This is a genomic window from Sulfurospirillum multivorans DSM 12446 (assembly GCF_000568815.1).
Lineage (GTDB): Bacteria > Campylobacterota > Campylobacteria > Campylobacterales > Sulfurospirillaceae > Sulfurospirillum > Sulfurospirillum multivorans.
Window position 1 is genome coordinate 1,317,379 of record NZ_CP007201.1, and the last position, 56,505, is coordinate 1,373,883.

The 56,505-nt window shown below is 42.3% G+C and carries 61 protein-coding genes (2 of these 61 cut by a window edge); 32 read left to right on the forward strand and 29 right to left on the reverse strand.

Annotation, left to right across the window (positions count from 1 at the left end; genetic code table 11):
* The 4 genes from SMUL_RS06745 to SMUL_RS06760 all read left to right on the forward strand — a co-directional run.
* Window positions 1–146, forward strand: the final stretch of a protein-coding gene (locus SMUL_RS06745) for a TetR/AcrR family transcriptional regulator (RefSeq protein ID WP_025344496.1). 508 nt of this gene lie to the left of the window's left edge; 146 of the gene's 654 nt are visible here — the last part of the coding sequence; its start codon lies off the left edge, out of view; it ends in the stop codon at window positions 144–146.
* A 98-nt stretch (window positions 147–244) separates the two neighbouring features.
* A complete protein-coding gene (locus tag SMUL_RS06750) occupies window positions 245–1,405 on the forward strand; it encodes an efflux RND transporter periplasmic adaptor subunit (protein ID WP_025344497.1) in 1,161 nt (386 codons plus the stop codon).
* 3 nt (window positions 1,406–1,408) lie between these two features.
* A complete protein-coding gene (locus SMUL_RS06755; protein WP_025344498.1) occupies window positions 1,409–4,537 on the forward strand; it encodes an efflux RND transporter permease subunit in 3,129 nt (1,042 codons plus the stop codon).
* The gene (locus tag SMUL_RS06760; RefSeq protein WP_025344499.1) at window positions 4,527–5,951 is read left to right on the forward strand and encodes an efflux transporter outer membrane subunit; all 1,425 of its coding nucleotides are present in this window, start codon (window positions 4,527–4,529) and stop codon (window positions 5,949–5,951) included. The genes SMUL_RS06755 and SMUL_RS06760 overlap by 11 nt, the downstream gene beginning before the upstream one ends.
* A gap of 68 nt (window positions 5,952–6,019) precedes the next feature.
* On the opposite strand, the gene SMUL_RS06765 is transcribed toward SMUL_RS06760, so the two are convergent.
* The 3 genes from SMUL_RS06765 to SMUL_RS06775 form a co-directional block, all read right to left on the reverse strand.
* Complete coding sequence (locus tag SMUL_RS06765) at window positions 6,020–6,751, reverse strand: TIGR03915 family putative DNA repair protein (RefSeq protein WP_025344500.1); 732 nt, start codon at window positions 6,749–6,751, stop codon at window positions 6,020–6,022.
* Window positions 6,751–7,983 carry a putative DNA modification/repair radical SAM protein gene (locus SMUL_RS06770; protein WP_025344501.1) on the reverse strand — a complete coding sequence of 411 codons (1,233 nt, stop codon included), beginning with the start codon at window positions 7,981–7,983 and terminating at the stop codon, window positions 6,751–6,753. Before SMUL_RS06770 ends, SMUL_RS06765 begins: the two co-directional genes overlap by 1 nt.
* A 95-nt stretch (window positions 7,984–8,078) precedes the next feature.
* A complete protein-coding gene (locus tag SMUL_RS06775; protein ID WP_025344502.1) occupies window positions 8,079–8,708 on the reverse strand; it encodes an NAD(P)H-dependent oxidoreductase in 630 nt (209 codons plus the stop codon).
* Between the two features lie 199 nt (window positions 8,709–8,907).
* On the opposite strand from SMUL_RS06775, the gene SMUL_RS06780 reads away from it, so the two are divergent.
* Window positions 8,908–9,531 (forward strand): NAD(P)H-dependent oxidoreductase, encoded by a 624-nt coding sequence (locus tag SMUL_RS06780; protein ID WP_025344503.1) that lies wholly within the window; start codon window positions 8,908–8,910, stop codon window positions 9,529–9,531.
* Here SMUL_RS06780 and SMUL_RS06785 read toward each other — a convergent pair.
* The 4 genes from SMUL_RS06785 to SMUL_RS06800 form a co-directional block, all read right to left on the reverse strand.
* On the reverse strand, window positions 9,521–10,804 hold the full coding sequence (locus tag SMUL_RS06785; protein ID WP_235674117.1) for an ABC1 kinase family protein: 1,284 nt from the start codon (window positions 10,802–10,804) through the stop codon (window positions 9,521–9,523). The genes SMUL_RS06780 and SMUL_RS06785 overlap by 11 nt on opposite strands.
* 251 nt (window positions 10,805–11,055) lie before the next feature.
* Window positions 11,056–11,319 (reverse strand): hypothetical protein, encoded by a 264-nt coding sequence (locus SMUL_RS06790; RefSeq protein ID WP_025344505.1) that lies wholly within the window; start codon window positions 11,317–11,319, stop codon window positions 11,056–11,058.
* 62 nt (window positions 11,320–11,381) lie between these two features.
* On the reverse strand, window positions 11,382–12,740 hold the full coding sequence (locus SMUL_RS06795; RefSeq protein WP_025344506.1) for a cryptochrome/photolyase family protein: 1,359 nt from the start codon (window positions 12,738–12,740) through the stop codon (window positions 11,382–11,384).
* Between the two features lie 2 nt (window positions 12,741–12,742).
* Window positions 12,743–13,690, reverse strand: coding sequence for a YbgA family protein (locus SMUL_RS06800; RefSeq protein ID WP_025344507.1), 948 nt, complete (start codon window positions 13,688–13,690; stop codon window positions 12,743–12,745).
* Window positions 13,691–13,820: 130 nt separating this feature from the next.
* Here SMUL_RS06800 and SMUL_RS06805 point away from each other — a divergent pair, with 130 nt between their 5' ends.
* From SMUL_RS06805 to SMUL_RS06815, 3 genes are read left to right on the forward strand one after another with little or no spacing between them, the layout of a single operon-like run.
* Window positions 13,821–14,399 (forward strand): biosynthetic peptidoglycan transglycosylase, encoded by a 579-nt coding sequence (locus SMUL_RS06805; RefSeq protein ID WP_025344508.1) that lies wholly within the window; start codon window positions 13,821–13,823, stop codon window positions 14,397–14,399.
* Complete coding sequence (locus SMUL_RS06810; protein WP_025344509.1) at window positions 14,386–15,045, forward strand: hypothetical protein; 660 nt, start codon at window positions 14,386–14,388, stop codon at window positions 15,043–15,045. The genes SMUL_RS06805 and SMUL_RS06810 overlap by 14 nt, the downstream gene beginning before the upstream one ends.
* Window positions 15,046–15,076: 31 nt before the next feature.
* The gene (locus SMUL_RS06815) at window positions 15,077–16,105 is read left to right on the forward strand and encodes a virulence RhuM family protein (RefSeq protein ID WP_025344510.1); all 1,029 of its coding nucleotides are present in this window, start codon (window positions 15,077–15,079) and stop codon (window positions 16,103–16,105) included.
* A 51-nt stretch (window positions 16,106–16,156) separates the two neighbouring features.
* On the opposite strand, the gene SMUL_RS06820 is transcribed toward SMUL_RS06815, so the two are convergent.
* The 5 genes from SMUL_RS06820 to SMUL_RS06840 form a co-directional block, all read right to left on the reverse strand.
* Window positions 16,157–17,455, reverse strand: a complete 1,299-nt coding sequence (locus tag SMUL_RS06820; protein ID WP_025344511.1) for a phenylacetate--CoA ligase family protein — start codon at window positions 17,453–17,455, stop codon at window positions 16,157–16,159.
* Window positions 17,456–17,470: 15 nt separating this feature from the next.
* Window positions 17,471–17,905: a hypothetical protein gene (locus tag SMUL_RS06825; protein WP_025344512.1), complete on the reverse strand. Its 435-nt coding sequence runs from the start codon at window positions 17,903–17,905 to the stop codon at window positions 17,471–17,473.
* Complete coding sequence (locus SMUL_RS06830; RefSeq protein WP_025344513.1) at window positions 17,905–19,203, reverse strand: phenylacetate--CoA ligase family protein; 1,299 nt, start codon at window positions 19,201–19,203, stop codon at window positions 17,905–17,907. Before SMUL_RS06830 ends, SMUL_RS06825 begins: the two co-directional genes overlap by 1 nt.
* The gene (locus SMUL_RS06835; RefSeq protein WP_025344514.1) at window positions 19,200–19,736 is read right to left on the reverse strand and encodes a 2-oxoacid:acceptor oxidoreductase family protein; all 537 of its coding nucleotides are present in this window, start codon (window positions 19,734–19,736) and stop codon (window positions 19,200–19,202) included. Before SMUL_RS06835 ends, SMUL_RS06830 begins: the two co-directional genes overlap by 4 nt.
* Window positions 19,737–19,831: 95 nt before the next feature.
* Window positions 19,832–21,634: a thiamine pyrophosphate-dependent enzyme gene (locus tag SMUL_RS06840; RefSeq protein WP_025344515.1), complete on the reverse strand. Its 1,803-nt coding sequence runs from the start codon at window positions 21,632–21,634 to the stop codon at window positions 19,832–19,834.
* A gap of 213 nt (window positions 21,635–21,847) precedes the next feature.
* On the opposite strand from SMUL_RS06840, the gene SMUL_RS17235 reads away from it, so the two are divergent.
* On the forward strand, window positions 21,848–22,015 hold the full coding sequence (locus SMUL_RS17235) for a symporter small accessory protein (protein ID WP_168156747.1): 168 nt from the start codon (window positions 21,848–21,850) through the stop codon (window positions 22,013–22,015).
* On the forward strand, window positions 22,015–23,655 hold the full coding sequence (locus tag SMUL_RS06845; protein WP_038533145.1) for a sodium:solute symporter family protein: 1,641 nt from the start codon (window positions 22,015–22,017) through the stop codon (window positions 23,653–23,655). The genes SMUL_RS17235 and SMUL_RS06845 overlap by 1 nt, the downstream gene beginning before the upstream one ends.
* A gap of 16 nt (window positions 23,656–23,671) precedes the next feature.
* On the opposite strand, the gene SMUL_RS06850 is transcribed toward SMUL_RS06845, so the two are convergent.
* From SMUL_RS06850 to SMUL_RS06865, 4 genes are read right to left on the reverse strand one after another with little or no spacing between them, the layout of a single operon-like run.
* The gene (locus SMUL_RS06850) at window positions 23,672–23,929 is read right to left on the reverse strand and encodes a hypothetical protein (protein ID WP_025344517.1); all 258 of its coding nucleotides are present in this window, start codon (window positions 23,927–23,929) and stop codon (window positions 23,672–23,674) included.
* Window positions 23,916–24,293 (reverse strand): flagellar export chaperone FliS, encoded by a 378-nt coding sequence (fliS, locus tag SMUL_RS06855; protein ID WP_025344518.1) that lies wholly within the window; start codon window positions 24,291–24,293, stop codon window positions 23,916–23,918. The genes SMUL_RS06850 and fliS overlap by 14 nt, the downstream gene beginning before the upstream one ends.
* A gap of 17 nt (window positions 24,294–24,310) precedes the next feature.
* A complete protein-coding gene (gene fliD / locus SMUL_RS06860; RefSeq protein WP_025344519.1) occupies window positions 24,311–26,011 on the reverse strand; it encodes a flagellar filament capping protein FliD in 1,701 nt (566 codons plus the stop codon).
* A gap of 3 nt (window positions 26,012–26,014) precedes the next feature.
* Complete coding sequence (locus SMUL_RS06865; RefSeq protein WP_025344520.1) at window positions 26,015–26,371, reverse strand: flagellar protein FlaG; 357 nt, start codon at window positions 26,369–26,371, stop codon at window positions 26,015–26,017.
* Between the two features lie 118 nt (window positions 26,372–26,489).
* Between SMUL_RS06865 and SMUL_RS06870 the strand changes: the two genes are divergently transcribed.
* The 18 genes from SMUL_RS06870 to SMUL_RS06955 all read left to right on the forward strand — a co-directional run bounded on the left by SMUL_RS06870 (window position 26,490) and on the right by SMUL_RS06955 (window position 41,090).
* Window positions 26,490–26,855, forward strand: a complete 366-nt coding sequence (locus SMUL_RS06870) for a hypothetical protein (RefSeq protein ID WP_025344521.1) — start codon at window positions 26,490–26,492, stop codon at window positions 26,853–26,855.
* Complete coding sequence (gene rsmD / locus SMUL_RS06875) at window positions 26,845–27,420, forward strand: 16S rRNA (guanine(966)-N(2))-methyltransferase RsmD (protein ID WP_025344522.1); 576 nt, start codon at window positions 26,845–26,847, stop codon at window positions 27,418–27,420. The genes SMUL_RS06870 and rsmD overlap by 11 nt, the downstream gene beginning before the upstream one ends.
* A 57-nt stretch (window positions 27,421–27,477) precedes the next feature.
* Window positions 27,478–28,530, forward strand: a complete 1,053-nt coding sequence (locus SMUL_RS06880) for a flagellar basal body P-ring protein FlgI (protein ID WP_025344523.1) — start codon at window positions 27,478–27,480, stop codon at window positions 28,528–28,530.
* Window positions 28,530–28,829 (forward strand): rod-binding protein, encoded by a 300-nt coding sequence (locus SMUL_RS06885; protein ID WP_025344524.1) that lies wholly within the window; start codon window positions 28,530–28,532, stop codon window positions 28,827–28,829. The genes SMUL_RS06880 and SMUL_RS06885 overlap by 1 nt, the downstream gene beginning before the upstream one ends.
* Window positions 28,830–28,891: 62 nt before the next feature.
* Complete coding sequence (locus tag SMUL_RS06890) at window positions 28,892–29,092, forward strand: flagellar biosynthesis anti-sigma factor FlgM (RefSeq protein WP_025344525.1); 201 nt, start codon at window positions 28,892–28,894, stop codon at window positions 29,090–29,092.
* 26 nt (window positions 29,093–29,118) lie between these two features.
* Entirely contained in the window at window positions 29,119–29,547 is a 429-nt protein-coding gene (locus SMUL_RS06895; RefSeq protein WP_025344526.1) for a hypothetical protein, read from the forward strand.
* A 2-nt stretch (window positions 29,548–29,549) separates the two neighbouring features.
* Window positions 29,550–31,397: a flagellar hook-associated protein FlgK gene (gene flgK / locus SMUL_RS06900; RefSeq protein WP_025344527.1), complete on the forward strand. Its 1,848-nt coding sequence runs from the start codon at window positions 29,550–29,552 to the stop codon at window positions 31,395–31,397.
* On the forward strand, window positions 31,397–32,209 hold the full coding sequence (locus SMUL_RS06905; protein WP_025344528.1) for an ABC transporter permease: 813 nt from the start codon (window positions 31,397–31,399) through the stop codon (window positions 32,207–32,209). Before flgK ends, SMUL_RS06905 begins: the two co-directional genes overlap by 1 nt.
* Window positions 32,199–32,954, forward strand: a complete 756-nt coding sequence (locus SMUL_RS06910; protein ID WP_025344529.1) for a TIGR02757 family protein — start codon at window positions 32,199–32,201, stop codon at window positions 32,952–32,954. Before SMUL_RS06905 ends, SMUL_RS06910 begins: the two co-directional genes overlap by 11 nt.
* A gap of 41 nt (window positions 32,955–32,995) precedes the next feature.
* Window positions 32,996–34,657 (forward strand): SulP family inorganic anion transporter, encoded by a 1,662-nt coding sequence (locus SMUL_RS06915; protein WP_025344530.1) that lies wholly within the window; start codon window positions 32,996–32,998, stop codon window positions 34,655–34,657.
* Window positions 34,658–34,659: 2 nt separating this feature from the next.
* A complete protein-coding gene (locus SMUL_RS06920; RefSeq protein WP_025344531.1) occupies window positions 34,660–34,866 on the forward strand; it encodes a tautomerase family protein in 207 nt (68 codons plus the stop codon).
* 59 nt (window positions 34,867–34,925) lie between these two features.
* Window positions 34,926–35,603: a F0F1 ATP synthase subunit A gene (locus SMUL_RS06925; RefSeq protein ID WP_025344532.1), complete on the forward strand. Its 678-nt coding sequence runs from the start codon at window positions 34,926–34,928 to the stop codon at window positions 35,601–35,603.
* Window positions 35,604–35,614: 11 nt separating this feature from the next.
* Window positions 35,615–35,899 carry a hypothetical protein gene (locus SMUL_RS06930; protein ID WP_025344533.1) on the forward strand — a complete coding sequence of 95 codons (285 nt, stop codon included), beginning with the start codon at window positions 35,615–35,617 and terminating at the stop codon, window positions 35,897–35,899.
* Window positions 35,874–36,431, forward strand: a complete 558-nt coding sequence (locus tag SMUL_RS06935) for a thiamine phosphate synthase (protein ID WP_051492680.1) — start codon at window positions 35,874–35,876, stop codon at window positions 36,429–36,431. The genes SMUL_RS06930 and SMUL_RS06935 overlap by 26 nt, the downstream gene beginning before the upstream one ends.
* A 15-nt stretch (window positions 36,432–36,446) precedes the next feature.
* Window positions 36,447–37,877 (forward strand): Asp-tRNA(Asn)/Glu-tRNA(Gln) amidotransferase subunit GatB, encoded by a 1,431-nt coding sequence (gatB, locus tag SMUL_RS06940; protein ID WP_025344535.1) that lies wholly within the window; start codon window positions 36,447–36,449, stop codon window positions 37,875–37,877.
* Window positions 37,878–37,889: 12 nt separating this feature from the next.
* Window positions 37,890–38,777: an NAD(P)H-dependent glycerol-3-phosphate dehydrogenase gene (locus SMUL_RS06945; protein ID WP_025344536.1), complete on the forward strand. Its 888-nt coding sequence runs from the start codon at window positions 37,890–37,892 to the stop codon at window positions 38,775–38,777.
* Entirely contained in the window at window positions 38,777–39,871 is a 1,095-nt protein-coding gene (locus SMUL_RS06950; protein WP_223809790.1) for a glycoside hydrolase family 3 N-terminal domain-containing protein, read from the forward strand. Before SMUL_RS06945 ends, SMUL_RS06950 begins: the two co-directional genes overlap by 1 nt.
* Window positions 39,861–41,090 (forward strand): amidohydrolase family protein, encoded by a 1,230-nt coding sequence (locus tag SMUL_RS06955; RefSeq protein ID WP_025344538.1) that lies wholly within the window; start codon window positions 39,861–39,863, stop codon window positions 41,088–41,090. The genes SMUL_RS06950 and SMUL_RS06955 overlap by 11 nt, the downstream gene beginning before the upstream one ends.
* 166 nt (window positions 41,091–41,256) lie before the next feature.
* On the opposite strand, the gene truA is transcribed toward SMUL_RS06955, so the two are convergent.
* From truA to glmU, 6 genes are read right to left on the reverse strand one after another with little or no spacing between them, the layout of a single operon-like run.
* Complete coding sequence (truA, locus tag SMUL_RS06960) at window positions 41,257–41,991, reverse strand: tRNA pseudouridine(38-40) synthase TruA (RefSeq protein ID WP_025344539.1); 735 nt, start codon at window positions 41,989–41,991, stop codon at window positions 41,257–41,259.
* Window positions 41,992–41,997: 6 nt separating this feature from the next.
* Entirely contained in the window at window positions 41,998–43,023 is a 1,026-nt protein-coding gene (locus tag SMUL_RS06965; protein WP_025344540.1) for an LptF/LptG family permease, read from the reverse strand.
* Entirely contained in the window at window positions 43,016–43,750 is a 735-nt protein-coding gene (locus SMUL_RS06970) for a prepilin peptidase (RefSeq protein ID WP_025344541.1), read from the reverse strand. Before SMUL_RS06970 ends, SMUL_RS06965 begins: the two co-directional genes overlap by 8 nt.
* A gap of 3 nt (window positions 43,751–43,753) precedes the next feature.
* Window positions 43,754–44,485 (reverse strand): hypothetical protein, encoded by a 732-nt coding sequence (locus SMUL_RS06975; protein ID WP_223809791.1) that lies wholly within the window; start codon window positions 44,483–44,485, stop codon window positions 43,754–43,756.
* Window positions 44,470–45,681, reverse strand: coding sequence for a bifunctional phosphopantothenoylcysteine decarboxylase/phosphopantothenate--cysteine ligase CoaBC (gene coaBC, locus SMUL_RS06980; protein ID WP_025344543.1), 1,212 nt, complete (start codon window positions 45,679–45,681; stop codon window positions 44,470–44,472). The genes SMUL_RS06975 and coaBC overlap by 16 nt, the downstream gene beginning before the upstream one ends.
* Window positions 45,671–46,975: a bifunctional UDP-N-acetylglucosamine diphosphorylase/glucosamine-1-phosphate N-acetyltransferase GlmU gene (gene glmU / locus SMUL_RS06985; RefSeq protein WP_025344544.1), complete on the reverse strand. Its 1,305-nt coding sequence runs from the start codon at window positions 46,973–46,975 to the stop codon at window positions 45,671–45,673. Before glmU ends, coaBC begins: the two co-directional genes overlap by 11 nt.
* 148 nt (window positions 46,976–47,123) lie before the next feature.
* Here glmU and fliP point away from each other — a divergent pair, with 148 nt between their 5' ends.
* Both fliP and SMUL_RS06995 read left to right on the forward strand, forming a co-directional pair.
* Entirely contained in the window at window positions 47,124–47,834 is a 711-nt protein-coding gene (gene fliP, locus SMUL_RS06990; RefSeq protein ID WP_407701812.1) for a flagellar type III secretion system pore protein FliP, read from the forward strand.
* Window positions 47,815–48,633, forward strand: coding sequence for a D-hexose-6-phosphate mutarotase (locus SMUL_RS06995; protein ID WP_051492681.1), 819 nt, complete (start codon window positions 47,815–47,817; stop codon window positions 48,631–48,633). Before fliP ends, SMUL_RS06995 begins: the two co-directional genes overlap by 20 nt.
* A gap of 23 nt (window positions 48,634–48,656) precedes the next feature.
* Here the strand turns inward: SMUL_RS06995 and SMUL_RS07000 are convergent, their stop codons facing one another.
* The gene (locus SMUL_RS07000) at window positions 48,657–49,034 is read right to left on the reverse strand and encodes a winged helix-turn-helix transcriptional regulator (RefSeq protein WP_025344546.1); all 378 of its coding nucleotides are present in this window, start codon (window positions 49,032–49,034) and stop codon (window positions 48,657–48,659) included.
* Window positions 49,035–49,167: 133 nt separating this feature from the next.
* On the opposite strand from SMUL_RS07000, the gene SMUL_RS07005 reads away from it, so the two are divergent.
* A complete protein-coding gene (locus SMUL_RS07005; protein ID WP_025344547.1) occupies window positions 49,168–49,758 on the forward strand; it encodes an NAD(P)H-dependent oxidoreductase in 591 nt (196 codons plus the stop codon).
* Between the two features lie 49 nt (window positions 49,759–49,807).
* Here SMUL_RS07005 and SMUL_RS07010 read toward each other — a convergent pair whose 3' ends face one another.
* The 6 genes from SMUL_RS07010 to SMUL_RS07035 all read right to left on the reverse strand — a co-directional run bounded on the left by SMUL_RS07010 (window position 49,808) and on the right by SMUL_RS07035 (window position 55,942).
* On the reverse strand, window positions 49,808–50,818 hold the full coding sequence (locus SMUL_RS07010; protein ID WP_025344548.1) for a M48 family metallopeptidase: 1,011 nt from the start codon (window positions 50,816–50,818) through the stop codon (window positions 49,808–49,810).
* Entirely contained in the window at window positions 50,815–51,855 is a 1,041-nt protein-coding gene (locus tag SMUL_RS07015; protein ID WP_025344549.1) for a YjgN family protein, read from the reverse strand. Before SMUL_RS07015 ends, SMUL_RS07010 begins: the two co-directional genes overlap by 4 nt.
* Before the next feature lie 173 nt (window positions 51,856–52,028).
* Complete coding sequence (locus SMUL_RS07020) at window positions 52,029–52,550, reverse strand: hypothetical protein (RefSeq protein ID WP_025344550.1); 522 nt, start codon at window positions 52,548–52,550, stop codon at window positions 52,029–52,031.
* A gap of 54 nt (window positions 52,551–52,604) precedes the next feature.
* Window positions 52,605–52,916 carry a thiamine-binding protein gene (locus tag SMUL_RS07025; RefSeq protein ID WP_025344551.1) on the reverse strand — a complete coding sequence of 104 codons (312 nt, stop codon included), beginning with the start codon at window positions 52,914–52,916 and terminating at the stop codon, window positions 52,605–52,607.
* 21 nt (window positions 52,917–52,937) lie between these two features.
* On the reverse strand, window positions 52,938–54,185 hold the full coding sequence (locus SMUL_RS07030; RefSeq protein WP_025344552.1) for an MgtC/SapB family protein: 1,248 nt from the start codon (window positions 54,183–54,185) through the stop codon (window positions 52,938–52,940).
* 41 nt (window positions 54,186–54,226) lie between these two features.
* Complete coding sequence (locus tag SMUL_RS07035) at window positions 54,227–55,942, reverse strand: YgiQ family radical SAM protein (RefSeq protein WP_025344553.1); 1,716 nt, start codon at window positions 55,940–55,942, stop codon at window positions 54,227–54,229.
* A gap of 112 nt (window positions 55,943–56,054) precedes the next feature.
* Here SMUL_RS07035 and SMUL_RS07040 point away from each other — a divergent pair, with 112 nt between their 5' ends.
* A protein-coding gene (locus tag SMUL_RS07040; RefSeq protein ID WP_025344554.1) for a glucose-6-phosphate isomerase crosses the window boundary here: on the forward strand, window positions 56,055–56,505 show its 5' portion. Its footprint extends 815 nt past the window's final position; the window shows 451 of its 1,266 coding nt (coding positions 1–451); the start codon lies at window positions 56,055–56,057; the stop codon falls past the right edge of the window.

Sequence of the window (56,505 nt, forward strand, 5' to 3'; positions counted from 1 at the left end):
GTGCGCAACAATTTTTAAATGCCCTCAAAGATTCGTTTATCTTTCCACGCATCTTAGGCGTTGAGATTGATATTTCAGAAGAGGCGTATTTAAAAGCGTCAAAACAAGTAGTTACAATTTTTTGCAAAGGGTTACTACTTAAGTAATAAGTGTTTCAAAAGCTTGACTTATTTACCTTTTGCGACTATAATTCGCCTACAAAATGTAATGTAATATACATTACACTAATTTATGGAGCTGGAAAATGACTAAAAACAGAGGATACATGACGTATGCCACATACGCATTAGTAGCGACATTGGGGGCTTTTTTGGTCTCAGGATGCTCAAATGAATCAGGTAATAAAGCAGCAGGAAGGCCTGCTATGCCACCTTTATCAGTTGCAACGTATAAAGTTGTCTCAAACGATGTGCCTGTCTCTTTGGAATACCCAGCAAAAGTGAAAAGTATGCAGCAAGTAGGCATCGTTGCACGTGTTAGCGGTGTTTTAGAGAAAAAACTCTTCACTGAAGGCAGTTTTGTCAAAGCGGGCGATATGCTGTATCAAATCGACTCGGATCGTTATGAAGCATTGATGCAAGAAGCCGTGGCAGATGTAGGTATTAAAGAAGCTACCCTCAAACAAGCCACACGCGATTGGGATCGAACGAAAGTGTTGTTTGAACAAGATGCCGTTTCTCAAAAAGAGAGAGATTCAGCCCTTTCAGCGTATGAATCAGCAGGCGCTTCACTTAAAGCTTCACAGGCGGCTCTTAAAAAAGCGACGATTGATTTCAACTATACAAAAGTAAAAGCGACCATCTCCGGGATGACCAGCCTTAATGCCCAAGATATTGGAAGTTATGTAGGATCAAGCAGTGACACGATGACACTTACGACCATTACTCAAACTGACCCCGTCTATGTTGAATTTTCTTTGTCCGACATTGAGCTTTTGAAAAAACGTTATCTGCTAGGCTCTGGAAATTGGAGCAATATTGCTCAAGCTAAACTACCTGTAGAGCTCAGCACTCCTGATGGTGTCAAATATGACAAAAAAGGAACGTTGGACTTTTTAGACAGTTATGTGGATAGTGAAACCTCTACGATTAAAGCACGTGCGACCTTTTCAAATCCAAGTAACATTCTCATTCCAGGACTTTTTGTACGTGTAAATGTCGGAGGTCTTGTGTATAAAGATGCTATTACGATTCCTCAAAAAGCGCTTTTACAAGAAGCTATTGGCTCGTTTGTTTATGTAGCCAAAGAGGGTAAGGCTGAAAAAGTGCCTATCAAAGCAGGAACCGTGCATGATGATACCTATATCATTGAGAGTGGTTTACATGTAAACGATCTTGTCATCACAAACAATCTAACCAAACTACGTCCAGGGTCTGCCGTTGTTGTTGCAGAAGCAAAGGAATAAAGTATGTTTTCTAAATTTTTTATCAACAGACCTATTTTTGCAACCGTTCTTTCGATTGTTGTGATTATTGCGGGTTTGATGGGAATACGCGGCTTGCCGATTGAAGAGTACCCCGAAGTCACGCCTCCTCAAGTCAGTGTGGAAGCGAGCTATGCGGGTGCAAGTGCTGAAACCATCTCTAAAACAGTCGCTGCACCCCTAGAGCAACAGATCAACGGTGTTGAAGATATGATCTATATGTCTTCAACTGCATCTTCAACAGGAACTTTGACGATTAATGTCTATTTTAAAATTGGAACAGATCCTGATCAAGCGACGATAAACGTCAACAACCGTGTTCAAGCCGTTCTCAATAAACTTCCAAGTGAAGTACAAACGCAAGGTGTCACGGTTACTAAACAGTCTTCAACGATTTTACAAGTGGTTTCACTTATCTCTCCGAATAACAGCTATGATGAAATTTATATGGCGAACTATGCGCTGATTAATATTATCGATGAACTTAAACGTGTTGAAGGTGTGGGTAATGCCTCGTTGTTTGGCAATCAAGACTACTCGATGCGTGTTTGGATGAAGCCCGATCAGCTCGCAAAGTATAACTTGACTTCTTCCGATGTCATCAATGCCATTTCAGAAGAGAATTCACAGTTTGCAACGGGTCGTTTCAATCAATCGCCTACCAAAAACTCTCAAGCCTACACCTATACGGTCACAGCGCAAGGGCGGTTTGATAAAATCGAAGAGTTTGAAAACATCATCCTAAAATCGAACAAAGATGGCTCAACGTTACGTCTTAAAGATGTAGCGCGTTTGGAACTAGGCGCTGAGTCGTATGATGTCACATCAACACTCAATGGGCAAACGATGGTTCCGATTGGTATTTATTTGCAATCAGGGGCTAATGCGCTTGATACCGCGAAGAAAGTTAAAGCAACCATGGATCGTGTGCAAAAGTCATTTCCTGAAAATATGGTCTATGGCATTCCTTACGATACCACAACGTTTATCCAAATCTCTGTCAATGAAGTGATCAAAACCTTTATTGAAGCATTGCTTTTGGTTATTGCGATTGTCTATCTTTTCTTGCAAAATATTCGTGCGACGATTATTCCTGTGCTTGCGATTCCTGTTTCCATCGTCGGAACGTTTGCAGGGATGTATGCCCTTGGGTATTCCATTAACCTTTTAACGCTTTTTGGACTTGTACTTGCCATTGGTATCGTTGTGGATGACGCCATTATCGTTATTGAAAACGTTGAACGTATCTTGCACTCTGATGAAGATATTTCGGTTAAAGATGCGACCATTAAAGCGATGCAAGAAGTAACAGGTCCTGTTGTTGCTATCGTGCTTGTACTCTGCGCGGTTTTTATTCCCGTTTCATTTATGGGTGGCTTTACCGGGCAGATGTACCAACAGTTCGCGATTACCATCGTTATCTCCGTGATTATCTCGGGTATGGTGGCGTTAACGCTGACGCCTGCGCTGTGTGCGATTTTTCTCAGTAAAAAAGAGCCAAAACCGTTTTGGTTTGTGCGAAAATTTAATGAGTTTTTTGATGCCTCAACCAACTGGTTTACCAATGGTGTAAGCTTGGTAGTGCGTCATAGTATCATTAGTCTTATTGTTTTTGCAGCACTCATGGGCGTCACGTATGAGCTTTTCCAAAAAGTACCTACGGCACTTGTGCCTATGGAAGATAAAGGGTACTTGATCTCTGTAACAGCGTTACCACCTGCTGCTTCACTGAACCGTACGCAAGCCGTGAGTGCTGAGATCAGTAACATTACAAAAAACATGCCATCGATTGACTATACACTGGCGATTACGGGTTATGATCTTTTAAGCGGCGCTGCAAAAACCAATTCGGCAACAAACTTCTTAATCTTGAAAGATTGGAGTGATCGTAAAGCGCCAGATCAGCACTCCGAAGCACTCAGCGGTGCCTTAAACGGTGCTTTTTTTGGTATATCCGATGCAACGGCATTTGCACTCAGCCCTCCACCGATTATGGGGTTAAGTATCTCAGGTGGATTTGAGATGTATTTGCAAGATAGAACCGGTGGATCGCTTCAAGATCTAAGCAATATTGCCAATAAAATCGTGGAAAAAGCGAGTCAACGACCCGAATTAATGATGGTGCGAAACTCACTCAATATGAATATACCACAGTACAAAGTCACGTTGGATCGTGAAAAAGCGAAAGCGATGGGCGTTTCCGTTAGCGATGCGTTTAAAACATTGCAATCAACGTTTGGGTCTTATTATGTGAATGACTTCAACCTTTTCGGTCGTACCTATCAGGTCAATGTTCAATCTGAAACCGACTTTAGAGAAAAACCTGAAGATATGAAAAATGTCTTTGTCAAATCAAGTAGTGGAAAACTCATTCCTCTGAGTTCATTAATCAGTTATGAACGAAGTGTGGGGCCTGACGTTCTTGAGCGTTTTAACGTCTTTACCGCGGCGAAAATTGAGGGTGAACCAAAACCTGGTTATACTTCAGGAGATGCGCTTAGAGCCATCGAAGAAGTCGTCAAAGAGGTTGCTCCTGAGGGTTATGCCACAGGATGGGCAGGAACATCGTTCCAAGAAAAAGAGATGTCAGGTAGTGGCGCACAAGCCTTTATCTTTGGTATCGTCTTTATTTTCTTGATCTTGGCGGCTCAGTATGAGAGGTGGCTTATGCCACTTGCGGTTGTCACCGCGGTTCCTTTTGGAGTCTTTGGTGCGATTGTAGCGGTCTATTTACGAGGGCTTAGCAATGACATCTACTTCCAAATCGGTCTTTTGGTACTCATTGCCTTGTCGGCTAAAAACGCGATTTTGATCGTCGAATTTGCGATGCAAGCCCAAGAGAGAGGCAAATCGATCTTTGATGCAACGCTTGAAGCGGCACGTTTACGTTTCCGCCCGATCGTTATGACCTCACTCGCCTTTACCATTGGTGTTATACCATTGGCTATAAGTTCAGGTGCGGGTGCAGGAAGTCGCCATGCCATTGGTACAGGTGTTATCGGTGGAATGATCGCCGCAACGACGATTGCGATCTTTTTCATTCCACTCTTTTACAACTTACTGGCACAGCTCAATGCAAAATTTAGAAAAAAAGGAGAGCATCATGATGCGTAATCTCTATGCCCTCTCATTGGCAACGTTAATCTTTAGTGGATGTTCGCTCTCACCCGAGCTGAACGTCCCCACCACCCAGTTTCCAGAAGCCTACCGTGCCGATGTAAAAAATGAAACAACCTATGTGGACGCGGCTTGGTGGAGCAATTATCATGATGAAAAGCTGACCGCTTTGATTGAAGAGGCATTGGCAAATAATTATGATCTTCAAACAGCGATGGCAAATATTTCTTTGGCGCGTGCAACGCTTTCGAGTAGCACATCGGATCGTTACCCAAGCCTTGATCTTCAAGGTTCAGGTCAGCGCATCAGAAGCAGTGCCGATACCTTTACCTCAAAAGCGCACAACACGTACAATGATTTTTCATTGAGCGCGGTACTCAGTTACGAGCTTGATCTCTGGGGAAAATACAAAGAGGCTGAAACCTCTTCACGCGCTTCGTTAGTTGCGACATACGCGGCAAAAGATACCGTGAAGATATCCCTTGCATCCAGTGTGGCGGACAGTTACTTTACGCTGATTAGCCTCTACGAGCAACTCGACATCACCAATGATACGATCAAAGCACGTGAAGAGGGGCTCAAACGCAATGAGTTTAAGTACTCCGTTGGTGCCATTTCTAAAGGAACGCTTTTGTCTGAGCGTGCCGAGCTTAACAGTGTTCAAATCACCAAAGATGCGTTGGAGCAATCTATTTTAACGCAACAAAGTGCGTTAGCCGTTTTGGTGGGAAAATCACCCGAAGCGATTGCAAACTTTAGCAACGATGGATTGCCACGTGTGTTACCCGCTGACGTGAAAGTACCAGCGAATTTGCCATCTGAGCTTTTAACCAAACGTCCTGACATTAAACAAGCCGAAGAGAATCTTAAAGCGGCCAATACGAACATTGGCGTAGCCAGAGCGGCGTATTTTCCCAGCATTAGTCTCTCGGGTGCCCTTGGGTTTGAGAGCACACAGCTTTCCAATCTGATGAAGTCCAAATCAGCGATGAACAGTTTTGGTGGAAGCCTTGCCTCACCACTGTTCAACATGGGCAAAACAAGCTCAAATGTTGCAAGTGCAAGAGCGAACAAAGAGCTTGCAGAGATCGCTTACGCGCAAACCGTGCAACAAGCGTTTCAAGATGCCTATGACGCACTTAATAAACGTCATACGCTCACTCAAAAGCTTGAACATCAACTCGCTTACGAGAAAAACATTGAGCAAGTGTACCTTTTGGCTCAAAAACAGTACGAAAATGGCTATGGCGATTATCTAACGCTTTTAGATGCGAAGCGTAATTTGCTCTCCGCCAAACTCGCAACGTCTCAAACGAAACAAGCCTTGATTAGTTCAGGCGTTTCGCTGTACAAATCCCTCGGCGGTGGCTGGGACAAAGAGGTCTTTGAACGCCACGCGGATACGCTCTAAGTCTTTACATGTAAACGTCCAAAACTTTATCTTTGGGCGTTTACACCTGCTTTACATGTAAGCTTTTTCTACACTTGAAATTCACTCATATACGTACGATACAGCAGTGGAACCCAGCTTTGCTGAAGCTTTGGATTGTACCTACTCTCCACAGCTGCTGCTTTAAAAAAGCTCTTCCATAATACTTTAAAATTTTCCTCTTCATTTGAAAAGGTTGGGGCAACAAAGGAAGCGATTGAGCGAATTTCTCGAAGTGTATCGTTTTTCACAAACGCAAGTGAGCGCTTAACATCGTGGATGATAAAAGGGATGTTCCCTAAACGTTTGCAAAAATGCTCGCCCAAAAAAGGGACAATGTTAAACTTCGTTTCAATCTTGACATAGAGCGTGCCATCTTCCAACTCCTCAAAGCGGGTAAAACCGTACATTTTATGTACCAAAGACAACAGTTCTTTTTCAAGATTTTGAATGTAAAAAAGATTGGTGTTGTTAATGTTGCGAAGCTCTTTTTTATTTTTAAATCCGATGCGAATGTACTCCAAAAGTGCCATTTCATACTCTCTTGTGTCGCATAAAACCGTATGAAAAATGGTGCGTTGTTGCTCTTTGGTAAAGTGTTTGGTAATGGCTTCTAGCACTTTGCGTGCTTTGGCTTCATCGGTGAAAATTTCATGAAACCTCTCAAACAAAAGCGTTTCTGGCATTTTTTTGACAATAGAGCTTACATGTAACTTTTCATAATAAACCTCATAGACCAAGCTCAAAAACCCTTCAAAACTGCCATCGTAGAGCAAAATCATCACAACTCCCCTGTGTAGATGGAGGTGTCGAACAAGGTAGGCTGAATGATGTTGGAACCTTGATGAATGAGGGCGAGTTTTATTTTTTCGGTATACAAACTAGAACTTCTGTGAAAATCTTTGCCTGCGATGATAAAATAACGCGCTTTCTTGAGCGATATTTTAAGCTGAGCAAGGTCTTCAAAGCAGAGCTTCTTAAACCGTCTCGCTTGCAAGATTTTCAGCGCTCCACGGATGCCAATACCCGGAATGCGTACCAGAATCTCTTGGGGCGCATGGTTAACATCAATGGGAAAAAGATGAAGATTGGAGAGAGCCCAAAAGGTTTTGGGGTCAAACTGAATGTCTAGATTTTGGTTTTCACTCAAAATCTCATCGTACGAAAAGCCGTAAAAACGCAATAACCAATCGGCTTGATAGAGCCTGTGTTCACGAAGCAAAGGTGGTTTGGAGAGCTCAGGAACAGGCAGATATTTATGGTTATTGACCGCAATGTACGCGGAGTAATAGACTCGTTTTAGCAGCGCTTTATCATAGAGTGCTGAAGAGAGTTTGAGGATCTCAAAATCGCTTTCACTCGTTGCGCCGATAATCATCTGTGTGCTCATCGAAATAGGCTTAGCACTTCGTTGCAGGCTGATGCCACGTGCATGTTTGAGTGGTGAGAGAAGCTTCTCTTTGGTTTTATCGGGTGCGAGTAGGGCGAGGCTTTTAGAACTTGGAAGTTCGATGTTGGAGCTGACGCGATGCGCTAAAAGCGTGGCTTCTTCGATGAGCTCTTTGGATGCCCCTGGGATGAGTTTGACATGAATATAGCCGTTAAAGCGGTACTCATGGCGCAAGATACGCAACGTTTGAAGCAGTAAACTCATCGTATGGTCTTCGTTTTTGATGATGCCAGAGCTTAAAAAAAGCCCTTCGATGTAGTTTCGTTTGTAAAAATTGATCGTAAGATCGGCGAGTTCTCTGGGTGTAAACGCAGTACGAGGAGTGTCATTGCTTACGCGGTTGATGCAGTACGCACAGTCGTAAATGCAGACATTGGTAAGCAGAACTTTTAAAAGCGAAACACATCGTCCATCGCTCGTAAAACTGTGGCAAATACCACTGTTATGCGCACAACCAAGCTCGCCTGTTTTGTAGTTGTTCTCACTGCCACTGGATGAGCATGAGACGTCGTACTTGGCACTGCCTGCTAAGAGAGAGAGTTTATCTTCGGTGGTTAGTTTCATGCGAGCATGGTACGATTTTTTTACATGTAAAGGCTAAAATATTTCAAAATGAAATGTGAAAGGGAAGAGCCTAATTTCTAGGCTCTGAAAGTGTCTTATTTGATAAACTCAACCGCTTCATTAAACGGTACACGAAGTTGTGTGGATTGTGGGTTGATACGGTAGCCAAAAGGAAGTACCATCGCCACTTGGTATTTGCTCGTATCCAATTCTAAAACCGCTTCAACTTTCTCTTTTTCAAATCCTTCAATTGGGCATGAATCAATACCAATATATGCCGCAGCGGTCATCATGTTGCCAGCCGCGATGTAGCATTGACGCGCTGTCCACGCATAAACATTGGCATCTGAACTAAGCGTCTCTTTGAGGTGATTGGCATACAAATTGATATAAAAGTCTTTTTTCTCTTGGGGCATTTCACGTCGTGCAAAACGCTTCATAGGTATGCCACTCTCGACTTTAACCGCGTCAATCGCCGCTAAAATGACCACAAGATGCGAACTAGTCGTTACTTGGGGCTGATCCCAACAGACGGGGCGAAGTTTGGCTTTAAGCGCTTCATTGGTAATGACCAAAAACTTCCACGGCTCCATGCCAAATGAAGAGGGCGATTTGTGACCGGCTTCTAGGATGAAGTGCATTTGATCTTCGCTGATCTTTTTGGTTTCATCAAAAATCTTGCACGCGTGGCGAAAGTCCATCGCTTTGGTAAAGTCGTTTTGCATTCGTAATCCTTTTGTTTTAAATCGTAAGACAATTATAGAAATAATTTACTTTAATTTCTCTTACAATACTTTTTGTACGTAATAGTGTTTTATTTCATTTTATTAAGAGATTTCTTAACAAAATGAGTTTCATATTTAGCTTAACGCAAAGCGAGTTCGAGTTGTATTATAATCCTCCAAAATTACAAGGAGATTTCCGATGGATAAAAAACAGCTTTTTTTAGAAGCAATGAACTTTCGTCACGCATGCAAGCTTTTCACTGAGAAAAAAATACCCGCAGAAGATTTGGAATTTATTTTAGAAGCAGGGCGTTTGAGTCCTAGTTCGTTTGGGGTTGAGCAGTGGAAATTTGTCGTCGTTCAAAATGAAGCGCTCAAAAAAGAGATCGAAAACGTCTCATGGAATCAAAAACAGATCTCAACGTGCAGCGATCTTCTCATCATCCTAGCGCGCAAAGATGTGCGAAGTAGCGATGCTTATACTATCAAACAGCTCAAACGTTGGGGTTTAGCTGAGAATGACTTTAAAGGATTTCTTGGTATTTACCACGGTTGGGTTGATGGCAGAGATGACCATACGATTGAGATGTGGAGCGAAAAACAGTGCTACATCGCGGCAGGAAACATGATGACGGCTGCTGCGAGCATCGGTATTGATTCATGTCCGATTGAAGGGTTTGAGTACCAAAAAGTCGATGCACTTTTGGGCATTGATACTTCTGTGTACCAAAGTGCTTTAGTGATTCCTTTTGGGTACCGTGCGGCAGAGCAAAGAGGCAAACATCGCTTGAGTTTTGACGAAGTTGTAGAGTTTAAAAAATAATTCGCGCTAATCCTAGTGTGAATAAAACCAGTGCGACCTCTTTGAGTGCGGGGTCGTACATCAGCGTAAACAGCGCGCTGAGTAGCAGTATGATTCCCAACATAAAGGGTTTTAGGTACTGTTTTAACTCTTTTTTGAGCCACTCTAACTGTGAAAGAGAGAGTTCAACCTTAAACTCGCCATCGCTGATCTGTTTAATAGACGATTTGAGATGGTGAAGTGTCAGTGGAAGTGACTTAAACTCTTTAATCAAGCTCTCCAAAATCCCCCCATCCATGCCGAGCGCTTTGGGAATATTCTCTTGCAAAATGGGCAAAATATCTTTAATGCCGTTAAAATTTTCAATGTACGTTGTCCCCAATCCTTCAATAATCGCACTTACACGTAAAATATAAATGGCTTCTTGTGGCAATTTAAACGGCAGGTCACGGGTGGAACCTAGTACATCTAAGGCAAGTTTTTGCATACTCTCAGAGCTTAGATTTTCATTGCCAAAGATCTCAAACATGCGCTCACTTAAAAGTGCCAATTCACTCACAGGCGCTTCATACGCAACGGTTCCAAGGCGCTTACTCGCACTAATGTACAGTTCATAATCTTTCTCATTAGCGGCTTTTAGAAGCTCAATAATGGCGATACGGGTCTGATTCGGGATGGATTTCACCATACCAAAATCAAGTAAAACAAGCTCTCCCTTGGGCGTAATGAGCAGATTGCCAGGGTGTGGATCAGCATGGAAATAGCCACGAAGGAGCATTTGCTCGGTGTAAAAAGAGATAAGTTTGCCAATAATCGCTCTAAAATCAATATTTTCTTTTTTCAAACGCTCTTTATCGTCAAAGCGAAAACCCTCTTCGTAACTCATGACCAGCGCATCTTCACTGCAATACTCCACAAAAGGTGTTGGAAATAAAATGCCTGAAGATGCGTACACGGAAGAGAATTTTTGAAGGTTGTGAAGCTCGGTGGTCATATTGACCTCTTGCAGAATCATCTTTGAAAACTCACCAATCACCGCTTCAATAGAATTTTTCGTGTAGTGTGAAAATAGAGGTCTAAAGAGTCGGTTGAAAAACGAGATAATCACAATATCGGCACGGACGCGTTTTTCAATGTCCAAACGCCGAATCTTCACAGCAACTTTTACGCCGTCTATCCACGCTTCATGCACTTGACCAATGGACGCAGAAGCAAGAGGAATAGAGTCAAAATGCTCAAAAGGCATGGGCGTAAACGCACGAGAGAGTACTACATTTAACTGCGCCTCAGACATGGGTGGAAGTTGGTCATGCAGTGATTTGAGTTCATCCAAATACTCCGTGCTAAAAAAATCCGCCCGAGTGGCTAGCACTTGCGCTAGCTTAATAAAACTAGCACCCAAATTGACAATAGTACGGTGTAAGTTGACAGGAGAGAGCGGTTTTAAAAAGAGAAATCGCTCCTTTTTTTTGAGCAATAAATAAACGCTCAGTAAAAAATAAAAAACATCATAAACCCTTTTGGGGTTGAAAAGACGCCAATAAACTAAGAGAGTTTTGATTTAAGCTCCTCGATGTCGCTTTTGGTAGCAAGCCCTAACTCACCCACCACCTCTTTGATCATCTCTTTGATTTTCGCTTTAACGCGCTCATCTTCATCTTTGCCTCTTTGGCTAATAGACTCGATGAAACTCTTCGCATCGCTCGTGCTGATTTTGCCTTTTTCTTCAAGCACCTTGAGCTCTTCTTCGATCTTTTCTTTCAGTACAACCATTCCGCCTAAGCTTACATGTAAAAATTCTTTTAACATAAGATACTCCTTTTGTTTTGAGTATAGTCTAACACGATTTGAGTAATGCTTAGTAAACACATTTAATGGGTGCGCGAAAACTCACTTAAAAACCGTTTTCGCGCACTTTCATGCCCAATGAGAGGCTTTGGATAGCCTGTGATGTCATGGCTCATCAAGTACGTCTCTTTGTGCAGACACGAAGCTGGAATATCGTGAAGTTGTGGCAAAAAGCGCTTGATGTAGTCAGCTTCTCGATCAAACTTTAACGACTGAGCATAAGGATTAAAGATACGAAAATAGGGCTGTGGATCGATGCCAGTGCCTGCGCACCATTGCCAAGAAAGGATGTTTGCCGACGCGTCATAATCCAAAAGATATTTCGCAAAAAATGCCTCTCCTTTTTGCCATGGCAACATTAAATGCTTCGTAAAAAATGACCCCACCACCATGCGAGCACGGTTGTGCATCAACCCTGTTGTCAGCAGTTCAGTAACCGCCGCATCGATGAGTGGATAGCCCGTTTGCGCCGATATAAATCGTGTATAGGCATCTTCATCATTGGAAATGGGAGGAGCGTATTTGTAATTTTCCCATGCGAGTTTGGGGAAATGAAAGAGCAAATAAGCATAAAATTCACGAAAAATTAGCTGTCTAAAAAAGGGCTCTGTTGCGTGTCCTTGTTGTTTGAGATACACTAAAAAGCGTACGACTTCACGAATCGAAATCGTTCCAAACCGCAGATGAACGCTCAAATGTGACGTAGCATCTTCGTCTAAAAAATCACGTTTTTCTGCATACGCATCCACTTTACATGTAAAGATTTCGAGCGCCTTTTCGGGACTTAAAATGTTTACATGTAAAGACGCAAACCCTATGCTTTCTAGCTTTACATGTAAAGCTGTTTTTACGCCATCTTGAATGCACCAAAGCGCGTTGCAGTCAAAGTTTACAAGGCTTTGTTCGGCTTTATTGTATTCTAATGCGTAAAATTTTGTGTAAAGCGCTTGACAAGCACGATAATAGGGGGTGAAAACAAGGTAAGGTGAGCCGTCTTTTTTAAGGACTTCGTTTGGCTCAAAAAGGTAGCAATCATTAAGAGAGTGAAAGCTTAGCATCTCAGCGATTTTAGCATCACGCTCTTTGGCATAGCTGTCATAATCCACACTGGCATAAACCTCACTAACCCCTAATGTTTTGAGGCAGGTAAAAACTTCCAAAGGCGTTCCGTAAAAGAGCGCAAGGTCAAGCCCCAGTGCTTTAAGATCGGTTTTGAGTTTAAGCACCTGCTCAAAAATAAAAGAGACTCTTTTGTCATTCTTCTCAAGAGCATTTAAAATGTTCGTATCGAAAATAAAAATGGGTAAAACCTCACCCTCTATCGCTAAAAGCATCGAGTCATGAACACGCAGATCGCGTCTAAACCAGAGGACTTTTTTCATGCTTATGTGCCTTCTTGTATCATAGAACGAAGTGAGAGGTCTTTAGGGTAGGGGTTCAAAAACTTCTGTCCCAAAAGGTAGGTTGTGTTGTACTTTTTAGCCAAAAACTCGATGGTGCTCATCACCGCAATAAGCGGAATGATCTCATCGCGAAACTCTTCGATTTGCATGTGTAATTCTGCTTTTTCACTGCTGGTCAGCTCTTTTTTGAAAAAGCCAACCATGTGTTGAAGCACATTCACCGTTTTACCAATCGAGTCTTTGTACGCAATCGTTTTTTTAAACAGCGCAAGGTACATTTGTGTAATCTCTTGCAAACTATTTTTTTCATGATTGGCAACGATTTTGCCCAAAAGGCGGTAGTTTCCTTCGTGTTTGCTTTGCAGTAAAAACTTATACGCTGTATGAAAACTCACAAGCTCTTGCATCGTTTGGATGTTCTTTTGAAGTTGCACGGCATCTTCGTAAGCAAAGAGCTGCATCACAAAGTTTTCTCTCAGCCAAGGGTCAATCAAACGCGCCTCTTCCTCAATGGGGAAATCCACAAAGTGTTCTTTACATGTAAGCGCAAAAAGCCCATCTTTTTTCCCTTCACTCATCGCACCGTTGTAATACTTGGTACTCCCAAGCCCACAACTCGGTGACTTTGACTTTAAGATGATGCCGCAAATCTCTTCGTTTTGAATCTTATGCAGTTCATGCTCCACCGCCTCATTCATCGCCTCTGTGACATCGTTTTTGGAAAAGACGGTGATGACCTTTTTGCGCTCATTTTCAAGCACAATCCGTATGGTCTCACGCGGCGTTCCAAACGCCAAATGCTCAGGACAAAAAGGCACAAACGAAGCGTATTTGCCAAGCTTGTCGGTGATAAAACGATCGCGTTGACCTGTTTTATCATAACGAATAGGCTCACCGAGTAAACAGGCAGAAACGGCGATTTTGAGCATGAAAGTCCTTTGAAAAGCTTCTGTCTATTATAGCTTGTACTTTTGATAAAAGGCTTATTGGGAATGTGTTAAACTATGCGAATTTATCCAATGTAGGATTTTAATTGAGTGAGAAAGAGATCATGAAAATATGAGTTTGCATAATAAATGGGAAAATCTACTTGACAAAATTAATAAATCTAAAGAGAATATATGTATTGTTCCTGAAAATAGCGAATTATTACGATTACTAATTGCGGGGGAAGACCATCGATTTAAATTTCATAGTGGAGTAGATGTTATTGCATTATTGAGAGCTTCTTGGAAAACACTAATCTTAAATAAAAGAGAAGGTGGTTCAACTATCGCTATGCAACTTGTTCGAGTAGTAACTGGTAAGTATGATAAAACATTGCATCGAAAATTGGAAGAAATATTTTTAGCATATAAACTGACTAAACATATTTCCAAACAAGAAATTTTGTCTTTATACTTATCTATTGCATATTTTGGATGGAATATGCATGGACTTAAGCAAGCATGTAAATCATTGAAATTAAATTTAAATAATTTAACATTGGAAGAATCTGCTGGTTTAATTGCTCGTTTAAAGTATCCTGAACCAAAAAATATTTCCAAAAATAGAAATATTCAAATTGAACATAGAGCTAAATATATATTAAAACGATACGATACACTTAATATCAAGGATAGATATGATTCCATTTAAAGTACCATCGATATTTCAAGATTTTTCTGAACAATATCCAGAAGCACATAAGATTCAAGCTATTGTAAAAAATGGAGGCAATACGGCGAGAAATTCAATAGCTAGATTATGGCTTTCAGAAGGTATTCCATATGCATTTAAAGAATCCCCTATATTATATGATGAAATTCGTTCATGGCTTTCTGTAAAATTAGATGTTGATCCAAAAGAAATAAGCATGACAGGAAGTGGTCGTATTGGGCAATCTCTCGCACCTTCAAAACTTGGAACAAATTTTAATGAAAAGTCAGATTTAGATCTTTTTATTATTTCGGAAAATTTACTTGAAAGATTGAGACAAGATTTTAATGCTTGGTCTTTTAATTTTGAATCTGCTCGTATTCAACCAAGAAATGAAAGAGAAGAAGGATTTTGGAAAGATAATTTATTAAGAGGACACTCTTATTTTTCTAAAGGATTTTTTGATGCAAAATTAATCCCAAATCATAAAGATTATCCATGTGCTTCAACTATAGCAAATACGATGTGGATGTTAAAAGCTAAGTTAGATGTAACTCCAAATGCACCAAAAGTTTCAGAGGCTAGTGTTCGTTGTTATAAAACATGGGCAGATTTTGTGAGACAAGTATCACTCAATCTTGCATAAATTAATAGAGAAAAATAGGGCAGGCAATAAAATGACCAACACCACACCAACCTCCAATATCCTTATTTACCAAAGCGAAGATGGCAAAACAAAGATAGAAACAAGGCTTGAAAATGAGACGGTTTGGCTCAACATTGAGCAAATGGCGGAGCTATTTCAAAGAGATAGAACAGTTATATCCAAACACATCAAAAATATTTTTCAAGAGGGAGAACTTGATGAGACAGTGGTATGTGCACATTGTGCACATACCACTAAGCATGGTGCGATAGAAAACAAAACACAGATTTCTTATACAAAATATTTTAATCTTGATGTCATTATCTCCGTAGGCTATCGTGTGAAGTCGTTGCAAGGTACGAAGTTTCGCCAATGGGCAACGGCGAGGCTCAAAGAGTACATCGTCAAAGGCTTTACGATGAATGATGAGCTCCTCAAGCTTGCAGGTGGTGGAAACTACTTTGAAGAGCTTTTAGCGCGCATCCGCGATATACGAAGCAGTGAGAAGATTTTTTGGCGCAAGGTGCTTGATATTTATGCTACGAGCATAGACTATGACCCAAAAGCTGAGCAAAGCATCCTCTTTTTTCAAACGGTACAAAATAAAATGCACTGGGCAGTTCACGGCAATACGGCGGCTGAACTTGTCTATGAAAGGGCAGATAGCACCAAGCCACATATGGGGCTTACTCATTTCAAAGGCACACATCCAACAAGGCAAGAAATCAGTGTCGCCAAGAATTATCTTAACGAAGATGAACTCAACCTTTTAAACCGTATGGTAACGGCTTACATCGAACTTGCCGAAATCCAAGCGATGGGTAAAAGCCCCATGTACATGAGCGATTGGATAGAAAGGTTAAATGATTTTTTGAAAATGACAGGTAAAGATATACTTAAGAATGCAGGAAAAATCAGTCACGACAAAGCCATTCAAAAAGCATGCGATGAATATGAAAAATATAAAGAAAAAACCAACAATGAACTTTCACGCGTTGAAAAAGACTTTATAGAATATATTGATACGACGGTGAAGATGCTTAAAAAAGCCAAGTCATAATGCACTAAAAACGTTTTACATGTAAAGCCAAAGGACTTTACATGTAAACGATTATTTCGCTCGTTTATCCACCACGCGTGTAGCTTTTCCCTCGCTTCTTTGAAGCGATTTGGGTGCGACGAGTTTGACTTCGACGTTGATGTAGAGATTGTTTAAAAGGGCGTGTTGAAGCTCTTTTTTGAGGTTCCCGAGGTAGCTCACATCATCGCTGATTAAGTGCTCGTCGAGTTCTACATCGATCTCGAGTTTATCGAGGTAGCCTTTTTTATCGGCGATGATTTGGTAGTTGAGCGTGATGCCTTCTTGTTTGGAGAGGACGTGTTCGATTTGCGATGGGAAGACGTTGACGCCGTTGATGAGAAGCATATCGTCACTGCGTCCTACGATGCTCTCGATTCTGCCGATGGTTCTGCCACAACGACACGGAATGCGTGTTAAGGACGTAATGTCGCCCGTTCGGTAGCGAATGATCGGCAAGCCTTGTTTGGTCAGCGTTGTGATGACCAGCTCACCGCGTGTGCCCTCAGGCAAGACTTCGCCCGTTTTGGGGTCGATGATTTCAGGGTAGAAGTGATCTTCGTGAATGTGCAGTAGGTTTGAGTGCTTGCAGTTACACGCGACACCCGGTCCGATGATCTCAGATAGACCGTAAATCTCGTGGTAATCAATGCCCCAAATATGGGCGATCTCATTTTTAAGCCCTTCACTGGTTGGCTCCGCTCCGAAAAATCCTACTCTAAGTTTGAAATCTTTTTGGATGTCATAACCCTCAGCCTTTGCCACTTCTGCCATGTGTAAAGCAAACGAAGGTGTGGCAGTCAGAACCGTTGCGCCAAAGTCTTTTAGAAGTAAAAGTTGACGAGAGGTAAAGCCTGTGGAGCTTGGAATGACGGCGATTTTCATGCGTTCTGCGGCGTTATGAAAGCCAAGACCGCCTGTGAAAAGTCCGTATCCGTGGGAGTTTTGCATGATGTCTTGGCACGTGACACCACCCATCGTAAAAGCGCGTCCCATCACTTCCGCCCAGATGTCCATATCGTGCTCTGTGTAGCCTACAACGGTGGGTTTGCCTGTGGTTCCACTGGAGCTGTGAATACGCACGATTTGATCCATATCGACCGAGAACATGCCAAAAGGGTAGTTGTCGCGTAGGTCGTGTTTTTTGGTAAAAGGAAGTTTGGCGATGTCATCAAGGGTTTTAATGTCTTGCGGCAAAACGCCATGTTCATCAAACTTTTTTTTGTAAAACGGCACGAGATGATAGACGCGAAGCAAGGTCTCTTTGAGGTGTTTGAGCTGCCACGCTTGAAGTTCGTCTTTACACAAACTTTCGTTTTTACTGAATGTCATTGCACTGTCTCACTTTTACATGTAAAAATGTTTGGCTTGAACAATCTCAATATTTTGAGCTTGAAGTGCGGCAATCGCGTCGTCAAATCGCTCTTTATCGACACTGAAAATAAAAATGCCTGTGCTTGCTTCGTAAAAACTGTAGGTATAGAGAATGTTAATGCCTGCACGTGAAAGCGCGCTGACGGCTTTGTCAAAACTTCCCACGACATCTTCGATTTTTACACCAAAGACGTCGGTGAAACGCACGCTAAAGCCTTCATCTTCAAGTACGGCTTTGGCTTTTTCAGGATTGTCCACGATGGTGCGAACCAAACCAAAATCGGTCGAATCCGCGAGTAAAATCGACTTGATCGAGATGCCATTTTTGGAAAGCACGTTGGTCAGCACCGAGAGTTCGCCTGCCTTATTTTCTAGAAAAATCGTTAATTGTTTAATGTTGCATTTCATTACAGACTCCTTTTGTCGATGACGCGGACGGCTTTGCCGACACTGCGCTCTATAGTTCGAGGCTCAACGAGTTTGATCTCGGCGTTAATGTAGAGGTTATTGAGCAGTTCATGTTGGATTTTCTTTTTCAAGGCTTCGAGTTGTCCGATGCTATCCAGTGGCATATCTTCGGTGACTTCAACCATGATTTCCAGTTTATCGAGGTAGCCTTTTTTATCGGCGATGATTTGGTAATTGAGTGTGATGCCTTCGATGTTGGAGAGCACGTGCTCGACTTGCGATGGGAAGACATTGACACCGTTGACGATCAGCATATCATCGACACGTCCCATTACGCTTTTCATGCGCACATGCGTTCTGCCGCACTTGCACGGCGTGCGATCCAAAGAGGTGATGTCACCCGTTCGGTAGCGAATGATCGGAAAGGCTTGTTTGGTAAGGCTGGTGATAACCAATTCACCTTTTTCGCCGTACGGCAGGACTTCCAAGGTTTTAGGGTCGATGATCTCAGGGTAGAAATGATCTTCAAAAACGTGCAGGTCTTTGCTTTCAAAACAGTTAGAGGAAACGCCCGGTCCGATGATCTCGGAGAGCCCATAAATCTCGCAGTAGTGAATGCCCCAAACGCGTGCAACTTCTTCTTTGAGCCCCAAACTGGTCGGTTCGGCTCCAAAGATGCCGCATTTGAGTTTGAAATCTTTTTGGATGTCGTATCCTTCTGCCACCGCGGCTTCTGCCATATGCAAAGCGAAGGAGGGTGTAGAGGTCAATACGGTTGCTTCAAAGTCTTTCATCAGCATCAGTTGGCGTGAGGTAAAACCTCCACTGCTTGGTACAACGGTCGCACCGACGGTTTCAGCGCCGTAGTGAAGCCCAAGACCGCCTGTGAAAAGCCCGTAGCCATACGCATTGTGCGAGGTGTCTTCACTCGTGACGCCTGCCATTGTAAAGACGCGTGCCATCACTTCATTCCATGTATCCAAATCGGCTTTGGTGTACCCGACAACGGTGGGTTTGCCCGTCGTTCCGCTACTGCTGTGAATGCGCACGACCGCATCTTTTTTGACCGCGAAAAGCCCAAAAGGGTAGTTGTCTCGGAGGTCTTGTTTTTTGGTGAACGGCAATTTTGCAATGTCATCAATGGAGGTAATATCAGCAGGCGTGATGCCAAGTTCTTCAAACTCTTTTTGGTAAAAAGGCACATGCGCATAGACGCGCGCAACGGTGTCTTGAAGCCTTACGGTTTGAAGTTCGGTCAGTTTATGGCGTGGAAAAGTCTCCTCTTTTGACCAGATCATTTCACAGCCTTTGCGTCGTTCATGCCCTGATGAAGCACAGCGATATTTTTCTCTGCCACTTTCGCGTTCATCGCAGTGATCGCCTCTTCGATCTCTTTACATGTAAAGGGAAAATGCGTATCTAAAGCGAGCGTAACACCGAGCATGTAGACGTTAAGAGCATCGATGGGAAATTCTTTGGCTTTCGCTTTTTTAAATGCGTCGATGCTGTGGGTTTCAAAGTCGACTTTGGGGAAATTTTTCGGCGCATTCATGACAATGACACCTCTGTCTTTGCTCAAATATTGGATGTTGCGAAGCGCTTCATTGCCCTCAAGTGCGATGAGCAGATCGGCTTGTCCCTCGTCAATCGCAGGGGCATAAAAGTCGCCGATTTTGACGTAACACGAAACCGAACCGCCACGTTGGCTCATACCGTGATTTTCCGTTCCTAAACATTTTTGATTGGCAAGCGCTGAGGCAATGCTGAGCACTTTGACCAAAAAGACCGCACCTTGTCCGCCGATACCTGCGATCACGATTTGATACTTCATCTTGCTACTACTCCATTTTTAATACGATGCGAAAGCAAAGCTCCCGCATCTACGTTAGCCACTGTGGCACTAAAGCTTGCCCTATCGGGCAGAAATTATTTTTTCACAAACGCATCGGTTGGGCAGATGACATCAAGGCATGAGCCACAACCCGCACATAAAAACGGATCGATCTCCATTTTGCCAGCATCGTTATAGTGCATTGGAGGGCATTTGTAGTTGGTGATACACGAATCACAGGCGACACATTTGTCTTCATCGACTTCGACCACGACATTTCCAAGGCGACCAACGGCATTCTCTTTATCGAGCACACAAAATTCGCGCACGACGGCAACAACGGGAGCTGTGGCGGTTTTATATGCCTCTTGGAGCGATTTCATAAAGTCAACGGTTTTGTTCAAATCTTGCTCGTAAACGTATTCGTGACATGCAACACCACAGCCTTCGATGATACGTTTGATGTCGATTTGGTTCGGATTCGTACGCTCAGGCGTGGTTTGGCGACCCGTCATCGCGGTGGTGGAGTTATCTAAAATGATCAGCACAAATTTATGGTTTTGATACACGGCGTTAATGAGTGGTGCAACACCTGAGTGCATAAACGTACTATCACCAATCGTCGCCACAACGGTTTTATCGGGATCGGAGATGCTAAAACCACTTGCCATCGAGATGCTGGCACCCATACACAAAATGGTATCAATCGCGGCTTGATTGAGTCCAAGCGTATAGCAGCCAATGTCTGACGTGTAGATGGACTTTTTCTTTTTAAAGGTTTTAGTGATGGCATAATGCACATCGCGGTGCGGACAGCCTGGGCACATATTGGGTGGGCGTTTGGGGAGTTCTTTATTGTATTTTTCACTTTGGTACGCATGGTTTGGTTCAATCACACCTGCTTTGGCAAAGGCTGAGAGCACTTTGTCTTTGGAAAATTCATCGATGAGATGCACGTGTTTGGTCAGTTTGCCGTAGAGTTTTGGAGAGCTTAACTGCTCTTCGATACAGGGAAAACTCTCTTCAAAGACGATCACTTTGTCATACTTCACAAAAAGCGCTTCGAGGTTTTCTTTGGGAAGTGGGTAGGGCATATCGAGTTTTAAAATGTCTGCGTCGATGCCAAGCTCACTGACCGCTTCTTTGACATAGCCATCGCCCGTTCCACTCGTGAGGCACAGCACGCGTGAGCCTTTTAAGAGGTGTGTTTTAGGCTCGATAAGATGTTCCCAGTTCCACAGCTTGATCGCTTCCAATCGGTCGATCTGCTCTAAGCCTTGGCGAAATCTTCCCGCAGGTGGCACAGCACCCCAACGAGGAATATTGCGCTCAAAATTACCTTGATTTGCCTTTACATATAAACTATCATCGACCTCGCAAATCTCTCTGGCATGGCTGACGCGCATGACAGGGCGAAGCATGACAATCGATTCAAATTGATGGGAGAATTCAATGCCCAGTTTGACCATGTCGTACGCTTCTTGCGGCGTTGAAGGATCAAGCACAGGAATACGCGCGAATTTGGCGAAACTGCGGCTGTCTTGCTCCGTTTGAGAGGAGTAAAACCCCGGATCATCACAGGAGATGAGCAGCATCGCACCTTTAAGCCCGATGTACGAGGCGCTCATCAACGGATCACTTGCCACATTAAGCCCCACTTGCTTCATCGTCGCACACGTTCGTTTGCCTGAAATGGCACCTGCGTAAGCGACTTCAAAGCCCACTTTTTCATTGGTCGCCCACTGCGCGTAGGCTTCTAATTTAAATTTATCGCGAAATTTTTGAAAATTCCCCAAAATCTCACTCGAAGGTGTACCTGGATAGCCTGAGAGCATATCCACACCCGAATGAATCAGCCCCAAGGCAATCGCTTCATTCCCCATCAAAATCTGTTTCATATCGTTGTGCTCCATCGCTTCTGCATTGTAATTTAAAGGGTATTGAAACTAAGATTATAAATTACTTATCTAAGATACTTTGGCAAAATCCTTACATGTAAAGTGAGCAAATTTGAAACTAAATGATTTTTTTAGGATGAATTAAGAATAAAACTAACGTTTCGTTAAACTGTTTTATATTACTTTGAGAAACATTTAAAAGGAGACGTGGGCATGGGAACATTTGATTTGGGCGTTGGATCGGCATTTTGGTTGATGAATGCGAGTGCACTTTTATGCGTGGTTTACGGTGTGATTAACTGGAATAAAGACAAAGAGGAGAAGGTCTTAAACACGAAATCTTGGGAAAAAGATGAAGCGCGAATTAATAAGGATTTATGATGAATATGCTTGAAAACATCATCATCATTATTTACCTTGCGGTATTGGGCTATCTCGGTTTTGTGGGCTATAAACAGACAAAAAGCTCCGCAGATTACCTCATCGCAGGTGGCAATACTCATCCGTTTGTGATGGCACTGAGCTATGGCGCTACCTTTATCTCCACAGCGGCGATTGTTGGATTTGGCGGTGTGGCGGCGTGGCTTGGAAATTCGCTTCTTTGGCTTACATTTTGTAACATCTTCATCGGTGTCTTTATCGCCTTTGTCTTTTTGGGCAATCCTACCCGCAAAATGGGCATTCGCCTTAATGCACACACCTTTCCTGAATTACTAGGACGACGTTTTAATTCTAAGTTTATTCAAATTTTTGGTGGTGTTTTGATCGCATTTTTTATGCCATTGTATGCTTCGGCCGTTTTGATTGGTGGTACGGAGTTCATTGTGGCGTATTTTAAAGTGGATTATCATATGGCGCTTTTAGTCTTTTCAATCATCATCACAGGTTATGTTTTAGCCGGTGGATTAAAAGGGGTGATGCTAACCGATGCCTTGCAAGGTGTCATCATGTTTGTGGCGATGATGATTCTTTTGGTGATGGTTTTTGATGCTGTGGGTGGCGTTGATGCAGGATTTTCGAAACTGGAAACAGTCTGGAATGAAACGGTAGCATCGCTTGGAAATGCTAACCTCAAAGATCTTAAAGCAGGAAGCCCTGATTTTATGATGAAACTCTCTATGAATTGGGGATTTCAAGGTTGGAATAAGATGCCTATTTTCCTCTCAGAGGGATGGCTATTTGTGATCACGACCATTACGATGGGCGTTGGCATTGGTGTTTTAGCCCAACCTCAACTGGTGGTGCGTTTTATGACGGTTAAGAGTAAAAATGAGCTCAACCGTGCCGTTTTGATCGGCGGTGTTTTTATTATTGCGATGACAGGAATTGTTTTTATCGTGGGTTCGCTTTCAAATGTTTGGTATTATGAGTTTAATGAAGGCAAAAATGCGCTTCAAAGTGCAGGTGGTGTGAGCAAAGTGATTCCGCATTTCATCAATGCTGCGATGCCAAAATGGTTTTCATTTATCTTTTTGTTTGCGTTGATTTCTGCGGCTATGAGTACACTCTCAAGCCAATTTCATGCAATGGGGACGGCGATTGGTCGCGATGTCTTTGAGCAGCTTGCTGGAAAACACACATCCAATTCACTGCTGATCACCCGCACGGGCATTGTTGTCATGATCGTGATCTCTGTCTCATTGGCGTATCTGTTTGATAAGCAACCCGCGATCATTGCACGAAGTACTGCAATATTTTTTGCTCTGTGTGCGAGCATCTTTTTACCGACCTATTTTGGTGGGCTTTTTTGGAAGCGTATGACACAAAAAGGAGCGATTGCGTCAATGGTCGTGGGCACAGTTATTACAACATTTTGGCTTTTGTTTGTTCATTTTCAAGAAGCAAAAGAGTTGGGTCTGTGCAAAATGATTTTTGGGGTGAATTCGCTTTTAAGTGGAAAGATCATTTTTGTCGATGCGATGATAGTCGCATTGCCACTCTCCGCTTTAACCGCTGTAGTTGTTTCCTTACTGACAAAGCCAGAAAGTTCAACGCTACTGAAAAAATGTTTTGAGGATTGAAAAGAGGAGGGTAGATTTACCCTCTGTACTCTCGCTTAGGGGAAGATCCTAAATTTGCAGACATTAAAAAAGCACGTGTTTTTTTATTTTTTTCCATAGAATCACGTGTTTTTACCTGTTCTTCTTTCATAATTTTGAGTGCTTCTTGAATTAAAGATTGGGCTTGCTTAGCCTCTTGAATATCGGTGATGACGGGCATTTCTTGAATAAGTTTGCCCATCTTTTCTGGATTTTTTTCAATGATAGCAATGGTGAACGCTTTATTCCAACTCATTTTCAGTCTCATCCTTCCACGCTTCTAAAAGTCCGCGCGCAACGTTAATGACTTCATCAAGTTTTGCCGTATCGTTTTTTAAATTAGCTTCGGAGAGCAATTTAAGTTGGTAACTGTAAAGACCCCGTAGGTAGTACGCCACTTGTCCTCCATCGTAATTGAGTGAGTGAATCAGCTCTGCAAAAATAGCAGAAGTGCGATTGATCCAGTAGGTTCTTTTTTCAATATTTTTATCCTCAATTGCTTTTTTAGCCTGAGATGCAAAACGTAAAATTCCCTCATAAAGCATTTTAATCAACTTTTCAGGCGATTCTATAGCAATATTGTTTTGTGAATAGGTTGAATAGGCTAAATTGGTGTACATACGAAAATCCTTTAAAATTAATTGTTACTTTCTTCCTCAATAAGCATTGAAAGTGAGTTAAATGCTGTGGTCATGGAACTAATAATACTGTCATACGCAGCAAACTTTGTTGCCATAATTTCATATTTTGTATCTAAAGAGGTAACGGTTTTTTCTCTGTTTTCGGTTAATGTTTCCTCTTGCGTATCAAGGTATTCGGCATAGATTGCAAGAATGCCTGTACTGTCGTCAGAATAATTTTCTATCATTTCATTAAAATCGGTAAAAAACCCATTTTGGACGGTACTGTGACCGTAAATCGTTGCTGCTTTTAGTCCAAGGGTAGAGAGCACGCTGGATTCACCTGTAATGGTAATATCTTCTCCTGTTGTACTTTTTAAGATGATATTGCCATCAGATCCTACAGCTGCTGTAACACCCTCCACACCTGCTTTGTTAATTGCTTGTTGCAATGCCAAAGCATTTTCTTCCGCGGTTGAGCCCGCATCCGTGGTAAAGCGAATACTGGTTTCGTTGATATACAGACCCTTATATGTAATATCCAAAGCGCCTGAAGCAACACTACTGCCTGTGTAGGTGGTTGTATCATGCGTTGTTGAACCCATAAAAAAGTCTTGCACATCGGTTGCATCGTCTTCAACCTTTTCATCAAACGTATCTTCATCAAACGAAAGAGTACTATTTTCAAAGGTAAGACCGTAATCGATAAGGCTACGTCCATCACCATCAATGGATAAGATAGATCGTTTCATATCGGAAAGAAATCCAGTCAGTTGGCTAACCCCTTGAAAGACACCTGCCGTCTCTTCTTCATGATTATAACTGGTTGCTGAATCAAGATTGGAAAGAAGGCTATTAAATGCTGTGACAAAAGAGTTAATTTGTGTTTTGATATCTGTCCAATCTTGCTCAATGGAAACGGAAGTTATATCTCCCGTATCCTGAACTTCGTTGAGGGTAATTGTTGCACCTGTAACGAGGTCATCGATGGTATTGGAGGAGCGGGTGATGCTAATGCCATTATAGGTAAACTCTGCATCCTTGGCTGTTTGAATATGGTTGTCGGTGTCATCCCAGCCTAAGCTACTAAGAATATTGGTTGAAGCGGGATCGCTCTCATAATTAGCGGATGTAAGGGTCATGGCATAATCTGCACCGGTGTTATCTGATTTTAAAATAAGTTTATACGGTGTAGTTCCACCTGTGTTTAAAATAGATGCAGTAATGCTGCCATCAAACTTATCATTGATCATACTGGCAAGGTCACTCAATGTTGTGGAAGAAGAGACAGCTAAAGCGTATGACGTGCCATTTACTTCAATCGTTAACGTATCCGATGCTGTGGTAACAGCACTCGTTTCAGAGCTAAAGCCGGTACTTTGATAAATATCTTGTTGTGCGAGTTGATCTACATGTAATGTAAAATCTTGAACGTTGGTACCACCATCGACTGCTACTGTTACAGCATCATTCGAAACGGTTGTTGTTCGTTGCAAATAATAGGTATCATCCGATAAAGCATCTGCGGATGTTGCGAGTGCTGACGCGAGTGTTGTCAGCGTTTCTAAATCGGTTTGTTGTGTTGCATTGGTTTCTAATTTTGCATCAATTGGGTCTAACTGTCCCTCTTCATCAACGGCACGCAAACTATCAATAAGATCGTAACTTAAAACACTATCACTTCCCAGTCCAAGTGAACTCAAAGAAGATGTTGCCATGGCTTATCCTTTTTTATCAAATATCATTCCCACAATTTCTTTCATTTTAGCAGAAAGTTGCATTGCTTCCTCCGTTGGGATTTTACGGATGGTTTCTCCGGAGCTTTTCTCCATAACATTAACATACATAAGATTGATTTCATCGTTAAAACCAAAAGAGATATTGGTATCTAAAAGCTCCATTTGTGCATTAAGCTCTTTAACCGTTTGGCTCAGTGTTTTCGCTGTTTCATCAAATGTCTCTTGGTTCTGCGTTTCTATTTTATTCGATTCTTCAACGGGTCGGGTCTGTGCTACAGTTGATACCGTAGGAGTGGTTGTCGTTTCTACTTGCTTACTTGTTGTGCTAAAAATGTCCATAATTGCCCCCCTTGTTTTTCTTTTAAACAAGATCGACACATCTTTTTTTTTGTTTAATTGACCCAGTGAATTAAGATTGAGTGTGTTACTATTTCATGATTACAAGAAGAGGAATAAGATGAAAATAGCGTTAGTGTGTCAATCGTTGCTGTTAAGTCGTGCACTCAAGAGTTTTTTAGGCGAGAGCGTTGTGGCTTATAAACAGTGCGACTTTGTGATTAGCGATAAAAAAATTGAACTGGATAAACCTATTTTTTACATCTCTTCCCATGAGGGTAATTTGATGATTCCTTTTTCCAAATCTTCACTTCTACTAGAATTAGATAAATTTTTTCAACACCTTCTTTTACTCCAAGGCATAGTAGAGGATGAAGGGGTGGTCGCTTCTAAAAGCACCCATCTTCTTGAAGAAAAGATCACCGCACTGACTGAAAAATTTAGGGCAGAACTGATTCAGACGATCCGAGGCTATTATGGCAATTAAGTCCCTTTCTTCAACCATTAGTGCAGGTAAATACAAAGGAAAAAAGATTCTTCTTCCCTCTTTGGAGAGCACACGAAGCACCAAAGCCATTTTAAAAGGCTCACTTTTTGACAGTCTTCAATACGACATCATTGATGAGCTTTTTGTTGAAGTGTTTGGCGGCAGTGGTTCGATGGGGCTTGAAGCACTCAGTCGTGGCGCTAAACACGCCTATTTTATAGAAAAAGATAGAGCAGCGTTTCAAACACTGAAAAGTAACTGTAAAGCAATCGATGAAGAACACACAACGCCTCTTGAAGGTGATAGTTTTATCCTTTTCCCGACACTGCTAGGAAAGCTTACATGTAAAGCTTATTTCTATTTTGATCCTCCTTTTTCCATTCGTGAGGGGATGGAAGATGTGTATGAAAAAGTGATGGGTTTAATCGCCTCAATTCCCACGGATAAGGCACATTGGATCGTGATTGAACATATGAGCACCCTTGTTCTTCCAGAAGCCATTGGTTCATATACGTTAACAAAGCGTAAAAAATTTGGAAAGAGTTCGCTCTCCTTTTACATGTAAGAACATGGAACATTAATTGCTTCAAATTGGCAAGAACGCTAAATTTAAAGGGAATTGATGAAGATTGTTACACTCTCTTTCGTACTGATTTCAGCACTCAGCACACTGTATGCTCAGAGACTTGGTGATATTGCCAATGTCATTGGTGTGAGGGAAAACCAACTCATCGGTTATGGTCTTGTCGTTGGACTTAACGGCACGGGAGATGGTTCATCGTCTGAATTTACACTACGATCACTCTCGAATCTTTTGCAAACAGTTAACGTTAAAATTGACCCTGCAGATATTAAATCTAAAAATATCGCCGCCGTTGTGGTGACTGCCAAACTTCCAGCCTTTGCCAGGCAGGGTGACCAAGTTGATGTCTCAGTCTCTTCCATTGGGGATGCGAAGTCTTTACAAGGTGGAAATTTGCTGTTAACACCGCTCAAAGGTGTGGATGGAAAAATTTACTCTTTAGCGCAAGGCTCACTCAGCATTGGCGGTATGAACGGTAAAGAAAAAGGGCAATTCAATCACCCCGCGTCCGCGAACATCTTTAATGGTGCTTTGGTCGAGCGCGAAATTGAAAATAATCTCCATGACCAAGAATTTGTAGATCTCTCTTTAAAAGAAGCCAATTTCAATACAGCCGTATCCGTACAAAATGAACTTAACGGCAAATTTGGTCGAAAAATTGCCGTCGCAACCGATTCAAGAACCATTCGTTTGATGAAACCCGAAGGGCACTCGACCGTTGAGTTTCTAGCGAAAACATTAGATGTCGATGTTTACTACGAAAAAGAAGAAAAAATTGTTATTGATGAGCGTACGGGGACAATTGTCGCAGGTGTTAATGTTAGGGTTGATCCTGTTGTGGTCACCCATGGAGACATTACGATCAAGATTGAAGCCGAAGATGTATTAGCGGATGATCGAAATATAGATATTGGTGGTAATGTTAAGATCGCTGGAGCGGAAAATCGCATTAAAATCAAACAAGAGAGTATGACGGTTGCCAACATTGCACGTGCACTCAATAAATTGGGAGCTAAGCCTAAAGATATTATCTCCATTTTAGAAAATATCAAGCGTGCAGGCGCCATTACCGCTCCATTGGAGATCATCTAATGCAAACTGATAGCAGTATTGCTCTTTTAAATGCAAATTATAATACGACACCAACACCCGTAGACAATACAGAGCAAAATGATGCATTGCTAAAAGAGCAAACCGATAAATTTGAAGCATTTTTCTTAAAACAGATCCTTGATATTGCGCTTAGCAGTGACGAAGAGGGTGGGCTTTATGAGAAAGATGCGGGTGATAAAATTTATAAATCGATGTATAACGATACGATGAGTAATGCTTTAAGTGGTAATTTGGGTTTAAGCGAAATGTTATTTAGCTATTTAAAAGAGGGTCGTTAAAGTTTTATCATTTTAGACGATATAGTTGCAAGCGATATTAATTTAACTGTAAAGGTTCTAAAATGATTTCAACGGTTCAATCGTCCAATGTGGCGTACGTACAACAAAACAGTCTTAAAGAGGATGCCTCAAAAGGTGTCTCAAAAACAGAAAAAAGTGAAGGGGTAGACAAAGTCTCCGCGCTTAAAGCTGGAATCGAAAACGGAACGTATAAATTCGATCTAGCAAAAACTGCTCAAGCAGTCGCGGAAGAGTTGCTCTAAATCCTTACATGTAAAAGGATCATACGATGTTAACACACTATTTGCAAAATGCAATTAAAGATATTGATAGCCTTATAGAGCAGACTGAAAAAGATATTGTTGCTATCAAAGCTGCACAGCACGGAGATGTCGCTGAACGATCGAAAATTAAAGAAGATCTTATTCACTCTTTTGAGACTAAAAAGTCTCTTTTGGACAATGAACTTTCCAAAATGCTTAAAGAGAGCGGTAAAAAATCACTGGAAGAGTTATTAAACGCTACTCAAAAAGAGCTTTTAGCTCAAATGAAAACAAAGCTTACAGAACTCAAAGTCTGCAATAAACAGTATGCAAAATATGTGGTTTCCATCAGTCAATTTTACAATGTGTTACTCGATAATATCTTTCCAAGAGAGATGGATGGCTATAAAACAGCCAATCATAAGCCAGCTTCGTTACTCAAAATTGAGGCATAATCATGGGACTTTTTAGCACACTCAACACCGGAACATCGGCTCTAAATGCGGCACAAGTTGCCGTCGCCACTACCAGCCAAAATATTGCTAATCAAGATAATGCTTCTTATACCAGACAGCGCGTTAATTTTGCGGCAAGTTCGGCAGTAAGTTCGGGTGGCATTAGTGTTGGTTCTGGTGTGACAATTACTTCTGTTACACGAGTACACGATGAATACAGCTATGTTAAGATGAGAAATGCTGCCACAGCTGTTGCTTATGATGCGTATAAAACACAAGTATTGGAAGAAGCGTCTAATTATTTTCCAGATTTGGATGAATCGGGTATTGCTGTTGATCTTGAAGAGTATTTTTCTGCTTGGAATGATTTGGCTTCCAATGCAACCGAAGGATCTCAAAAAATCGCTCTGGTACAATCAGCTTTAACGATGACAAGTGATATCCAATCCGCCAGAGATTCGTTACGCGATCTTCAAGATTCTGTAAATTCACAGCTTGGAACAGCGGTTGATGAAATCAATAGTATTGCAGAACAAATTTCAGATATTAATAAACAGATTAACGTTATAGAAGCAGAAGAAGGCAACTATGCGAATGACTTAAGGGATCAGCGTGATGAGCTTGAACTTACGTTGTCTAACTTAGTTGATATTTCTGTTTACAAAGGAAATACAAGCAGCTACACCTCTTCCGTTTCATCAGACCTAAGTACTTCTGAGACAACCAGTACAGAGTACAGCCTTAATATTGCTGGCTATACGATTATTGATGGTTCGACCTATCATCCTTTGGTTGCGAGCAATACCTCAAACACAAGTGGCTATTACTCTGTTTATTATGAAACACAAGATGGTAAGCAGTATGACTTAACGGGGAAAATTTCAGGTGGTGAAGTAGGTTCCATGCTCGACCTTCGCGGTCGCGTTCTAAATGGAGAGAATGGGTATCCTACCGATGGAAAAATTCAAGATTATATTGATGAATTAGACACATTTGCCCAAACGCTCATTACCGCAACCAATAATATCTATGCACAAAGTGCACAATCAAGTATGCAATCTCCTATTTTGGATATCAAGGGAGACGACGCTTTAAAAAATGCCTATGATAATATTGAATCAGGTACTTTTGACGTGATTATCTATGATAAGAGTGGCGTTGAAGTTGCTCGTAAAACGGTTGCTGTTGGTAGCACAACCACTCTGAGTGATGATACTTTTTCGGATAGCATTGTGAGTCAAATTAATGCCAGTACGGATGATAACAGTGATAATAATTCGCTAAACGATGTCGATGACTACTTTACAGCTATTTATATGGAAGATGGTACGTTCTCACTCTCTCCTACGACAAATAACAGTGGTTATACCATTGCAATAGAAGATAATGGTACGAATTTTCCAGGAGCCATTGGTATTAGCCAGTTTTTAACGGGAAGTAATGCCTCCGACATTAGCGTCGCAACACAATATCAAAAAGATCCTTCTTCTATGGAAGGGTTTGCTGCGCCCATCTCAGGAGATAATACGGTTGCAAACGCCATGGTGCAATTGCAATACGATTCATTAAGTTTTTACAATAGTGGCATTGTCAGCAAGGGAACATTGGATGGGTATTACACAAGCTTAACGACACACATTGCTTCAGAGGCAAGTGCCGCTGCTTCGAGTCTTTCAACCAATCAGACGCTTTACAACACAGCTTATACCGAATTCCAATCGACGAGCGGTGTGAATGAAGATGAAGAGCTTGCGAATTTGATAATGTATCAAGCCTCTTATACGGCTGCTGCTAAAATTATTACAACAATCGATGAGATGTTAGATACCCTTTTAGGCATGAAATCCTAGTGAAACGATTTCCGTTTTTGAGCACCACTCTTTTGGTGCTCATCTTCTTTTTTTGCTTTGCTTTACCCTCTTTTTATACAGGTTCTGCGTATGAACTAAGCCCCAACGCTATTTTATTACCTCCCAGTTTTGAGCATCTTTTAGGAACCGATAGGCTAGGGCGGGATCTTTTGGCGCGTTTGATGGTTGGGGGTCAAGTCTCCTTAATGATCGGCATTTTAAGCGCACTGATTTCGAGTATTGTAGGGCTTATGATTGGTATTAGCGCAGGATTTTTTCAAAAGAGCGTTGATAAGCTTATTATCGTTGTGATCGATCTTTTCTTAACCTTTCCGACTTTTTTTCTTCTTTTAGCGTTAATTAGTTATATGAATGCTTCGGTGTGGGTGCTTGTTTTTATTATTTCCATTACAGGGTGGATGGGAATGGCGAGAATGATACGAAGTGAGAGCTTCGCCATCTCTAATGCTCCCTTTATTAAAATTCTTAAACTCTCCAATGTCAATACTTTCAAAATCATCTTTAAATACTTTGCTCCCTTGCTTGCTCCTATCTTTTTTATTAGCTTTACATTTGGGGTGAGTGGAGCGATTTTGGCAGAGAGTGGGCTGAGCTTTTTAGGCATTGGGATTACGCCTCCACAGATGAGTTGGGGTGTGATTATCAGTGAAGGTAAAGAAGTAATTGATATTGCATGGTGGCTGAGCTTTTTCCCAGGTTTTCTTATCTTTCTCGTCACCTTTTCCTTGATTAATCTCTCTGATTATCTTCAATCCAAGAGTAACGAAAAAGATGTCTTAAATGACGTTTGAAGCTATTGCAAAACTTTTAAATGAAGAGGCAACTAAACGCAATCATGCAGATGAGATCAGTTTAAATCGTCCTGATCCTTTACTGATTGCTTCACGGCATAACGATGAATTTATCGCCCTTATTTGTGCTCTGTTTGCGTATGGGAATGTTCCTGCCATCATTCAGTTTTTAGAGAGCTTGGATTTTTCGCTCTTGGATGCGGATGAAAGCATGATTGAGCAGGCATTAGCGCATCATTATTACCGTTTTCAAAATGCCAAAGACATTCAAGCGCTTTTTACAACGCTTGGGCGTGTTAAACACGACATTGGCTCATTCGAGTCAGTTTTTCTCCCTGCGTATCAAAAAAAATCAAATGTGATGGATGGTTTACGCGCACTGATTGCGTTGTTGTACGATATTAATCCTTATCGCTCACGCGGCTATCAGTTTTTATTGGGTACAATACCTCCCATAACCCCAGTATCGCCTTATAAACGATGGCACATGTATCTTAGATGGATGGTGCGTAAAGATCATCTTGATCTTGGACTTTGGAGCGGTGTTGATACCAAAGATCTGCTCGTACCACTGGATACACACACCTTTGCATTGGGAAAAAAATTGGGCTTGATTCAGCGAAAATCGTATGATTTTAAAGCTGTGTTAGAGTTGAGTCGCGCACTCCAAAAGATTGATCCAAGTGATCCTGTCAAATATGATTTTGCACTCTATCGCTTAGGACAAGAGAAAATTCTTCTTTAAGGTTCACAATGAATGTGAAGTATTGGCTCCCTAGGAGCTTTATGATTTTGAGGGAGGGCTACTCTGTTACAAAACTATCGTCCGATATTGTAGCAGGCTCTACGGTTGCGATTATCGCCTTACCTTTAGCAATGGCATTTGCCATAGCCAGTGGTGTTAGTCCTGAAAAAGGGCTCTTTACAGCGGTTGTCGCTGGGTTAATTATCTCTCTCTTTGGTGGGAGTAGGTATCAGATTGGAGGTCCTACGGGGGCTTTTGTTGTGGTACTCTATGCGGTTATTTTAAAACACGGATACGATGGCTTAGTGATTGCCACATTTTTAGCAGGCATTATGCTCTTTTTTATGGGTGTTTTTAAGCTTGGTAACATTATCAAGTACATTCCTTATCCCGTTACGGTGGGTTTTACAACCGGTATCGCCCTCATTATCTTCTCCTCACAGATCAAAGATTTTTTTGGGCTTCCTATTGCCAAAATGCCCGCAGAGTTTGTCGATCAGTGGAAACTTTACTCGACAGAGCTTTTACATGTAAACTATTATGCGATGGCTATTGGCGTGGTGAGCATGGCACTTTTACTTAAATTGCGCCACCGTTTTCCGCATATTCCTGCACCCATTATTGTCATTATTCTCTCAGCCCTTGCGGTTTATCTTTTTAAATTGCCTGTGGAAACGATTGGTTCAAAATTTGGTGCACTCCCTTCTACGTTGCCATATCCTTCCATGCCTGCATTTTCATTGGAAAAAGTACGGGCGGTGTTTCCTGATGCGATGACGATTGCCCTTTTGGGAGCGATCGAATCCTTGCTTTCGTGTGTTGTAGCCGATGGTATGACGGGAGATCGTCACCACTCGAATAAAGAGCTTATGGCGCAAGGTGTTGCCAATGTCGCTTCCGTTCTTTTTGGAGGCACTGCCGCTACAGGTGCCATTGCACGAACGGCTACGAACATTAAAGCGGGTGCATACAGTCCTGTTTCGGGTGTCATTCATGCCCTCATGTTGCTTGTGTTTATGTTTTTATTTTCAAAACTCATTGTGCTGATTCCCTTAGCGACGCTGGCGGCTATCTTGATCGTTGTAGCATGGAATATGAGTGAGTTTCACCACTTTAAAGCCATTGCTCTTAAGTCCGAGCGTAACGATATGGTTGTGCTTTTAATGACGTTTTTCTTAACTGTTTTAATCGATCTCAACACGGGTGTTCAAACAGGCATTATGCTTGCAGGTCTTCTGTTTATCAAACGTATGATTGATGTGACAGGCATTGTCGATACGAAAAATACGATTGGTATGCCTTTAGATGAAGACGATGAGCCCATTGAAATGGATGATGCAAATGCTATTTCTAAGAAAATTGTGCCAAAAGATGTCGAAGTGTATGAGATTGATGGACCATTCTTTTTTGGCGTTGCCGATCGCCTTAAAAATGTCCTTGGGGAAGTGAGCAATCCTCCCAAAGTCTTTATACTGCGTATGCGTCATGTACCAATGATCGATGCAACAGGGCTTCATGCCTTAGAGGAGTTTTTTGATCTTTGCCAAAGCAACGGAACGATTCTTGTACTTTCAGGGGTCAATGAGCACATCAAGCTTAAAATTCGCCGTCTTGGTTTTGAGAAAAAAATAGGGTTAGAAAACATTACCGACAATATCGATATGGCACTTTCGCGTGCTCATCGACTTTTAATGAAGGAGTAAAGATGCCTTATGTCACTATCAAAATCACCAAAGAAGGTGCAACAAAAGAGCAAAAAGCTGAGCTTATTGAGGGTGTAACAAACCTCTTAGTGAGCGTTTTGGGTAAAAATCCAGCCACAACGGTTGTTACGATCGACGAAGTGGATATGGATAATTGGGGTATAGGTGGGCAACAGGTCAGCGAACTTCGCAAAAAGCCGAAGCCTTAAACTACTATTAAATGATTTATAGATACAATCACGCAAATTATTAACGAAGGAAATGTGTAATGGGCGAAATGTTTACATTTTTAGGTCTTATTAACCACTCCCATGACTTCATCTTTGTATCACACATTGTTTTAGTCGGTGTTATCAGTTTTGTCTTAGCAAAACTTGCAACGTCTAAAATGCAATTGGTACCAAGTGGTGTTCAAAATGTCATGGAAGCGTATCTTGAGAGTGTCGTCTCAATGGGTAAAGATGTCATTGGTGAAGAGTTGGCACGTAAATATCTACCACTGGTTGCAACCCTTGGTTTGATGGTGTTTATTGCAAACGTTATCGGTATTATTCCTGGGTTTGAAGCTCCTTCAAGCAACCTAAACATGACATTGGCACTGGCATTGATGGTGTTTGTCTATTATAACTTTGAAGGTATCCGTGTCAACGGTGTTGTGCACTATTTTGCGCACTTTATGGGACCATTGAAAGTTTTAGCACCTCTTATGTTCCCTATCGAGATCGTTTCACATCTTTCTCGTATCGTCTCTTTGTCTTTCCGACTTTTCGGTAACATCAAAGGTGATGATCTGTTCTTAGCCGTTGTCTTGATGTTGGCTCCTTGGGTAGCACCACTTCCTGCGTATGCGCTTTTAACATTCTCTGCATGTTTGCAGACGTTTATTTTTATGATCCTAACATACGTTTATCTTGCAGGTGCTGTTTTAATTAGCGAAGAGCACTAAAAAGTACTCCCTTGTTGCAACACCAACAAACGCGTTTTGAAAAACTCCTCAGCTTTTTGCACGGTGCCTCTTGGGCACTTGCATTGGCTGGTGGCGGTTATACCTTCTTACTTTTTCTTCCTTTTGGCACTATCATCGCTTCTCTCATTGCGCTTTTCTTCTTTCTGAGTGGCTGTTTTTTTGTTATTATCTTTTCAATGGCACAACTGCAACTGGATAAATTTGAAGAGCTTAAAAAGCAGACGCAACTCTTAGAAAAACTTAGTCACGATGATCAAACGCTATCTCATCACTGATCCCTCCTTTTATACTTCCAATCCAGCAGAAGTCGTTCAAAAACTTTTACATGTAAAGGCTAAATATCAGCCTGACTACATCTGTTTACGCGATAAACAGACTTCAGCTTATACTTCGCTCGCCAAGATGGTCGCCAAGGCTTCCCTTCAAGATGAACGAACCAAACTCTATCTGCATACCGATTTTAAACTGGCGTACGATCTTGGCTGTGATGGTGTGCATCTGCCTTCCAATGCTTTACATGTAATAGAAAATGCCAAAGCGTTAGGTTTGGAAGTCATCGTAAGCACACATGCCCTCAAAGAGATAGAAGAGGCTGAAAAAAGAGGCGCAGATGCGATCACCTTTAGTCCCATTTTTGCAACGCCCAACAAGGGCGAACCGCTTGGTTTAGAGAAGTTAAAAGAAATAAATGATAGAATCCGCGTTAAATGTTTCGCGCTTGGTGGCATCATCAACGCTGATCAGGTGAAAGCTTGTGAAGAGGTTGGTGTGTACGGTTTTGCCTCAATTCGCTTTTTTTTAGATTAATCCAAAGGCTATTTAATGGAATTTGAAGTTGTTATTGGACTTGAGGTTCATGCTCAGTTAAACACAAAAACCAAGATTTTTTGCAGTTGCCCAACCAGCTTTGGCGACGAACCCAATACCAATGTCTGTGAAGTTTGCCTAGGACTTCCTGGCGCACTCCCTGTTCTAAACAAAGAAGTGGTTAAAAAAGCCATTGCTTTAGGTACCGCTATCCATGCAACGATCAATCAAAAATCTATTTTTAACCGTAAAAACTACTTCTATCCTGATCTTCCAAAAGGGTATCAGACCAGCCAGTTTGAGATACCTATCGTTGAAGCGGGTGAGATTTACATTGACTTTGAAGATGGCACAACGAAGCGTATTGGAGTGACACGTGCGCACCTTGAAGAAGATGCGGGTAAAAACATTCACCATGGCAATGTCTCGCATGTGGACTTAAACCGTGCAGGAACACCGCTTCTTGAGATCGTGAGTGAGCCGGATATGCGAAGCAGTGAAGAGGCGATTTTATACCTTAAAAAACTGCATGCCATTTTGCGCTACCTTGACATCAGTGACGCGAATATGCAAGAGGGAAGTTTCCGTTGTGATGCGAACGTCTCGATTCGCCCAAAAGGTGAGACTAAACTTTATACCAGAGCGGAGATTAAAAACCTAAACTCATTTAAATTTATCCAAAAAGCGATTGAGTACGAAGTAGAGCGTCAAAGTAATGCGTGGGAAGATGGCGTGTATGAGAGAGAAGTGGTTCAAGAAACCAGACTTTATGACACTGAAAAAAATGAAACACGAAGCATGAGAGGTAAAGAAGATAGTGCTGAGTATCGCTATTTCCCCGATCCTGACTTATTGCCCGTGCTTATTCCTGATGATATGCTCGCAGAGTGTATCCAAATTCCAGAACTCCCCGATCAAAAACGTGATCGCTTCCTCAAAGAGTACGGCATTAAAGAGTACGATGCCAATGTGATTACCTCCAGCGTTGAGATGGCTCAATTTTATGAGACGATGATAAGCGAGGGTGCAGGGGCAAAAAATGCTGTGACATGGCTCACCGTTGAGCTTCTCGCACGCTTAAGCCATGGTATGACCCTTATAACTTCGCCAGTGGACGCGGTTAAATTGGCATCGATCGTCAAGCGCATTGAAGATGGAACCATCAGTGGTAAAGCGGCGAAAGAAGTACTTGATTATTTGATGGAAAACTGTGCAAGTGTAGATGAAGCCATTGAAAAACTAGGTCTTAAACAAGTCAGCGATGATGGCGCTATTTTAGCGATTATCGATGCAATCATCAGTGCGAATGCTGATAAAGTCGCAGAGTATCGAGGCGGTAAAGATAAACTCTTTGGTTTCTTTGTGGGGCAAACGATGAAAGAGAGCAAAGGTGCTGCCAATCCTTCTAAAGTCAATGAACTTTTAAAATCCAGACTGGATGCGTAAGTGAGCAAAAGCGTGAGTATAGCTGTCATTGGAGCGGGGAAATGGGGGCAAGCACTTCAGTTTGCGCTCTCTTTCACGCTTACATGTAAGATCACCTCACGTCACATAAAACCTATTGAAAATTTTGTCAGCCTTGAAGAGGCATTGAAATGCGAATACCTTATCTTCGCTCTTCCTGCTCAAGTGGTTCGTGGTTGGCTTGAGGCGCATTTTACGTTTAGTGGGCAAAAAATTCTGGTTGCTGCCAAAGGCATCGAACAGGGCAGTGGTTCTTTTTTAAATGAGATTTTTGCACACTATGTTCCAGAAGATCATCTCAGTTTTTTATCGGGTCCTTCGTTTGCCTCAGAGGTGATGAAAGGACTTCCTACCGCAGTTGTGATTAACTCCAGCAATGAAACACTTTCCAAAGAGTTCGCCGCTTTTTTCCCTTCGTTTATTAAAACCTATACGTCAAAAGATGTCATTGGTGCGGAGGTGTGTGGCGCTTATAAAAACGTACTCGCCATTGCCAGTGGGATTTGTGATGGACTCAAACTTGGCAACAACGCACGTGCGAGTTTGATTGCACGTGGATTGGTTGAAATGCGCCGTTTTGGAAAATATTTTGGTGCGCACGATGAGACGTTTTTAGGTCTCAGTGGAGCGGGAGATCTTTTTTTAACAGCTTCAAGTACGCTCTCACGAAATTATCGTGTCGGGCTTTTCTTGGCTGAGGGTAAAAAACTTGAAACTATTTTAGAGGAACTTGGCGAAGTGGCGGAAGGCGTTTTTACTTCTGCAGCGATTTTTGAACTCTCTACAAAACATACGATCTACACACCCATTGCTCATGAGATAGCACTGATTTTAAAGGGAAAAGAGCCGCGCATCAGCGTGAAAGACCTCTTGTCGGATTGATGATGCTGAAATTTTTCTTCTCCTTCTTACTGCTTTCTTCGCTTTTGCACGCTAAAACACCTCCTTTGGAAGATATGATCGCACAGATGATTATCATCGGCTTTGATGGAACCAAAGAGGGCGATAAATGGGTTGAACAGATTGCTAAAGACATTAAACGTGAAAAAATTGGTGGGGTTTTTATCACCGAAAAAAATGTTCAAAACTCAGTACAGCTTAGAAAACTCAATGATTACCTCAAGTCACAAGCACCCGAAGCGCTTCCGTTGATCGTGGCAGTTGAACATGAGGGTGGAAACAGTCTGTTTGAGGCTAAAAAAGGTTTTAGCGACGTTCCCTCTGCACATGAACTTTTTCAAAACAAAGATATTGCGGAAAGTGAAGCACTGTATCAAAAACTCAGCTCAGATCTTTCTCAAAGTGGTGTTAATGTCAATCTTGCGCCCGTTCTTGACCTTCAACCTAAATTTGATGTGCTTGATAGCTCCAAACTGCAACGTAGTTACGCCGCGTATGAAGAGATTGTCACGACCTATGCGATGCTATTTATCAATGCGCTTAAAGCCGAAGGCGTGATGCCCGTTGTGAAGTATTTTCCCACCTCGGGTACCAATCTTTGGAATAACTTCTCTAGCGAAGAAGAGATCACCAAAACATGGCGTTTTGAGCAGTTAAAACCCTATTATGATCTCATCGCTTTTGGTAAAATGGACGCCGTTTTGATTTCCCATGTCATGCACCAAGAGCTCGATCCCAAAAATCCAACGCTCTTTTCAAAATTGGTCATTCAGGGCTTACTACGAGATAAAATGCACTTTGAAGGCGTCGTTTTTGCTGATAATTTGCGCACCAATTCGATTGCGAGTAGTGTTGATTTTAAACACCGTGTGATTCGTAGCATCGACGCTGGAGCTGATATTTTGGTCTTTACGAACTATTTTGCCGAGAGTGCGAGTATGACCTTTACCGTTAATAAAATTATTAAAGAAGCGATTCAAAGTGGGGAGCTGAGCTCTGAGCGTATTGCCCTCTCCTATGAGCGCATCGTGCGTTTTAAACAAAAATTATCCAAAAGAGGAAGCCATGTTAATTAAGAATGCTTTGGTGTCAACACAAGAGGGAGTTCTCAGACACGATGTACGGATCAAAGAGGGTAAGATCGTTGCCGTTGGCAAAGCGCTTGATGCAGCAGCGAATGATGACGTGATCGATGCTGATGGGCTTTATTTGCTTCCTGGTCTCATTGATCTTAACGTGCGCTTTTCCAACAGCTGTCTCAATCAAGAATACATCGATAAACTCTCCAACAGTTGTCTCAAAGGCGGCGTTACAACCGCTGTGGTGATGTCGGATTTTAGCCCACGCCTTGAGAGTGCAACCCTTTTGGAGTTGGTGAAATTTAAGATCGATCAAGCCAAAATCAATCTACATATGAGCGCTCCTTTGGCGGATGAAAAAGAAGATCAGCTCCATAATATTGCGACCTTGTTAAACAATGGTGCCGCAGCCATTTTGGCGGATTCTCATCGCAATGCCAACCTTCTAAGACGTGGTATGCAGTACGCAACGATGAAAAAAAGACCGCTTTTTGTGCAGTGTTATGAGCCAAATTTGGATGATAATGGGCTGATGAACGATGGTGTGATTGCTTCCAACTTAGGACTCTCTGGCATCTCTAAGATCTCTGAGACGGCGGAAGTCGCCAAAGTGGCTGAGATGGCACATTTTTACGGTGCAAAAGTCATTTTGAAATCGCTCTCGACCAAACGCTCTTTAGACATCGCCAAATCGCATAAAGCCCTTAAATCAGACCTTTACACAGAAGTTTCGATTCATCATCTCTCCAAAAATGACACCAGTTGTGATGGCTTTAATACCTATGCAAAATTGATGCCACCGCTTCGAGAAGAAGAGGAGCGCAAGGCATTAATTGGTGCACTGAAAGAGGGCTTGGTTGATATTCTCACCTCCGCACACTCTCCTAAATCGATTTTATACAAAGATGTGGCGTTTGAAGATGCTGCGTTTGGTATTGGTTCCATTGAAGAATTCTTAACGCTCGCCCATACATTTTTAATCAAAAATGGCGTGATTGATTTTGGGGAACTTATTCGCATCTGTTGCGTGAATCCTGCGCATATTTTGGGGCTCTCTTCCAAAGGGGCTATCGAAGTGGGGTACGATGCTGATTTGGTCTTATTTGACCCTACAGAGAGCTATGAAGTGAGCAATAAACACTCGCTCTATTACGGCGAGACGTTGCATGGTAAAGTCAAAAAAGTGGTTGTGGGTGGAAAGCTACTTTTGAATTAAGAACGAATGTTACGCACTTCTTCAAAAGAGCGTAACATCTTACCTTTTATTTCTCATAAAACTTGTTTTATGAAGCTTTAGGAGGTGTCGGGGATGTATCCCTGACCTTAAACAATGGGTTTTACTCATTGTTTAAGATACCGTTACGCAAACTGCGTAACATTAGTTAGTAAAAGACCCTCGAAAGATAAAGTCCGCACGCTGGAATCAGTGTTGTGGACACTTTCATTTTACGATCGCGTTGTGCGATAAGATCATTGTACTCAAGCACGCCATCGCACGCTTTGAGTAAACTTCCGCACATCATCCGTATCTGAGAGCGCAAAAAAGCATCGCCTAAAAAGTAGATAACAATCAGATGTTTGTAGCGATACGCTCCTGCTTTAAAGATGGTGCGCTCATCTTTGGTCTTTCCCCCACCCAATTTTTTAAAATACTCAAAGTTATGAAATCCGACAAAAACCTGTGCATATTCGTTCAATTTTATAACATCAAGTGGCTTTACATGTAACGCATAATGGGATAAAAACGGCTGATACGCTCCATCGTAAAGCACATAGCGGTAGAGCCTCTTTTTCGCATCAAAACGTGCATGAAACGAGTCATCAACAGGCGTCATGCGCTGAATGAAAATATGCGGCGCTAAAAAAACATTAAGCTGGGCTTGAAGTTTTGCAAGGTCACTCCAAAAGGGTGGAAGGTCTACATGTAAAACTTGATGGGTTGCATGCACACCCGTATCGGTGCGTCCACTGCCCACAACGGTGGTCTCAATGTTGATATGACGCAAAGCCCTTGTAAGCGCACCAGCGACACTTTGGCAGGTTTTGGTTTCATTTTTTTGAATTTGGAAGCCAATGAAAGCGCTTCCATCGTAACTTAGAGTGATTTTAACGCGCATGCGTATTTAGAACATAGCGCGAATGCGTTTTTGGTAAATTTTATAGGCACTCAAAAACATAATCAAAAATACAACAAGGGGTGCGCTTTGTGGATGCCATGTGGATAAAAGCGTTGCAAGGACAAGGTAAAATGAGATTACTACGAACATCTCAACATAGATGCCGCCTTTATTGTAGCGGTAGGTGACAATCCCAATACTTAGTGCTGCCAATGTTGTGGCAAGTGGGAAAAGGGAGATGAGCAGTAAAAAAGAGAGGTCGTAAGCGCGTTTATGATCGGTAAAAACACCGTTCCAATACTCAATAATACTCTGTAATTTTCCCACAATCGTTTTAGGCTGAGAGTTGATGTGCATGCGTTCAAAGTCAACTTGCTGAATGCCCTCTTTGGTAAATTCAAAAATTTTGCCTTGATCAAGATTGAGCCTGAGAACACCTTTTTCATTGTCGATGATCGCATTGGTTGCCACAATGAGTTTTTCATCCTCTTTTTGTGTGGCAGCTTGATAGAGCGTTACGCCTTTGTAGCGTCTGTCATTATCGCTATGCTCTATGTAGACGAGCCAATCGGAGAATCGTTGACCAAACTCATTGGCTTTGATGTTAAATTTGGCTTCAGCTTTTTTGTACTCTATAAAGTTTGAGTTGAGTTGTTTTGAGATCGGAATAAGCAATAAAACATCTAAAATCAAGATAAAAGAGAGCAGGGCGGAGAGTCCTAAAAAGAGCTGTGCGATTTTCTTAGGATTGTATCCGAGTGTGAAAAGTACAATGGTTTCGTTCTCTTTGGAGAGGTTAAAGAGTGTGATACACAAAGCCACAAAAAAGGTAATGGGCAGGGTATAAACAAGCGTTTTGGGCAGAAGATAGATGTAGAGCGTTCCTAATTCCCAAAAGTTCATCTTAATAATAGCGGTCAGTGCCGTTATCTTAATAAAAAATACCACGGATGTGATAAAAAAGAGAATAAAAAAGAGCGAACTAAAGAGCTCACTGAAATGTTTTAAAAGATAACGACTGACTCTATTCATACATAAATTCCATTACATGTAAAATTGGTAGATCAAAAAACCACGTGAGCAAAAGCCCTAAGGCGAGAAACGGGATAAAGGGAAGTTCATACCCCTTTTTGCGTACGATCATAAACGCAACCAACGCAATCAGCGCGCTGATATAAATCGCTACAAGCCCCAGTTTGATGCCAAGTACCGCACCGATAATACCCGCAATAATAATATCTGCTTCGCCCATCACCTCTTTTTTAGCCAGCGCTGAGATACCAAAGCGTAAAAACGTAAACGCTCCCATCAGTAAAAGCCCGTTTTGAAGCGATTGTAGAGGCTCTTGCGTGCAAAAAGCGAGGATGAGTGCGGGTAAACTGAGCGCATCTGGAACAGCTTTATACCGCAAATCAATCATGCTCAGAGCAAGCAAAAGCGCAAAGATTGTGCCTATCAAAAGCGCTTGTGTAAGACTCTGCAAACGCAAAAAACAAAGACCATAAAGCAGAGCAGAACCGAGCTCAACAAGTGGGTATTGCACCGAAATGCGATCGTTGCAAAACGCGCATTTCCCTCTTAGAAAGAGCCATGAAAAAAGAGGAATATTATGGTGCCATCTCAAAGGATGCAGGCATGTCGGACAGTGCGATGCGGGTAGATTGATGCTTTGATGACGAGGCATGCGCACAATCGCAACGTTTAAAAACGATCCTATGCACAGACCAAAAAGCAGGATGAAAACAGCTTCAAACACCATCGCCTAACCCTTCACATCTAATGCCACATCGCCCAGATCAAAAAGAGGTTTGAGCTCTTTTTGCAGGCTAAGGTGTGTAATCATACCCAATTTAGGGCTCTCTTTTTGTAAATAGTACACACTTTTCTCATACATCGCCGCAATTTCAACGCTTGAATCTTGAATGATTCCATACATTGGTCCTAAATGCTCATAAGCAATGTAAAACAGGAGCGATCCATCTTCTCTTTTTTGAAACTGCACCATCACTTTTTTACCTTCGTGAATTAAGGGAAGATGAATGATGGCTTTGGAGAGGGCTAAGAGCATATACGCATAAAGGGTGAAGAGCTCTTTAGGAATCTCACTGCTCAGCTGTTTCACTAAAAAAGCCCTAAATTCGTTATAGCTAAAGCTGTTAGAATCCAGTATTTGCTCCAAGCCCATGGGCAAAAAGTAAGCGTCATTTTCAAAGAGTTTGGGTTGTCGGTAGAGGTTTGAAATGGTTAAAAGTCCTCCTTTGCCCTCAGAAAAATTTGCCCAGTATTTTTCACCTACTTTGAGATTTTTACTGCTTTTGGTAGTGAGCTCTTTGCGTCCCACTTTGAGGCAGTAGCGTCCTCCATCAATTTGGCGTATGACTTCAATGCTCACGGGTAAATTGGCATTAAAATTGATACTTGAACTGCTGGTGCGTCCAATGTCTGAGCCAATGCCTGCTAACTTTTGAAGGGTTGAAATCATAGGTGTGAACACTGCTCCACAATATGTTCTGCAATTTCAAATTTACCTGCAAGAGCAAATTTTTGAACATGCGATGCGGTGATAAAATGAACCTCATTTTTGGTACTTCCAAAGCTATTTTGCTCTTTGAGTACATTGAGGCATACGGCGTCTAACCCTTTTTTCTCTAGCATTTTTCCTGCATTGGCAAGTGCTTTACTCTCATCTATCTCCGCTTTAAAACCCACCATTTTAAAGCCTCGTTTGGGAAGTGATGTGAGCACATCGACGTTGCGTTTGAGCTCTAGGGTGTACGTCTCTCCAAGCTCCTCTTTTTTGAGTTTGCCTTCGTGGGTTTTGATGGGCACATAATCGCTCACCGCCGCTGCCATCAAAAGATAGGGCGTTTTCTCGTTTTTGGTGACATACTGCATCTGCGAAAGAAGGGCGGCTTGAAGCTCTGCCGTACTCTTTACATGTAAAATATTGATGGCGTTGATCTGAGGGGTTTCGCCACTGCTGATCAGCGTTACATTGGCACCTCTGAGGTAAAACGCAAGCGCAAGCGCAGAGGCCTGTTTTCCACTGGAAAAGTTGGTCAAACATCTGACATCATCGATCTTTTCCATCGTTCCACCACCGGTGATAACGACTTCGCGCTCACTCCAAAAAGCTTCTTTAAGCAGCAACCGTGCGCAGTGGTAGAAAATCTGCTCAACATCTGCAAGCGCACCCACACCTTCGTCATTGCACGCGAGCAGTTTGGATTGGGGTGCGATGATCTCGTAGCCGAGCGTTTCAAGCTTTAAAAGGCTCTCTTGGGTGATGGCATTGAGCATCATATTGGTATTGGCCGAAGGGGCAATCACAATCGTTTTGGTAAAAGCAATCGCCGTTTGCGTCATAAGATTGTCCGCAATGCCATGGCTGAGTTTATTGATCGTATTGACCGAAGCTGGGGCAATCACAAACAGGTCTGCCCATTTGCCCGTGTGAATGTGACTCAGCCCTTCGCTCCAGCTTTCCGTGTCACTATGTAAAACCTTGTTTTGGCTGATCGCCTCAAAGGTGAGCGGTGTTATAAAGCGCTTCGCATCTTCGCTCATCAGCACTTTGACTTCTGCACCCGCTTTGATGAAAAGGCGAATGAGCTCCAAGGCTTTGTAAATCGCAATGCTACCGGTGACCCCTAAAAGGATTTTTTTCCCTGCAAGTTGATTATTTCGCATCTTTTTTCCCGAAGAATTTGTAGAAGAAGCCCTCTATGATTTTAAGGGGTTCTCTGTTGATCGCTAGGGCTCCTTTTGGGATGTTCTTGGTAACCGTTGTTCCTGAAGCAATCAAAACATCATCGCCAATACTCACGGGTGCGATCAGTTGTGAGTCACTGCCCACAAAGACATTTTTGCCGATGATCGTTTGGTATTTGGCTTTGCCATCGTAATTACATGTAATCGTTCCACAGCCGATGTTTGTTCCCTCATCAATGGTTGCGTCCCCTAGGTAACTGAGGTGGCCTGCTTTAACACCTTTAAGCGTTGATTTTTTGATCTCAACAAAGTTCCCGATGTGGGTATCTTCGATGATTGAGTCAGGTCGAACACGCGCCATCGGTCCAATGTCAGAGTTTTTAATCACACTTTTTTCAATGACCGAATGCGCTTTGATATGTGCATTTTCAAGCACCGTGCCTTTAAGCAGCGAAACACCGTTTTCAAGCTTGCATTCGCCGCTCATCTGGACATCGGCTTCAATGTAGATCGTTTGAGGCAGGCGCATACTCACCCCTTGTTCCATAAAACGACGTTTGATGCGCTCTTGCATCAATTCTTCAGCTTGCGAGAGATGGTATTTAGAATTGACACCCATAAACGTCGCTTCATCGACAAAAAGCGCTTTCACGCTTTTATTCTCTGCATTGGCTAAAGCGATCAAATCGGTGATGTAGTACTCTTTTTGGCTATTGTGATTGGAAAGTTTGGAAAGATTCTCGTTTAAAAAGTCGGTTTTAAAGAGGTAAACGCCTGCATTCACCGCCGTTACTCTCTTCTCTTCCGCGCTCGCATCTTTCTCTTCAACGATTCTTTGCACGTTTAAAGAAGCATCCATGATGACGCGACCATAGCCAAAAGGCTCTTTACATGTAAAGGCACTCATCACAACGTCAGCGTCCAAATGTGTAAAATTTTGCATAGTTTCCGCTTCAAGCAGAGGCATATCGCCATTGAGCACGAGTAATCGCTCATACTTTGGTGTAACCCCACGGATCGCTCCGCCCGTTCCTGGGAAGTTTTGATGATCTTGGATAATGTAATTAATGTTGGAAAAGTAGCGGTTCATACGCTCTTGCACAAGGTCTGCTTGGTGGTATAAAATGACGTGAATGTCGTCGCTGATCTTTTGAGATTCTTTGATGATGTGGTAGAGCATTTCAAAACCGCTGATCTCGTGAAGAACTTTGGGAAGGGTTGATTTCATGCGCGTGCCTAAGCCCGCCGCCATAATTGCAATCGAAATATTCATAAAGTGTGTTCCTAACAATCAGATGAAATCTATTTTAACGAAAAGTTGTTTAAAGATTAAATGGTTTTTAACGCAAAACCAACTAAAATCCTACAATACATTCAAAGGAATCGGGTTGAGAAAAATTATAAAGGTGCTCTTTTTATTGATGGTGTTTATGTCACCGCTCGCGTTTGGTGCCGACACGATCCCTACCGTTAACCTCTCTTTAAGTGCGCCCGATACACCCCAACAGCTCGTGACCAGCCTAAACCTTGTTCTTGTTTTAACGATTTTGACCCTCGCACCTTCATTGGTGTTTATGATGACCAGTTTTTTACGTCTTCTCATCGTTTTTTCATTCCTGCGACAAGCACTTGGAACGCAACAGATGCCACCGTCTCAAGTCATGGTCTCTTTGGCGATGATCTTGACCTTTTTCATTATGGAACCCGTGATGAAAGAGTCGTACGACGTGGCGGTCAAACCTTATTTAGAAGAAAAAATGGGCTATCAAGAGGCGTTTGAGAAAGGTGCTGCGCCGTTTAAAGCCTTTATGATTCGCAATACCCGTGAGAAAGATTTAGCGCTTTTCTTTCGGATTCGTAACCTTGAAAATCCTAAAAATATCGAAGATGTACCTTTAACCGTAGCGATGCCTGCGTTTATGATCAGCGAGCTTAAGACCGCTTTTGAGATCGGCTTTTTGCTCTATCTGCCTTTTTTGGTTATCGACATGGTGGTGAGTTCTGTTTTGATGGCGATGGGTATGATGATGTTGCCGCCGGTTATGATCTCCTTGCCGTTTAAACTGCTCATTTTTGTATTGGTCGATGGGTGGAATTTGCTGGTGCAACGACTTGTGGAGAGTTTCCATTAACGCGCAATACCTTATCTCAAACGATCTTTTCTTTGAGATTCACCATCCGCTTTTTGATGCGATCCTCCTTAAACAAGGTGCGCAACTCATTCACTTTCAACCCAAAGGTGGTGAGCCATTTTTTTGGAGTGCTAAGCGTTCAACGTTTCAAAAAGGCAAAGCATTTCGGGGTGGCATTCCTCTGTGTTGGCCTTGGTTTGGCAAAATAGGCACGCCTGCACATGGATTTGCGCGCATTGTGGAGTGGGAAATGGCGCAGTATGTTGAAAATGAAGAGGGCGTTCAGCTGATTTTTGAGTTACGAGATAATGCGTTTACGAGGTCGTTGTGGGATTATGCGTTTAATGCACGGCTTGAGATGAACTTGGGACATGATGTTGAATTGTGTTTACATGTAAACGCTGAAAAAGAGAGTACGGCGGCACTTCATACGTACCTTACATGTCAAAACATTCATGATGTAACGGTGATGGGGTTGGGTAGCGCCTACAACGATGCTTTGCAAGGTGGTGTGGCGTGTGAAACTAAAGAGCCTGTTTTACATGTAACCCATTCCATCGATAGAGTCTACACCATGCCCGAAGCGACTACGTTACTTTGCGAAAAGGATCGAATCTTGAGTATCACGCATAAAAATCACAGCGATGTGGTGGTGTGGAATCCTTGGCGTGAGGGCGAAAGCAGTTTTGCTGATATGAATGAGAATGATTACACACAAATGCTCTGCATCGAGAGTGCTCGCATTTCCAAGCCTTTGGCGTGTGAAGATCGTTTACATGTAAAGATTGCGTCGCTTTAAACGCTTTACATGTAAACTTGGTTTCACGCCTTTTTAGAGAGTTTGGGTTCGCACACCGTTCCTTCGCTAAAGGCGCCACACACGGTGACATAATCAATGCCCCAATCAAACATTTCATTGAGCACAGGGCGTAATTTCTCGCCAATTGGGGTGAGTGAATAGACCACTTTGGGTGGAATTTCAGGAAACGCTTCACGCGCTATAATACCTTTTTCTTCGAGCTCCCGAAGTTTCACGGTCAGGGTTTTTTGCGTAATCTCACACACCTCTTCAAAAAGCTCTTTGTAACGTTTTTCTCCCGAGAGTAGATGCCAAATAATGCCTAGTTTCCATTTATCGTTAAAAATGTCTTGTGCGATGGCAATGGCACAGGTGTACGCTTTTCCATTAACTAAATACATGGTTTATGACCTTTTTTAAAGTCAATTATAGCATAAATATAAAAATATATCATTACACACTAAAAGTATCGTAAGGATATGTTAAGCATGCTAACATTATAATTTTCCAACAATAAACACAAAAGGAAATCAAATGAAAAATGTACTGATTATCAACGGGCATCAAAAATACCCTGTGGTTGCAGAGGGGAAACTCACACAGTTTTACATCGACACCGCCACAGAGTTTTTTCACAAAGCAGGCTATGCCATCAAACACAGTGAGGTTGAGGGCGATTATGACGTCAAAGAAGAGGTTGAAAAATTTGCATGGGCCGATATTATCCTCTTTCAATTCCCAACCTACTGGATGGGCGTGCCTTGGCTGGCTAAAAAATACATTGATGAGATTTTTTCCACAGGTCAAGGAACCGTCACCTATGAGAACGATGGCAGAACCAGAAGTGACGCAACCAAACGCTACGGAAGCGGTGGCTTGATGCAAGGAAAACAGTATATGCTCTCCATCACCTACAACTGCCCAACGTCAGAATTTAACGATAAAGAGGGCTTTTTCAGCGGACTCAGCCTTGATGAAGCCAATGTTGCAACGCATAAAACCTTCCAATTTTGTAGCGCAGAACCGCTTGAAACCTTCTCCGTGCATGACATTTTTAAAGGCGATTTGGATTTGGAAAAAGAGAAAGTACGCTTTATGGCTCATTTGGAAAAAACTTTCAAATAAGCCTCACGGTGGCATGAACTCATGCCACCATCTTCTTTACATGTAAAGCTTACAAGCTGGATGCATCCAAAAAAGGCTGAATGCGTTTGCGCGTTTCAGGATGACTTGCAAAAGGCGTTTTGGATGCATTGGCATCGGGGTCAATGCGCTCTAATATCGTCGCAAAATAGTGCGGAGAAATCTTCGCTTTTAAAAGTCCTTGAAGCGCAAACGCATCGGCTTCCTCTTCCATTTCCCTAGAATAGCCTTGTTGAATCAGCAACAGTGGAATGCCTGTCGCAAGGTCTGAAAACGTACTCACATCGCCTGTTATCATCACGATCAAAACACCTGAACCCATCGCTTGAAGTGCCATTTTAAGCGTATGTGACGCGTTGATATGCCCTAGTTCATGTGCTAAAACAGCCACAATCTCAGCATCATGTTCTGCTTTTTCAACCAATTGATCAGTCACAACCATACTTTGACCCGCAAGGGCAAACGCGTTGGCGCCTAAAATTGGGCTACTGCGAAAGAGCAGTTGAAACGGAGCACAGTGAGTTGTGGCGCAAAAACGATTGAGCTGTTCCGTGATGGCCGTTTGTCGCTCTATCGGTAAAAGCGTCTCTTTGAGATACATCTTATCAAGGAGGGCAAGACTCTCTTTATCCATCATCAGTTTAATGTTTTCAGGAACAACGCGCGCAACATAAGCGGCAACGGTGGGAATGCCGTAAAAAAATCCTGCACCCAAAAGAGCAATGGTAAAGACCAACGTCGCGAACACATAACGTAGTTTGCTCTCAAAATAGTGGGCAAGGTATTCAGGTGATTTTTGTTTGAGTTGCTGTTCCAGTGCACGAAGTGCCTCAAGATCATGGCTGTGTATTTCTTGATGGTGAGGAAGGTAGACGATACTGCTTGCACTGCCCACCATCGGGTCTATTTTGATCTCTTTGAGTGCAAAAGAGGAGTAGCGTGTGGGCGTGTGCATAAAAAGCTCTGTTTCGCCCACTTCAATGCTGACACTGGTGGGACGAGAAGTTTTGCCATCGAAATACTCTCCTTCAAACGTGATCATGCCACACCAATATCCATATCAAACAGATCTGATATTTCAGAGCCAACAGCGGTTGTTGTGGCAAACGATTGTACGGCAAATTCATCTAAATTAGCGGCAATGATTTCAAGATGAAGTGAGCGATAACGCGCTAAACGCACACTCGCAAATGGGATGTACACTCCAAACGTGATCATAATCAGCAAAAGATTGGTGGCATAAATCCATAAAACATCACGAACGCGTTGGGTTGAATGAAAACGAACGTCTTCTAAATGCAGATGGTTGTAAAAAAGATTGATCGTTTGTGTTTTGATGATAGCGACGGCGATGGGAATCGTGATATAAAAGGCTAAGAGCCCAACTGAGATCGCCAGCCCAATCATCTGTTTGTGTGTCTCAGGTGAAAGGGCAGGATGCGTTACCATGTAAGCATAAATCAGTGCCCCTATCATGCCCCAAACCACAGCTAAAAAGGCGAGGGTGAAAAGATAGAGTTTCCAAAAAGGTTTTGATGATCCACTGTAAGAAGTTGTTGTCGTACCATACGCATAATGAGTGGCTAAAAATTTGAGTTGCGTGTAGGCAACATAAGGCAAAGCAAGTCCAAAGGTGATGATGGTAAGAACAGGCATTAAAAGGTACACTTTTGCCGCTTCTCCTACCGTTCCCGTAAAATTAAATCGCAACCCTCGATAGGCACTTTGGCGTGCGCCAAAACGAAGGGCAGCAACAATAATCCATGGTGAAGCGATACCAATGGCGACAATGATAAGCGTACTCACCAGCGGTGCAAATTTGGATGTTCCCACATAAAGAATCAACAGTGTTGCCGCAATCAACCTTCCTTTGAGAATTTGCATGGGTGTCGCTAAATACGAAAAGGAGTGGTTATCCAAAAACGTATGCCCATAAAACCAGCGCATGGTTCGTACTTTTGCCCACGCAGAGTAAATCCCAAGTGTAATGATGCTCAGCGCAATATTGACAATCCAGATGCGAAAATATTCGCTACCACGTCCCGTAAAATCCACAGCGTAATGTTTGATTGAATGCATCCTAATCCTTTGGGTAAACAATGATTTAGAAAAGGCATGGTATTGATTGAGAGGCTTTGTTAACTGAAAGAGACATACGAACATCACATCATACTTAAAGATAAATTAATGTTATCTTAGAAGCATGATGTGTGGAGTCTGTTTTTAATGCGGAAGGTAGCGTACAAAATGGTTTACATGTAAAGCTCAAAACCTTTTTGTTGCTTTAAGATACTTTCAAAGAGTTTTTGTGTCTCTTTGAGCATTTTTTCATTTTGATTTTCGACTTTTGCTAAGATTTTATCAAGGCTCGTCAAAATCGAGTCATTGATGTAATTTTGCGTGTTTTCATTACTCGTTTGAGGAAGTGCTGCGTTGACTTCATATGCGGTGTTGGTCAAGCTTGCAATGTTGGTGTTACTTGCACTCTCTTGTACGTTTTTGAGGTATTCGTCCATCATCGGCTGAATGGTTTCCATCGCCGCATCAATTTCTTTTTGATCATTGGCGTCAATACCATTACCTTCGTAATGAAAATTATAGCCATACGCGTGTGCAAGTGTGAATGTTGTACTTTGTGAGTTGCCATCACTCTCTTGTGAAATCTCTGCGTAGCGCGCGTCATACATGCTCAGATCGATCACATCGCCGCTACTGGTTTGCAGTGAAAAACCAAAGCTATTATAATTGTAATTATTGGCTCCGACGGTTTCCATAAAGTTGCCCCCTTATTTAAACATACGAGTAAGATCGGCACCCTGTGAAATTTTTTAAATCGTAATCAAACAATCCAGCTTGTTTTGCACCGATTCAATTTTTTGGTGCATGCCATCTGTGCGGTTAGGTCGTATGTCAAATTTCAAACACGCATACACACGCCCGCACGCTTCAAGCAGGGCATAGGCTTGCTCGACCAATTTTAGCGCTTCGCTCATCGTAGGTGTCTCAACCACCGTACTCATGGGAGTCAGTTTATAGCTGTAGCCATTCTCATGAATCATCTCGACAATGCGCGCCACATCGGCACTTTTACTGCCTTCACCTTCAAGAGGAAACATACTAAATTCCATTAAAACGCTCATTCTTTCTCCTTTACATGTAAACTACGAGAGTGCATAATAAGCACCACAAAATGTTCCAATCGTCAGCACGAGATAGCCACCAACATACGAGGCAATGCGGCGTGTGCCCAGTAGAAAAACAATGATACTTTTAAGCAATGAATTGGCGATGATCGCAAGCGTAATAGCGTTTAATGCGGTTGTTGTATCCAGTCCATTGTTGGACAAGGAGGCAAGGGAGAGTGCTATCGCATCGGTGTCCGTTAGACCTGAAATAAAGGAGATAATATAAACACCTAATTCACCAAAGGAAGTGTTTGCAAATTTGACTAAAGCGATGACAGCGCCAAATAAAACTCCTAAAATAAGCGCTTCGGAGAGTTGAAACGGGTTTTTAAACACGGTTTCTTGAATGATTTTCTCTTTTTCTGTGGTAACGTAGATAAATCCAAGATAGAGATACCCCACACCAGAAGCGATCAAAACAGGGTACAAAATCTCATGAGCCAGCGCGGCATTGATGATAAGAAGCTCGATGTAAATACGAAAAAGCATGATGGAGCAGGCAAGTCCTACCCCAATAGCCAGATTTTTAGAAAGCGAAGGATTCTCTTTGGAACGTCGTGCAAGGCTGAGTGCTACGGCGGTTGAGGAGACAATACCTCCTAACAGACCTGCTAAACCAATACCATGTTTAGCCCCCACAAGGCGTACGGCGATGTAGCCTAAAAAAGAGATGCCTGCGACCAAAACGACCATGAGCCAGATATTGTAAAGATTGAAATAGCCCCAAGGATCAAGCGGTTCATCGGGGAAAAGCGGCAAAATAACAAAGCTCATCATCAAAAAAAGAATCATCGCGCTCAGATCTTGTTTCTCAATCACTTTTTCATAGGTCTGGATTTTCTCTTTAAGATTGAGGATAAAAAGGACACTCATAGCAACAAAAACAGCCAGTGCCATTTTCTCATACGCGAGCAGGGCGCCTATGAGAAAAACCACCAACGCTGAAAACTCTGTGGTCATGCCGTTTTCTGTAGGTGTTCGATTGAGAATATACGCACCCATCAGAAGAGCGCCTAAAACAGATGTAGACGCAATAAGCAGGTAAGGAACAGACGCATTGAGCCACGCAGAGAGATAGCCAATGAGTGCGATGAGCGCAAAAGTGCGTGCCCCTCCAAAATCTTTCTGGCGGTTGGCATACAAAAGGTTCATTTCACGTTGCAACCCAATGATCAGCCCAAGAACAATAGCGATAATGATGTTTTGAAAAACAAGCGTATCCATTGTCGACCTCTTTGGGATTATTTTACCTGAATTTGGCTAGATCAGCTGTCTAATCCACTGTAGTATTTACGCTCTTTGGAGACAACAATCTCTTTTTGACGCTCTTTTTTCTGCATATCTTTTTCGACAAAAAGCGGTTTGCGCGTCACAGGATGAAGCCCTGTGTAGTACATCAACGTTGCATACGTTGAAGGGGTTGGCGTAAAGATTTGCGCTTGTTCGGGATTGATTTTGAGCACATTGCTTGCAAACTGTTTGAGAGAGTGCATATGCTTCTCCTCACAGCCTGGATGCGCGGCGATAAGGTAGTAGGTGAGAAACTGTTTTTTGCCCGATTCACGAGAAAGCCGATCGAAGAGCGCTTTAAACTCAACCAACGACTCTTTACCCGGTTTTCCCATCAATGCTAAGATCTCATCATCAATGTGCTCAGGCGCGATCTTCATCTGCCCACTGAGATGATGCTCCACAATCTCTTTAAGATACTCATAGCCATAGGCTTTATCTTCACTGATCAGATCATACCGAATCCCTGAAGCGACAAACGCTTTTTTAATGCCTGGAAGGGAGCGTACTTTTCGAAGCAGATCAAGCTGTTTTTTGTGCGTTGGTTTAAGTGCTTTACAGAGCTTTGGAAACATACAGCTCTTCTCTTCACAGGTGCCTTTGGTCACTTTCTTATGGCATTCATAGCCGTACATATTCGCCGTTGGTCCTCCAAGATCGGAGATGATGCCTTTAAAATCTTTATAAGTCGTAAAGTGTTTCGCCTCATTGAGAATAGAGTTTTCACTTCGACTTCGAATGGTTCTGCCTTGATGCACGCTGATCGCGCAAAAACTACATTCGCCATAGCAGCCTTGGTGCGTTGAGATGGAAAATTTGATCGTTTCAAGCGCTTTCACCGCACCCTCTTTTTTGTGGTACGGATGCACATCGCGCATAAAGGGAAGCGCACTGACTTCGTCCATCTCTTCGGTAGTGAGGTAAAGCGCAGGTGGATTTTGGATGAGGTAGCGCGAATCGACTTTTTGACAGAGTCCTTTGGCGGAGATGGGGTCATTATTGTGGTAGAAAATGTCAAACATATCCATAAATTTGAGTTTATCATCAAGGCACTCTTGATGGCTCGGAAGCGCTAAAAAAGCCTCGTTTGGCTCTTTGGAAATGTAACATAACCCTTTTACATGTAAAGGCTCAATCTCCTTTTTTAGGGCATCGGCAAACTCGACAATGCTGTGATCTGACATGCCATAAAGGAGGTAATCGGCTTTGGCATCAAATAAAATGGGTTTGCGAAGTTTATTGCTCCAAAAATCATAGTGTGTGACACGTCGCAGACTGGCTTCAATGCCACCAAGCATAATAGGAACGGTCTCTTTAAAGTGTTGGCGGATGAGGTTGGTGTAGACCAAACTGGCACGGTCGGGGCGTTTGTTGTTAATGCCACCAGGTGTGTAGTCATCGCTGTTGCGAAACCGTTTTGTCGCCGTGTAGTTGGACACCATCGAGTCCACACTGCCGCCACTGACACCCCAAAAAAGCTTTGGTTCTCCAAGGCGTGCAATATCATCTTTACATGTAACATCAGGTTGCCCGATGATGCCGACTTTATACCCCGCCTTTTCTAACACACGACCTACAACCGAAACGCCCATATAGGGACTATCAATATAGGCATCGGAGGTGATCAAAATGATGTCGAGTTGTTGCCAACCTCGATCCATCATCTCTTCGTGTGTGGTGGGTAAAAACATGCTTTTCCTCTGTGCTTAATATAGGTATTAATATACCACAACGCCTCTATGTTTTGGCTTTTTTAAGATTGTTAGTAGTAATATCACACCAATTATCATTTGGAGGATACGTTTGAAAAATTCACTCTATTTTAATATTAAAGTAGAAGAGGGCATCTTTGAAAAAATCGTGGCTGAACAGGACACCATTGGCTATTACGCCTTGCCCGATCAAGAGATTACCGATCTTGTAAATTACCTAGAAGAGTTTAAATCTAAAAATGATTACGATGCGATCAAAGATATCGCTATTATCGGTATCGGGGGAAGTTCATTAGGGCCTAAAGCGATTTTTAGAGCACTTCAAGGTATTCGTGATTTCGACAAACGATTGCACCTTTTTGAGAGTACTGATCCTGCGTCTATTCGCTCCACGCTCAATAAACTGGACATCAAAAACACTCACTTTTTTGTCATCAGTAAATCAGGTTCAACGATCGAGACCATTTCGGTTTACAAATACATTCTTTCCTTGTTAAAAGCCAAAGAGATTTCCCTCGATTATCGCTTCACCTTTGTCACCG

Coding starts and splice junctions, on each gene's coding strand:
- SMUL_RS06750 (WP_025344497.1), top strand. CDS start 245: ATGACTAAAAACAGAGGATACATGACGTATGCCACATACGCATTAGTA.
- SMUL_RS06755 (WP_025344498.1), top strand. CDS start 1,409: ATGTTTTCTAAATTTTTTATCAACAGACCTATTTTTGCAACCGTTCTT.
- SMUL_RS06760 (WP_025344499.1), top strand. CDS start 4,527: ATGATGCGTAATCTCTATGCCCTCTCATTGGCAACGTTAATCTTTAGT.
- SMUL_RS06765 (WP_025344500.1), bottom strand. CDS start 6,751: ATGATTTTGCTCTACGATGGCAGTTTTGAAGGGTTTTTGAGCTTGGTC.
- SMUL_RS06770 (WP_025344501.1), bottom strand. CDS start 7,983: ATGAAACTAACCACCGAAGATAAACTCTCTCTCTTAGCAGGCAGTGCC.
- SMUL_RS06775 (WP_025344502.1), bottom strand. CDS start 8,708: ATGCAAAACGACTTTACCAAAGCGATGGACTTTCGCCACGCGTGCAAG.
- SMUL_RS06780 (WP_025344503.1), top strand. CDS start 8,908: ATGGATAAAAAACAGCTTTTTTTAGAAGCAATGAACTTTCGTCACGCA.
- SMUL_RS06785 (WP_235674117.1), bottom strand. CDS start 10,804: ATGTCTGAGGCGCAGTTAAATGTAGTACTCTCTCGTGCGTTTACGCCC.
- SMUL_RS06790 (WP_025344505.1), bottom strand. CDS start 11,319: ATGTTAAAAGAATTTTTACATGTAAGCTTAGGCGGAATGGTTGTACTG.
- SMUL_RS06795 (WP_025344506.1), bottom strand. CDS start 12,740: ATGAAAAAAGTCCTCTGGTTTAGACGCGATCTGCGTGTTCATGACTCG.
- SMUL_RS06800 (WP_025344507.1), bottom strand. CDS start 13,690: ATGCTCAAAATCGCCGTTTCTGCCTGTTTACTCGGTGAGCCTATTCGT.
- SMUL_RS06805 (WP_025344508.1), top strand. CDS start 13,821: ATGAGTTTGCATAATAAATGGGAAAATCTACTTGACAAAATTAATAAA.
- SMUL_RS06810 (WP_025344509.1), top strand. CDS start 14,386: ATGATTCCATTTAAAGTACCATCGATATTTCAAGATTTTTCTGAACAA.
- SMUL_RS06815 (WP_025344510.1), top strand. CDS start 15,077: ATGACCAACACCACACCAACCTCCAATATCCTTATTTACCAAAGCGAA.
- SMUL_RS06820 (WP_025344511.1), bottom strand. CDS start 17,455: ATGACATTCAGTAAAAACGAAAGTTTGTGTAAAGACGAACTTCAAGCG.
- SMUL_RS06825 (WP_025344512.1), bottom strand. CDS start 17,905: ATGAAATGCAACATTAAACAATTAACGATTTTTCTAGAAAATAAGGCA.
- SMUL_RS06830 (WP_025344513.1), bottom strand. CDS start 19,203: ATGATCTGGTCAAAAGAGGAGACTTTTCCACGCCATAAACTGACCGAA.
- SMUL_RS06835 (WP_025344514.1), bottom strand. CDS start 19,736: ATGAAGTATCAAATCGTGATCGCAGGTATCGGCGGACAAGGTGCGGTC.
- SMUL_RS06840 (WP_025344515.1), bottom strand. CDS start 21,634: ATGAAACAGATTTTGATGGGGAATGAAGCGATTGCCTTGGGGCTGATT.
- SMUL_RS17235 (WP_168156747.1), top strand. CDS start 21,848: ATGGGAACATTTGATTTGGGCGTTGGATCGGCATTTTGGTTGATGAAT.
- SMUL_RS06845 (WP_038533145.1), top strand. CDS start 22,015: ATGAATATGCTTGAAAACATCATCATCATTATTTACCTTGCGGTATTG.
- SMUL_RS06850 (WP_025344517.1), bottom strand. CDS start 23,929: ATGAGTTGGAATAAAGCGTTCACCATTGCTATCATTGAAAAAAATCCA.
- fliS (WP_025344518.1), bottom strand. CDS start 24,293: ATGTACACCAATTTAGCCTATTCAACCTATTCACAAAACAATATTGCT.
- fliD (WP_025344519.1), bottom strand. CDS start 26,011: ATGGCAACATCTTCTTTGAGTTCACTTGGACTGGGAAGTGATAGTGTT.
- SMUL_RS06865 (WP_025344520.1), bottom strand. CDS start 26,371: ATGGACATTTTTAGCACAACAAGTAAGCAAGTAGAAACGACAACCACT.
- SMUL_RS06870 (WP_025344521.1), top strand. CDS start 26,490: ATGAAAATAGCGTTAGTGTGTCAATCGTTGCTGTTAAGTCGTGCACTC.
- rsmD (WP_025344522.1), top strand. CDS start 26,845: ATGGCAATTAAGTCCCTTTCTTCAACCATTAGTGCAGGTAAATACAAA.
- SMUL_RS06880 (WP_025344523.1), top strand. CDS start 27,478: ATGAAGATTGTTACACTCTCTTTCGTACTGATTTCAGCACTCAGCACA.
- SMUL_RS06885 (WP_025344524.1), top strand. CDS start 28,530: ATGCAAACTGATAGCAGTATTGCTCTTTTAAATGCAAATTATAATACG.
- SMUL_RS06890 (WP_025344525.1), top strand. CDS start 28,892: ATGATTTCAACGGTTCAATCGTCCAATGTGGCGTACGTACAACAAAAC.
- SMUL_RS06895 (WP_025344526.1), top strand. CDS start 29,119: ATGTTAACACACTATTTGCAAAATGCAATTAAAGATATTGATAGCCTT.
- flgK (WP_025344527.1), top strand. CDS start 29,550: ATGGGACTTTTTAGCACACTCAACACCGGAACATCGGCTCTAAATGCG.
- SMUL_RS06910 (WP_025344529.1), top strand. CDS start 32,199: ATGACGTTTGAAGCTATTGCAAAACTTTTAAATGAAGAGGCAACTAAA.
- SMUL_RS06915 (WP_025344530.1), top strand. CDS start 32,996: ATGATTTTGAGGGAGGGCTACTCTGTTACAAAACTATCGTCCGATATT.
- SMUL_RS06920 (WP_025344531.1), top strand. CDS start 34,660: ATGCCTTATGTCACTATCAAAATCACCAAAGAAGGTGCAACAAAAGAG.
- SMUL_RS06925 (WP_025344532.1), top strand. CDS start 34,926: ATGGGCGAAATGTTTACATTTTTAGGTCTTATTAACCACTCCCATGAC.
- SMUL_RS06935 (WP_051492680.1), top strand. CDS start 35,874: ATGATCAAACGCTATCTCATCACTGATCCCTCCTTTTATACTTCCAAT.
- gatB (WP_025344535.1), top strand. CDS start 36,447: ATGGAATTTGAAGTTGTTATTGGACTTGAGGTTCATGCTCAGTTAAAC.
- SMUL_RS06950 (WP_223809790.1), top strand. CDS start 38,777: ATGATGCTGAAATTTTTCTTCTCCTTCTTACTGCTTTCTTCGCTTTTG.
- SMUL_RS06955 (WP_025344538.1), top strand. CDS start 39,861: ATGTTAATTAAGAATGCTTTGGTGTCAACACAAGAGGGAGTTCTCAGA.
- truA (WP_025344539.1), bottom strand. CDS start 41,991: ATGCGCGTTAAAATCACTCTAAGTTACGATGGAAGCGCTTTCATTGGC.
- SMUL_RS06965 (WP_025344540.1), bottom strand. CDS start 43,023: ATGAATAGAGTCAGTCGTTATCTTTTAAAACATTTCAGTGAGCTCTTT.
- SMUL_RS06970 (WP_025344541.1), bottom strand. CDS start 43,750: ATGGTGTTTGAAGCTGTTTTCATCCTGCTTTTTGGTCTGTGCATAGGA.
- coaBC (WP_025344543.1), bottom strand. CDS start 45,681: ATGCGAAATAATCAACTTGCAGGGAAAAAAATCCTTTTAGGGGTCACC.
- glmU (WP_025344544.1), bottom strand. CDS start 46,975: ATGAATATTTCGATTGCAATTATGGCGGCGGGCTTAGGCACGCGCATG.
- fliP (WP_407701812.1), top strand. CDS start 47,124: ATGGTGTTTATGTCACCGCTCGCGTTTGGTGCCGACACGATCCCTACC.
- SMUL_RS07000 (WP_025344546.1), bottom strand. CDS start 49,034: ATGTATTTAGTTAATGGAAAAGCGTACACCTGTGCCATTGCCATCGCA.
- SMUL_RS07005 (WP_025344547.1), top strand. CDS start 49,168: ATGAAAAATGTACTGATTATCAACGGGCATCAAAAATACCCTGTGGTT.
- SMUL_RS07010 (WP_025344548.1), bottom strand. CDS start 50,818: ATGATCACGTTTGAAGGAGAGTATTTCGATGGCAAAACTTCTCGTCCC.
- SMUL_RS07015 (WP_025344549.1), bottom strand. CDS start 51,855: ATGCATTCAATCAAACATTACGCTGTGGATTTTACGGGACGTGGTAGC.
- SMUL_RS07020 (WP_025344550.1), bottom strand. CDS start 52,550: ATGGAAACCGTCGGAGCCAATAATTACAATTATAATAGCTTTGGTTTT.
- SMUL_RS07025 (WP_025344551.1), bottom strand. CDS start 52,916: ATGAGCGTTTTAATGGAATTTAGTATGTTTCCTCTTGAAGGTGAAGGC.
- SMUL_RS07030 (WP_025344552.1), bottom strand. CDS start 54,185: ATGGATACGCTTGTTTTTCAAAACATCATTATCGCTATTGTTCTTGGG.
- SMUL_RS07035 (WP_025344553.1), bottom strand. CDS start 55,942: ATGTTTTTACCCACCACACACGAAGAGATGATGGATCGAGGTTGGCAA.